This is a genomic window from Actinoplanes sp. NPDC051388 (genome assembly GCF_055586225.1).
Window position 1 is genome coordinate 1 of the sequence record NZ_JBVJIP010000013.1, and the last position, 55,301, is coordinate 55,301.

55 protein-coding genes and 2 pseudogenes (1 of these 57 running past the window's edge) are annotated in these 55,301 nt (G+C 71.2%); 18 read left to right on the plus strand and 39 right to left on the minus strand.

Annotation, left to right across the window (positions count from 1 at the left end):
• Positions 1-422 precede the first annotated feature (422 nt).
• From cphA to ACZ6TI_RS29390, 4 genes are all read right to left on the minus strand, one after another.
• The gene (gene cphA / locus ACZ6TI_RS29375) at positions 423-3,113 is read right to left on the minus strand and encodes a cyanophycin synthetase (protein WP_465348409.1); all 2,691 of its coding nucleotides are present in this window, start codon (positions 3,111-3,113) and stop codon (positions 423-425) included.
• Entirely contained in the window at positions 3,110-3,877 is a 768-nt protein-coding gene (locus tag ACZ6TI_RS29380; protein WP_465348410.1) for a cyanophycinase, read from the minus strand. Before ACZ6TI_RS29380 ends, cphA begins: the two co-directional genes overlap by 4 nt.
• Positions 3,878-3,940: 63 nt before the next feature.
• Complete coding sequence (locus ACZ6TI_RS29385) at positions 3,941-5,509, minus strand: MFS transporter (RefSeq protein WP_465348411.1); 1,569 nt, start codon at positions 5,507-5,509, stop codon at positions 3,941-3,943.
• 9 nt (positions 5,510-5,518) lie between these two features.
• Positions 5,519-5,992, minus strand: a complete 474-nt coding sequence (locus tag ACZ6TI_RS29390; protein WP_465348412.1) for a winged helix-turn-helix transcriptional regulator — start codon at positions 5,990-5,992, stop codon at positions 5,519-5,521.
• Positions 5,993-6,046: 54 nt separating this feature from the next.
• Here ACZ6TI_RS29390 and ACZ6TI_RS29395 point away from each other — a divergent pair, with 54 nt between their 5' ends.
• The gene (locus tag ACZ6TI_RS29395) at positions 6,047-6,553 is read left to right on the plus strand and encodes a PaaI family thioesterase (protein ID WP_465348413.1); all 507 of its coding nucleotides are present in this window, start codon (positions 6,047-6,049) and stop codon (positions 6,551-6,553) included.
• Here ACZ6TI_RS29395 and hisS read toward each other — a convergent pair.
• Complete coding sequence (hisS, locus tag ACZ6TI_RS29400; RefSeq protein WP_465348414.1) at positions 6,543-7,850, minus strand: histidine--tRNA ligase; 1,308 nt, start codon at positions 7,848-7,850, stop codon at positions 6,543-6,545. The two genes, ACZ6TI_RS29395 and hisS, sit on opposite strands and share 11 nt — an antisense overlap.
• Before the next feature lie 17 nt (positions 7,851-7,867).
• A complete protein-coding gene (locus ACZ6TI_RS29405) occupies positions 7,868-8,551 on the minus strand; it encodes an MBL fold metallo-hydrolase (protein ID WP_465348658.1) in 684 nt (227 codons plus the stop codon).
• A 153-nt stretch (positions 8,552-8,704) separates the two neighbouring features.
• Between ACZ6TI_RS29405 and ACZ6TI_RS29410 the strand changes: the two genes are divergently transcribed.
• Positions 8,705-9,577, plus strand: coding sequence for a peptidylprolyl isomerase (locus ACZ6TI_RS29410; RefSeq protein ID WP_465348415.1), 873 nt, complete (start codon positions 8,705-8,707; stop codon positions 9,575-9,577).
• 43 nt (positions 9,578-9,620) lie between these two features.
• Positions 9,621-10,496: a peptidylprolyl isomerase gene (locus tag ACZ6TI_RS29415; protein ID WP_465348416.1), complete on the plus strand. Its 876-nt coding sequence runs from the start codon at positions 9,621-9,623 to the stop codon at positions 10,494-10,496.
• Positions 10,497-10,535: 39 nt separating this feature from the next.
• Here ACZ6TI_RS29415 and ACZ6TI_RS29420 read toward each other — a convergent pair whose 3' ends face one another.
• The 9 genes and pseudogenes from ACZ6TI_RS29420 to ruvC form a co-directional block, all read right to left on the minus strand.
• Complete coding sequence (locus tag ACZ6TI_RS29420; protein WP_465348417.1) at positions 10,536-13,010, minus strand: RelA/SpoT family protein; 2,475 nt, start codon at positions 13,008-13,010, stop codon at positions 10,536-10,538.
• A gap of 129 nt (positions 13,011-13,139) precedes the next feature.
• Positions 13,140-13,658, minus strand: a complete 519-nt coding sequence (locus ACZ6TI_RS29425) for an adenine phosphoribosyltransferase (protein WP_465348659.1) — start codon at positions 13,656-13,658, stop codon at positions 13,140-13,142.
• A gap of 180 nt (positions 13,659-13,838) precedes the next feature.
• Positions 13,839-15,044 carry a protein translocase subunit SecF gene (secF, locus tag ACZ6TI_RS29430; protein ID WP_465348418.1) on the minus strand — a complete coding sequence of 402 codons (1,206 nt, stop codon included), beginning with the start codon at positions 15,042-15,044 and terminating at the stop codon, positions 13,839-13,841.
• Between the two features lies 1 nt (position 15,045).
• Positions 15,046-16,962, minus strand: coding sequence for a protein translocase subunit SecD (gene secD / locus ACZ6TI_RS29435; protein WP_465348419.1), 1,917 nt, complete (start codon positions 16,960-16,962; stop codon positions 15,046-15,048).
• A 163-nt stretch (positions 16,963-17,125) separates the two neighbouring features.
• The gene (yajC, locus tag ACZ6TI_RS29440; protein WP_465348420.1) at positions 17,126-17,467 is read right to left on the minus strand and encodes a preprotein translocase subunit YajC; all 342 of its coding nucleotides are present in this window, start codon (positions 17,465-17,467) and stop codon (positions 17,126-17,128) included.
• A 166-nt stretch (positions 17,468-17,633) separates the two neighbouring features.
• Positions 17,634-18,572, minus strand: a complete 939-nt coding sequence (gene ruvB, locus ACZ6TI_RS29445) for a Holliday junction branch migration DNA helicase RuvB (RefSeq protein WP_465348660.1) — start codon at positions 18,570-18,572, stop codon at positions 17,634-17,636.
• Positions 18,573-18,677: 105 nt separating this feature from the next.
• Positions 18,678-19,703, minus strand: a pseudogene (locus ACZ6TI_RS29450) (LAGLIDADG family homing endonuclease); the annotation flags it as partial.
• Positions 19,700-20,299, minus strand: coding sequence for a Holliday junction branch migration protein RuvA (ruvA, locus tag ACZ6TI_RS29455; RefSeq protein ID WP_465348421.1), 600 nt, complete (start codon positions 20,297-20,299; stop codon positions 19,700-19,702). The gene ruvA and the pseudogene ACZ6TI_RS29450, both read right to left, overlap by 4 nt.
• 19 nt (positions 20,300-20,318) lie before the next feature.
• A complete protein-coding gene (gene ruvC, locus ACZ6TI_RS29460; RefSeq protein WP_465348422.1) occupies positions 20,319-20,858 on the minus strand; it encodes a crossover junction endodeoxyribonuclease RuvC in 540 nt (179 codons plus the stop codon).
• A gap of 98 nt (positions 20,859-20,956) precedes the next feature.
• On the opposite strand from ruvC, the gene ACZ6TI_RS29465 reads away from it, so the two are divergent.
• Positions 20,957-21,583 carry a hypothetical protein gene (locus ACZ6TI_RS29465; RefSeq protein ID WP_465348423.1) on the plus strand — a complete coding sequence of 209 codons (627 nt, stop codon included), beginning with the start codon at positions 20,957-20,959 and terminating at the stop codon, positions 21,581-21,583.
• Here the strand turns inward: ACZ6TI_RS29465 and ACZ6TI_RS29470 are convergent.
• Together ACZ6TI_RS29470 and pdxT are read right to left on the minus strand one after the other, a co-directional pair.
• Entirely contained in the window at positions 21,580-22,332 is a 753-nt protein-coding gene (locus ACZ6TI_RS29470) for a YebC/PmpR family DNA-binding transcriptional regulator (protein ID WP_465348424.1), read from the minus strand. The genes ACZ6TI_RS29465 and ACZ6TI_RS29470 overlap by 4 nt on opposite strands.
• A gap of 2 nt (positions 22,333-22,334) precedes the next feature.
• Positions 22,335-22,946, minus strand: coding sequence for a pyridoxal 5'-phosphate synthase glutaminase subunit PdxT (gene pdxT / locus ACZ6TI_RS29475; protein ID WP_465348425.1), 612 nt, complete (start codon positions 22,944-22,946; stop codon positions 22,335-22,337).
• A gap of 23 nt (positions 22,947-22,969) precedes the next feature.
• Here pdxT and ACZ6TI_RS29480 point away from each other — a divergent pair, with 23 nt between their 5' ends.
• Positions 22,970-23,389, plus strand: coding sequence for a helix-turn-helix transcriptional regulator (locus tag ACZ6TI_RS29480; RefSeq protein WP_465348426.1), 420 nt, complete (start codon positions 22,970-22,972; stop codon positions 23,387-23,389).
• Positions 23,386-23,793 (plus strand): VOC family protein, encoded by a 408-nt coding sequence (locus ACZ6TI_RS29485; protein ID WP_465348427.1) that lies wholly within the window; start codon positions 23,386-23,388, stop codon positions 23,791-23,793. The genes ACZ6TI_RS29480 and ACZ6TI_RS29485 overlap by 4 nt, the downstream gene beginning before the upstream one ends.
• 1 nt (position 23,794) lies before the next feature.
• Here ACZ6TI_RS29485 and pdxS read toward each other — a convergent pair whose 3' ends face one another.
• From pdxS to pgsA, 5 genes are all read right to left on the minus strand, one after another.
• The gene (gene pdxS / locus ACZ6TI_RS29490; RefSeq protein ID WP_465348428.1) at positions 23,795-24,694 is read right to left on the minus strand and encodes a pyridoxal 5'-phosphate synthase lyase subunit PdxS; all 900 of its coding nucleotides are present in this window, start codon (positions 24,692-24,694) and stop codon (positions 23,795-23,797) included.
• Positions 24,695-24,799: 105 nt separating this feature from the next.
• Positions 24,800-25,327, minus strand: a complete 528-nt coding sequence (locus ACZ6TI_RS29495) for a hypothetical protein (RefSeq protein ID WP_465348429.1) — start codon at positions 25,325-25,327, stop codon at positions 24,800-24,802.
• Between the two features lie 25 nt (positions 25,328-25,352).
• Entirely contained in the window at positions 25,353-26,510 is a 1,158-nt protein-coding gene (locus ACZ6TI_RS29500; RefSeq protein WP_465348430.1) for a glycosyltransferase family 4 protein, read from the minus strand.
• A gap of 10 nt (positions 26,511-26,520) precedes the next feature.
• On the minus strand, positions 26,521-27,387 hold the full coding sequence (locus ACZ6TI_RS29505; RefSeq protein ID WP_465348431.1) for a phosphatidylinositol mannoside acyltransferase: 867 nt from the start codon (positions 27,385-27,387) through the stop codon (positions 26,521-26,523).
• Positions 27,384-28,031: a phosphatidylinositol phosphate synthase gene (pgsA, locus tag ACZ6TI_RS29510; RefSeq protein ID WP_465348432.1), complete on the minus strand. Its 648-nt coding sequence runs from the start codon at positions 28,029-28,031 to the stop codon at positions 27,384-27,386. The genes ACZ6TI_RS29505 and pgsA overlap by 4 nt, the downstream gene beginning before the upstream one ends.
• A gap of 141 nt (positions 28,032-28,172) precedes the next feature.
• Here pgsA and ACZ6TI_RS29515 point away from each other — a divergent pair, with 141 nt between their 5' ends.
• Positions 28,173-30,332, plus strand: coding sequence for an elongation factor G-like protein EF-G2 (locus ACZ6TI_RS29515; protein WP_465348433.1), 2,160 nt, complete (start codon positions 28,173-28,175; stop codon positions 30,330-30,332).
• Positions 30,333-30,339: 7 nt separating this feature from the next.
• On the opposite strand, the gene ACZ6TI_RS29520 is transcribed toward ACZ6TI_RS29515, so the two are convergent.
• Positions 30,340-31,656 carry an FAD-dependent monooxygenase gene (locus tag ACZ6TI_RS29520; protein WP_465348434.1) on the minus strand — a complete coding sequence of 439 codons (1,317 nt, stop codon included), beginning with the start codon at positions 31,654-31,656 and terminating at the stop codon, positions 30,340-30,342.
• A gap of 54 nt (positions 31,657-31,710) precedes the next feature.
• Between ACZ6TI_RS29520 and ACZ6TI_RS29525 the strand changes: the two genes are divergently transcribed.
• The gene (locus ACZ6TI_RS29525) at positions 31,711-32,280 is read left to right on the plus strand and encodes a TetR/AcrR family transcriptional regulator (protein WP_465348435.1); all 570 of its coding nucleotides are present in this window, start codon (positions 31,711-31,713) and stop codon (positions 32,278-32,280) included.
• A gap of 16 nt (positions 32,281-32,296) precedes the next feature.
• Here ACZ6TI_RS29525 and ACZ6TI_RS29530 read toward each other — a convergent pair whose 3' ends face one another.
• The 5 genes from ACZ6TI_RS29530 to ACZ6TI_RS29550 all read right to left on the minus strand — a co-directional run bounded on the left by ACZ6TI_RS29530 (position 32,297) and on the right by ACZ6TI_RS29550 (position 37,603).
• On the minus strand, positions 32,297-32,776 hold the full coding sequence (locus tag ACZ6TI_RS29530) for an HIT family protein (RefSeq protein ID WP_465348661.1): 480 nt from the start codon (positions 32,774-32,776) through the stop codon (positions 32,297-32,299).
• Positions 32,777-32,840: 64 nt separating this feature from the next.
• Positions 32,841-34,829, minus strand: a complete 1,989-nt coding sequence (gene thrS, locus ACZ6TI_RS29535; protein ID WP_465348436.1) for a threonine--tRNA ligase — start codon at positions 34,827-34,829, stop codon at positions 32,841-32,843.
• A 12-nt stretch (positions 34,830-34,841) separates the two neighbouring features.
• The gene (locus ACZ6TI_RS29540; protein ID WP_465348437.1) at positions 34,842-35,771 is read right to left on the minus strand and encodes an ADP-ribosylglycohydrolase family protein; all 930 of its coding nucleotides are present in this window, start codon (positions 35,769-35,771) and stop codon (positions 34,842-34,844) included.
• 45 nt (positions 35,772-35,816) lie between these two features.
• A complete protein-coding gene (locus ACZ6TI_RS29545; protein ID WP_465348438.1) occupies positions 35,817-36,599 on the minus strand; it encodes a TIM barrel protein in 783 nt (260 codons plus the stop codon).
• Positions 36,596-37,603 (minus strand): Gfo/Idh/MocA family oxidoreductase, encoded by a 1,008-nt coding sequence (locus ACZ6TI_RS29550; RefSeq protein WP_465348439.1) that lies wholly within the window; start codon positions 37,601-37,603, stop codon positions 36,596-36,598. The genes ACZ6TI_RS29545 and ACZ6TI_RS29550 overlap by 4 nt, the downstream gene beginning before the upstream one ends.
• A gap of 82 nt (positions 37,604-37,685) precedes the next feature.
• On the opposite strand from ACZ6TI_RS29550, the gene ACZ6TI_RS29555 reads away from it, so the two are divergent.
• The 5 genes from ACZ6TI_RS29555 (at position 37,686) to ACZ6TI_RS29575 (ending at position 43,546) form a co-directional block, all read left to right on the plus strand.
• A complete protein-coding gene (locus ACZ6TI_RS29555; protein ID WP_465348440.1) occupies positions 37,686-38,684 on the plus strand; it encodes a LacI family DNA-binding transcriptional regulator in 999 nt (332 codons plus the stop codon).
• 143 nt (positions 38,685-38,827) lie between these two features.
• A complete protein-coding gene (locus ACZ6TI_RS29560) occupies positions 38,828-39,517 on the plus strand; it encodes a response regulator transcription factor (protein ID WP_465348441.1) in 690 nt (229 codons plus the stop codon).
• 134 nt (positions 39,518-39,651) lie between these two features.
• A complete protein-coding gene (locus ACZ6TI_RS29565; RefSeq protein WP_465348442.1) occupies positions 39,652-40,920 on the plus strand; it encodes a HAMP domain-containing sensor histidine kinase in 1,269 nt (422 codons plus the stop codon).
• A gap of 356 nt (positions 40,921-41,276) precedes the next feature.
• Positions 41,277-43,352 (plus strand): RICIN domain-containing protein, encoded by a 2,076-nt coding sequence (locus tag ACZ6TI_RS29570; protein WP_465348443.1) that lies wholly within the window; start codon positions 41,277-41,279, stop codon positions 43,350-43,352.
• A 35-nt stretch (positions 43,353-43,387) separates the two neighbouring features.
• Complete coding sequence (locus ACZ6TI_RS29575) at positions 43,388-43,546, plus strand: hypothetical protein (RefSeq protein ID WP_465348444.1); 159 nt, start codon at positions 43,388-43,390, stop codon at positions 43,544-43,546.
• Here ACZ6TI_RS29575 and ACZ6TI_RS29580 read toward each other — a convergent pair.
• Entirely contained in the window at positions 43,528-44,544 is a 1,017-nt protein-coding gene (locus tag ACZ6TI_RS29580; protein ID WP_465348445.1) for an adenosine deaminase, read from the minus strand. The genes ACZ6TI_RS29575 and ACZ6TI_RS29580 overlap by 19 nt on opposite strands.
• Before the next feature lie 9 nt (positions 44,545-44,553).
• Entirely contained in the window at positions 44,554-45,303 is a 750-nt protein-coding gene (locus tag ACZ6TI_RS29585) for a trans-aconitate 2-methyltransferase (protein WP_465348446.1), read from the minus strand.
• Positions 45,304-45,376: 73 nt separating this feature from the next.
• Here ACZ6TI_RS29585 and ACZ6TI_RS29590 point away from each other — a divergent pair, with 73 nt between their 5' ends.
• Both ACZ6TI_RS29590 and ACZ6TI_RS29595 read left to right on the plus strand, forming a co-directional pair.
• Positions 45,377-46,354 (plus strand): aldo/keto reductase, encoded by a 978-nt coding sequence (locus ACZ6TI_RS29590; RefSeq protein WP_465348447.1) that lies wholly within the window; start codon positions 45,377-45,379, stop codon positions 46,352-46,354.
• On the plus strand, positions 46,348-46,602 hold the full coding sequence (locus ACZ6TI_RS29595; RefSeq protein ID WP_465348448.1) for a hypothetical protein: 255 nt from the start codon (positions 46,348-46,350) through the stop codon (positions 46,600-46,602). The genes ACZ6TI_RS29590 and ACZ6TI_RS29595 overlap by 7 nt, the downstream gene beginning before the upstream one ends.
• Before the next feature lie 125 nt (positions 46,603-46,727).
• Here ACZ6TI_RS29595 and ACZ6TI_RS29600 read toward each other — a convergent pair whose 3' ends face one another.
• From ACZ6TI_RS29600 to ACZ6TI_RS29630, 7 genes are all read right to left on the minus strand, one after another.
• On the minus strand, positions 46,728-46,931 hold the full coding sequence (locus tag ACZ6TI_RS29600) for a cold-shock protein (RefSeq protein ID WP_011905669.1): 204 nt from the start codon (positions 46,929-46,931) through the stop codon (positions 46,728-46,730).
• 321 nt (positions 46,932-47,252) lie between these two features.
• Positions 47,253-47,525 carry a DUF4235 domain-containing protein gene (locus tag ACZ6TI_RS29605; RefSeq protein ID WP_465348449.1) on the minus strand — a complete coding sequence of 91 codons (273 nt, stop codon included), beginning with the start codon at positions 47,523-47,525 and terminating at the stop codon, positions 47,253-47,255.
• Positions 47,522-47,959 carry a DUF3618 domain-containing protein gene (locus tag ACZ6TI_RS29610; protein WP_465348450.1) on the minus strand — a complete coding sequence of 146 codons (438 nt, stop codon included), beginning with the start codon at positions 47,957-47,959 and terminating at the stop codon, positions 47,522-47,524. Before ACZ6TI_RS29610 ends, ACZ6TI_RS29605 begins: the two co-directional genes overlap by 4 nt.
• Positions 47,956-48,390: a phage holin family protein gene (locus tag ACZ6TI_RS29615; RefSeq protein ID WP_465348451.1), complete on the minus strand. Its 435-nt coding sequence runs from the start codon at positions 48,388-48,390 to the stop codon at positions 47,956-47,958. Before ACZ6TI_RS29615 ends, ACZ6TI_RS29610 begins: the two co-directional genes overlap by 4 nt.
• Positions 48,391-48,442: 52 nt before the next feature.
• Positions 48,443-49,594 (minus strand): mechanosensitive ion channel family protein, encoded by a 1,152-nt coding sequence (locus ACZ6TI_RS29620; RefSeq protein ID WP_465348452.1) that lies wholly within the window; start codon positions 49,592-49,594, stop codon positions 48,443-48,445.
• 37 nt (positions 49,595-49,631) lie between these two features.
• The gene (locus ACZ6TI_RS29625; protein WP_465348453.1) at positions 49,632-50,453 is read right to left on the minus strand and encodes a DUF1206 domain-containing protein; all 822 of its coding nucleotides are present in this window, start codon (positions 50,451-50,453) and stop codon (positions 49,632-49,634) included.
• Between the two features lie 61 nt (positions 50,454-50,514).
• The gene (locus ACZ6TI_RS29630; protein WP_465348662.1) at positions 50,515-50,865 is read right to left on the minus strand and encodes a hypothetical protein; all 351 of its coding nucleotides are present in this window, start codon (positions 50,863-50,865) and stop codon (positions 50,515-50,517) included.
• Positions 50,866-50,880: 15 nt separating this feature from the next.
• Here ACZ6TI_RS29630 and ACZ6TI_RS29635 point away from each other — a divergent pair.
• Positions 50,881-51,171, plus strand: a pseudogene (locus ACZ6TI_RS29635) (GNAT family N-acetyltransferase); the annotation flags it as partial.
• On the opposite strand, the gene ACZ6TI_RS29640 reads toward ACZ6TI_RS29635, so the two are convergent.
• Positions 51,168-52,712, minus strand: a complete 1,545-nt coding sequence (locus ACZ6TI_RS29640; protein WP_465348454.1) for a glycoside hydrolase family 3 protein — start codon at positions 52,710-52,712, stop codon at positions 51,168-51,170. The pseudogene ACZ6TI_RS29635 and the gene ACZ6TI_RS29640 sit on opposite strands and share 4 nt — an antisense overlap.
• Before the next feature lie 111 nt (positions 52,713-52,823).
• On the opposite strand from ACZ6TI_RS29640, the gene ACZ6TI_RS29645 reads away from it, so the two are divergent.
• A complete protein-coding gene (locus tag ACZ6TI_RS29645; RefSeq protein ID WP_465348455.1) occupies positions 52,824-52,955 on the plus strand; it encodes a hypothetical protein in 132 nt (43 codons plus the stop codon).
• Between the two features lie 40 nt (positions 52,956-52,995).
• Positions 52,996-54,633, plus strand: coding sequence for a RecQ family ATP-dependent DNA helicase (locus ACZ6TI_RS29650; protein ID WP_465348456.1), 1,638 nt, complete (start codon positions 52,996-52,998; stop codon positions 54,631-54,633).
• Between the two features lie 27 nt (positions 54,634-54,660).
• Here ACZ6TI_RS29650 and ACZ6TI_RS29655 read toward each other — a convergent pair whose 3' ends face one another.
• Positions 54,661-55,301, minus strand: the 3' portion of a protein-coding gene (locus ACZ6TI_RS29655; RefSeq protein WP_465348457.1) for a hypothetical protein. It continues 616 nt past the right edge of the window; the window shows 641 of its 1,257 coding nt (coding positions 617-1,257); the start codon falls outside the window, past its right edge; the stop codon is at positions 54,661-54,663.

Below are 55,301 nucleotides of genomic sequence, written 5' to 3' on the forward strand. Positions count from 1 at the left end.
ACGATCGGCCATGTTCTCGACTGCTCGACAGGTGGGATGACCTGCGAAGCGTCACTCTGCGTTGGGGTCTGAAACATTTTGGTATGAGTACTGCAGCAACCAATGTTTCCGCAGCTCAGGCCGGGTTTATCGCACCGTTATCAGCGGTCGGCGTCCATTCTGCTCCGATTCGCCGGAAGTCGGGTCACTCACCCGTTCGGGTCATCCACTGTGGAATGCCTATACCCCTCGTGGCCAAGGGATTACGCACCGATAATTCCGTCGGTGCCTTAACAAGAAATCCGACGCGCTCACCGGCCACGATTACAGAGCGTGTCCATCCGATGAATGGTGATTTGCCGCCCGCGGGGCCCTGTCGGAAGCCCGACGCTCGGGCTCCGACCAGCGCAACCTCGACTGATCGGTCGATTCTCCGTCGTCGATCATTCCTTAATCGAACCGACAACCAATCGGCGGTGTGTCGCGGCCGGTCCGTGGCCCGCCGGCACCGCGCCGATTTCCTCGAGCAGCGCCAGCATCGGGGCCATCTTCTCGTAGAGAACGAGGATCGCGTCGCCGGGGACGGCCATCTCGAGCGCGGCGTGCACCGCCTCGCGGGCGTCCGCGGCCCGCACCGCGCGCAGCGTCGGCCGGCGGCCCCGCATCTCGCGCTCGACCAGCGCGGCGACCTCGCCGGCGGCGCGCCCGCGCAGGTCTTCGTCCTCGTGCAGGACCACTCGGGCGACCCCGTCGGCGAGCACCTGGGCGGAGGCGGCGATCAGGTCGTCGCGGCGGTCGCCGGGCAGGGTCACCACCGCCAGGCAGCGCGACGGCCCGAAGAGCCGGTGCAGCGTGCGCAGCGCGGTGGCCAGCGCGGCCGGGTTGTGCGCGTAGTCCAGGAAGAGCGAGACCTCGCCGCGGCGCAGCAGGGTGCCGCGGCCCGGGTTGTGCGCCGGCGGGTCGAACGAGGCCAGCCGGTCCACCACCACGTCCTGCGAGGCGCCCATGGCGCGGGCGGTGGCGATCGCCGCCAGGGCATTCACCGCCATCGCCGGGGCGGCGCCGCCGAAGGCGCCCGGCAACTCGGCCACCCGCAGCAGTGGCGTGCGCCGGGCCCCCACCGCCTGCACCAGCCAGCCGTCCTGCACCACGTACGCCAGACCGCCCTTGGTCAGATGGGCCGCGATCACCGGTTGGCGCGCGTCCTCGCCGAACCAGACGATCCGCTTGCGCTCGGCCCGGACCCGCGGCCGTTCCGGCAGCGTGCGCACCCACGGGTCGTCGGCGTTGAGCACCAGCGTGCCGCCGTCCTTGACCCGCTCGGCGACCAGCGCCTTGACGTGCGCGATGTCCTCGATCGAGTCGAGCCCGTCCTGGCCCAGGTGGTCGCCGGTGATGTTGGTGACCACGCCGACGTCGGACCAGTCGTAGCCCAGGCCGCGCCGCAGGATCCCGCCCCGCGCGGTCTCCAGCACGGCCGCCTGCACGCCCGGGTCGCCCAGCACCATCTGCGCCGAACGCGGACCGGTGGCGTCGCCGAGATACACCTCGCGGCCGTCGATGCTGACCCCGTCCGTACACGTCAGACCGACGCGCAACCCGGCACCGCCCAGCAGGTACGCGGCCAGCCGCGCCACCGTGGTCTTGCCGTTGGTGCCGGTCACCGACGCCACCGGGATCCGCCCGTCGGACCCGGCCGGGAACATCGCCCGCACGATCGCGTCACCCGCGTCCCGCGACCGGCCCAGCACCGGCGCCAGATGCATCCGCAGTCCGGGCGCCGCGTTCACCTCGATCACCCCGGCGGTCACCTCCTCCGGGTCGCCGGACGGCGGCAGCGGCGCACCGATGTCCGGCAGCCGCAGGTCGATGCCGGTCACGTCGAGCCCGATCAGCGCGGCCACCCGCAGGCACAGCCGGCTCACGTCGGGGTGCCGCTGGTCGGTCACGTCGCGGCTGGTGCCGCCGGTGGACAGGTTCGCGTTGTCGCGCAGCCAGACCTCCTGCCCGGCGGCCGGCACCGTGTCCGGCGTGCAGCCCTGTCGGCGCAGCACGTGATCCGCGACCTCGTCGACGCACATCCTGGTCAGCACCCGGGAATGGCCCGCGCCGCGGCGCGGGTCGGCGTTGGCCGCCTCGATCAGCTCCGCGACCGTGTGCTCGCCGTCGCCGACCACGTGCGCGGCGATCCGCTCGGCCGCGGCGACGATCTCGCCGTCCACCACCAGCACGCGGTAGTCCCGCCCGGGCAGCTGCCGTTCCACCACGACGTCGCGCCCGGCCGCCTCGAACGCGGCGGCGACGTCCTCGGCGCTCTCCAGGTGCAGCGCGACGTGCTCGCCCTGGCGTCCGTGCCGCGGCTTGACCACCACCGGCCCGCCGAGCCGCAGCAGCCAGCCGACCGCCTCGTTCCCGCTGGTCGCCGCGCCGCCCGGCACCACCGGCACGCCCGCGGCGGTGAGCACTTCGCGGGTCACCTGCTTGTCCCCCGCGATGTCGATGCCCACGCCGCCGGTGCTGTCGGTCATCGCGGCCCACGCCATCCGCCGCCGGTTGCCCCACCCGAGACGCAGCAGGCTGAGGTCGGCGAGGCGTTCCACCGGGATGCCCCGGCGGCGGGTGGCGGCGATGATCGCCGAGGTGCTGGGTCCGGTGGCGGCCCGATCGGCCAGCGCGCGCAGCGACTCCAGCGGCGGCTCGGCGGTTTCCCCGCCGGCCACGGCCAGGACGAGTTCAACGGCGGAGGACAACAACGACTCCGGTACGAGTGACCCGGGCGCCTCGTCCTCCGGACACTCCACGATCACGTCGTAGTGTCCCGGCGCCCCCGCGAACACCGTCCGCCCGAAGCTCACGTCCCGCCCGATGCGTTGCGACAGCTCGATGCAGACGTGCTCGGTGACGTGCCCGAAATAGGTCCCGCCGCGCATCCGGCTCACGAACCCGCCCGGCGACCCGGCCGCGCAGTGGTGCTCGGCGAGTCCGGGCAGCACCCGCAGCAGCCGTTCCGGGAAGCCCTCCAGATCGGAGGTCTCCCGACCGGTCAACTCCCCCAGGTCCAGCCGGGCCACCACGGCCGGCCGGGAGATGTGCACGTTCGGGCCGCGCAGGCGCCGGACACTGATGATCTTCATGCTGGTGATCCCCGTTCCCCGAGCGACGGGCGTCGGCCGGGCAGCTCGAAGGTGCAGCCCGCCGGCAACACGTGCACGCGGACCCCGGCAATCGCGACGGGCCCGTCGGACGGCACCCGGATGTCGGTGGCGGCGCCCGCGTCCACCACGGTCACCGAGCCGCTGCCGAGTACCTCGAAGTGGTCGCCCTCGGCCAGGATCGCGGTGTCCTCGTCGATGCCCAGGCCCAGCTCGTGCGGATAGCGGGCGACGGCGGCGAGCAGCCGGTTGAGCCGGCCGCGCTCGGCGAAGTGCATGTCGATCAGCACGCCGGGCAGGAACTCCAGGCCGGGGCCGGTGCTCACCGCATGGCCCTCGCCGCCGACGATCATCGTGCCGGACATCATCGCGGCGCCCGCGCTGGTGCCGGCCAGCAGCACCGTGCCGCCGGCGACCAGCGCCTGCAGGGCCGAGTCGACCCGGGTGCCGCCGAGCGTGGAGGTGATCCGCAGCTGGTCGCCGCCGGTGAAGAAGACGCCGGTGGCCCCGGCCAGCACGTCGTCCACGGCCGGGTCGTTGGCGTCCGCTCGCGAGGTGAGACGCAGCGCGCGCACCTCGCCGGCGCCGAGGCGGGTGAAGGTCTGCGCGTACTCCGCTTCGAGCGTTTCCGGGTCGCCGCTGGCGGTCGCGATCACGACGATCGAGCGTCCGGCCAGCGCGACGAAGCGACCCAGCACCGAGGACCCGGCGGCACCGCCGATCGCGAGCAGCCGGCCGACCGTCACGCCGCACCCCCTCAGCCCCGGATCTCTTCCACAGGCTAAGCGGTACAAATACGAAATATTGGACTAATCGGTGAGGTCGGCGGGCAACAGGTGGCTCACCACCGGCGGTCCGGCGGCAAGCGCGATCGCCGCCTCCTCGGCCCGCTCGTCGTCGGCGGTCAACCGGCCGGTGTGCTGATCCAGGTGCTCGGCCCAGGTCGGCACCAGGTAGACCTCGACGAACCGGTCCGGCGATTCGCCGTCCCGGAACAGGCCCCACCTGGTGGCGCCGGTGCGCTGCCGGGACCGGCGTACCGGATCCATCGCCTCGAGGAAGGCCGCGGTGCCGGCCGCCGGAACCGTCCAGACGGCCTCGACCAGCACCGGGCCCTCGTCGAGGTGCGGCTCGAGCATCAGGTGCGGCTCGGGCCAGTAGGTGACCGGGCCACGGTCCATCCCCTCCCGCGTGTGCAGCGGCAGCCAGCGCACCGAGACCGCGCCGGCCAGCAGCAGCACCGCGGCGGCCAGGAAGGCGACGTCCAGGTGCAGCAGGTTCGCCACCTGGCCCCAGACCACCGCGCCGACCGCCTGGCTGCCGGCGAACACCACCTGGTAGACCGCGAAGCCGCGGGCACGCACCCAGTTGGGCAGGAAGAGCTGCATCGCCGCGTTCATCCGGGACACCAGCGTCATCCAGGCCAGCCCGGCGAGCACCAGGGCGGCGATCACGACCGGCGCGGACGGCACCAGCGCGACCACCGCCAGCGCCAGGCCGTAGCCGATCCCGGCGGCGACGATCAGCTGGTCGGGCGTCATCCGCTCGCGGACCCGGGGCATCAGCAGCGCGCCGGCCACCGCACCCACGCCCAGGGCGGCCAGCAGCACGCCGTAACCCCGCGGGCCGAGGCGCAGCTCCTGCCGGGCGATCAGCGGCAGCAGGCCCCAGACCACGCTGCCGGGCAGCACGAAGAGCGCCACGCGCAACAGGATCCGGCGCACCGGCGCGGAGTAGCGCACGTAGCGGGCGCCGGCCCGGACCGCCGGACCGAACCGCTCGGTGTGGCTCGCGCCGGTCGCCGGCGGCCGGCGCCACCGCAGCAGCGCGATCGCGAAGACGCCGAAGGAGAGCGCGTTGAGAGCGAAGACCACCGCCGGGCCGGTCTGCGCGACGATCAGCCCGGCCACCGCGGGCCCGGCCGAGCGGGCCAGGTTGGTGTTCACCGCGCCCAGCGCCGAGGCCGCCGGCAGCTGGTCGCGCGGCACCACCTCCGGGATCACCGCCTGCCAGGTGGGCAGGGTGAGCGCCTGCCCGACACCGAGCGCGAAGGTGAAGGCCAGGAGCAGCGCGGGCGGCATGCGGCCCGCGGCGGTCAGCGCGGCGAGCGCGCCCGCCACCACGAGCAGACTCAGCTGTACGCCGAGCAGCAGCCGCCGCCGGTCGAACTCGTCGGCCAGCGCCCCGGAGGGCAGCGCCAGCAGCAGCACCGGCAGCATGGTGACCGCCTGCACCAGGCTGACCCAGGTCGCGGCATGCGGTTCGCCGACCACGAGCCACTGCGCGCCGACCGTCTGCATCCAGGTGCCGACGTTGCCGGCCAGCACCCCGATCCACAGAGCGCGGAAGACTTTGTCCTGCAGCGGCGCCCAGGTCACCGCGGCAGCTTAATGGCGTCGGTGCGCGCCCGGCCCGGGCCGCGAGATGACGTCGCGGTTGTCCTGCACCCGGTGTCCGGCCGCGCAGTGCAACTCGGAGTGCACCAGAGCGTCGCAGCCCCGGTGTGCGAACTCCAGCGGCGCGCCCTCCGGGTCGGCCAGATAGCTGTCGCCCCACTCCCCGACCGCCACCAGCATCGGGTAGAGATTGAGGCCCATTTCGGTCGGCCGGTATTCCTGCCGCGCCCGGGCGCCCGGCTCCTGATAGGGCTCTCGCCGCAGCAAACCGGCCTCGACCAGCATGGCCAGCCGGTTGGTCAGCACCTGGCGCGGGATGCCGGTGCGCACCCGCATGTCCTCGAAGCGCCGCACCCCGGTGAACACCTCGCGCAGCACCACCACGGTCCACCGCTCGCCGAGGATCGCCATGGCGCGGGCGATGGTGCAGTTGTCGATCGACCAGTCGAGCGCGGGTGGGTGCATGCCGCCAGGCTAGGTCTGTTTGACAGACCTAGCAAGTCGTGATGCACTGCGTCCATGACGCAGACTCAGGCCCGCACCCGCACTTTCTCCTGGTCCGACCCGGCCGCCGGCGCCGAGTTCGCGCGCACCGCCACCGGGCTCGAGCTGTTGCAGGCGATGGGCCGCGGCGAGCTGCCCGCGCCGCCGATCATGCACCTGATCGGAGCGGGCGGCCTGCAGGCCGAGGAGGGCAGCGTGACCGTCACCCTCGAGCCGCAGGAGTTCCACTACAACCCGATCGGCGGCGTGCACGGCGGCGTCATCGCCACCCTGCTCGACACGGCCGCGGCCTGCTCGGTGCACAGCACGCTGCCGGCCGGCGTGCGCTACACGTCGATCGACCTCAACGTGAAGTTCCTGCGCCCGGTGACCACGGCCTCCGGGCGCATCACCTGCCGCGGCGAGGTGCTGCAGCGCGGCCGCCGGACCGCCCTCGCGGAGGCCCGGCTGACCGACGCGAACGGCAAGCTGCTCGCGCACGCCACCTCGTCCTGCCTGATCTTCGACGCGCCTACCCCGTGATCTCGGGTCGCCGGTCGATCGACGGCGGCTCCCAGGTGGACGCGTCGGCCTCCACCTGGTCGCCGGACCGGATGTCCTTCACCGTGTCCGGCTCGCCGGGGAACCACACATAGGGAATGCCGCGCCGCTCGGCGAACCGGATCTGCTTGCCGAACTTCGCCGCGGTCGGCGCCACCTCGGTGCTGATCCCCCGGCCGCGCAACGCCCGCGCGATGCGGTCGCACTCGGCGCGCTGCTCGTCCTGCGGCAGCGCCACCAGCACGCAGGTCGGCACCTTGCGCGAGACGGTCAGCGCGTCCTGCCCGAAGAGCAGGCCGAGCATGCGGGACACGCCGATCGAGATGCCCACCCCCGGGAAGCGCTCGCTGCCGGAGGTCGCCAGGTTCTCATAGCGTCCGCCGGAGCAGATCGAGCCGAAGCGCTCGTACCCCTGAAGCTGGGTCTCGTAGACCGTGCCGGTGTAGTAGTCCAGGCCGCGGGCGATCTTGAGCTCGGCCCGGATCAGGCCCGGCGCGTGCGCGCCGGCCGCCTCGACCACCTGCAGCAGTTCGGCGAGGCCCTCGTCGAGCAGGTCGTTCTGCACGCCGAGCTTGCGCACCGCGTCCACGAACGAGCCGTCCTCGGTCGCGATGGCCGCCAGGTCGAGGCAGGCCGCGGCCTGCGCCGCCGTCGCGCCGGCGGTCGCGACCAGCTGGTCCGCGACCTTCTCCGGGCCGATCTTGTCGAGCTTGTCGACGGTGCGCAGCACCTGATCGGTGTCCACGAGCCCGAGCCCCCGATAGAAGCCCTCGCACACCTTGCGGTTGTTGACCAGAATCGTGGCCCGCGGGATCGGCAGCGACCGGAACGCGTCGCCGATCACCAGCGCCATCTCGGTGTCGTAGTGCAACGGCAACGTGTCGCGGTCCACCACGTCGATGTCGGCCTGCAGGAACTCGCGGTAGCGGCCCTCCTGCGGGCGCTCGCCGCGCCACACCTTCTGGATCTGGTAGCGCCGGAACGGGAAGTTGAGCCGGCCCGCGTTCTCCCCCACGAAGCGGGCGAACGGCACGGTCAGGTCGAAGTGCAGGCCGAGCGCGTCGGCGGCCCGGTTGTCGGGGTCCTCCTGCAGGCGGCGCAGGACGTAGACCTCCTTGGAGGTCTCACCCTTGCTCAGCAGGGTGTCGAGCGGCTCGACGGCACGCGTCTCCAGCGGCGCGAACCCGTACAGCTCGAAAGTGGTCCTGATCTTGTCGAGGAACTGCTGCTCGATCATCCGCTGGGGCGGCAGCCACTCAGGGAAGCCGGAAATAGGCACGTGTTTCTCTTTCGCTTTTAAAGAGCGACCAGATCCCTCAGGTACGGGTTGCTGCGACGCTCACGGCCGATGGTGGTCTCGGGACCGTGGCCGGGCAGGACGACGGTGTCGTCGGCCAGCGGCAGGATCTTGTCCCGCAGGCTGGCCAGCATCGTGTCGGTGCTGCCGCCCGGCAGGTCGGTGCGTCCGATCGAGCCGGCGAAGAGCACGTCGCCGGAGAGGCAGACCTGGTCGGCCTCCCACGACGTGCCGGCGCCGGGCAGGCGGAACAGCACCGACCCGCCGGTATGGCCGGGCGCGTGATCGATGGTCACCTCGAGCCCCGCGAGGCTGAGCGTGGCGCCGTCGGTGAGCTCGACGACCTCGGACGGCGGCGCATAGGGCAGCTTGCCGCCGAACAGCGCCTCGAGGCTCATGCTGAGACCCTTTTCCGGGTCGGCGAGCATCTCGCTGTCCGCCGGGTGCAGATATGCCGGGATGCCGCGCGCGTCGCACACCGGAGCGACCGAGAACGTGTGATCGAGGTGGCCGTGGGTCAGGAGCACGGCGGCCGGCTGCAGGCGGTGCTCGGCGAGCACCTCGGCGAGCGTGTCGAGCACGCCGATGCCCGGGTCGACGATCAGGCACTGCTCGCCGGGCGCGGGCGCCACGACATAACAGTTTGTCCCGAACGCCTCGGCCGGGAAGCCGGTGACCAGCACGACGTGGTGCTCCCTTCGCATTCTCGCGAGCAGATCGCGAGTCTATGAGCCTAGCGGGGACGGGCGCACACCACTTTCTCAGGACGTACCCGTACACTCTTGCGGCGTGTGGCGTGCAGCACCGCCACGTCCGTCAGGGAAGGACAGCACTCGGTGGTTTCCAGCAAGGACCGGCAGCGCAAACTCGCGCGGGCGAAGCTCGATCGGCAGCTCGTGCGGCGGTCGGTGAAGGAGCGTCGCAAGCGTCGCATCCAGGCCGGCGTCGGTGCCGGCGCGGCGGTCCTGCTGATCGTGGCCGGGGTGGCCTGGCTCGGTGGCGCCTTCGACAGCGAGCCGCCGGTGGACCCGGCGGCCGACGACATCTGCGCGTGGACGCCACAGAGCGCCTCCACGACGCCGGAGCTGAAGGACGTCGGCACCCCGCCGACCGACGGCATCCCGATCACCGGCAACCGGGTCATGACGATCACCACCGGTCTCGGCGCGCCGATCACCGCGAGCCTGAGCCTGGGCACCGCGCCATGCGGCGGCGAGAGCATGTTCTATCTGGCCGGCAAGAAGTTCTACGACAACACCGAGTGCCACGAGATCACCGCGTTCGGCGCGCTGCGCTGCGGTGACCCGAGCGGCACCGGGCGTGGCGGTCCGACGTACACGTTCTACAACGAGGACGTCCCGACCGTGCCCACTCCCGACCCGAGCGCGTCGGCAGCGCCGCCGCCTGCGACTCCGACCTACCCGCAGGGCACGGTCGCCCTGATCAGCGACCCGCCCGGCAACAACGGCAGCCAGTTCCTGGTGTTCCTCAAGGACTACAGCCCGCCGGACCAGGCGCTCTACCCGGTCATCGGCAAGGTCACCGGCGGACAGGAGACCCTGGCGAAGATCGCCAAGATCCCCACTCTGCCGAACGCCGGGGGCGACAAGGTGAAGCCGAAGGACAAGATCCTGATTCAATCGCTGACCGTGGGCGACGCCGTGGCCGGCGACGCACCCGCGCCCGCACCGTCCGCGAGCAGCCAGTAGTCCTGAGTACGCGAGGCAGATAAACCCAAGCAGGAGGACAACCGTGTCGTCGATAAAGGACCGGCAGCGCGCGGCGGCGCGGGCCCGGCTCGAGAAGGAGATGGCCGAGCGTGCGGAGGCCGCCCGCAAGCGGCGCCAGCGTCAGGCCATCATCGGCGCGGCGCTGACCGTGGTGGTCATCGCCGGCGTCGCCTTCTGGATCGTCACCGCGCTCGGCGACGATGACAAGCCGGACAGCACCGCAGCGGCTCCCCCACCCGGCACGGTCGCCTGCAACTGGACGCCGGAGACGGCGCCCGCCGACGGCAGCCCGGGCGGCAAGATCGTGGACGTCGGCACGCCGCCGGTGAACGCGTCGAACATCGGCAAGGACACCTTGACGATCGACTCCACGCTGGGCCCGATCACGGCCACCGTGGACAAGTCGAAGACCCCGTGCACCGCGGCCGCCTTCGAATACCTGGCGAGCAAGCAGTTCTGGAACGACACCAAGTGCCACCGGATGACCACCCAGGGCATCCAGGTGCTGCAGTGCGGCGACCCGAGCGCCAAGGGCAAGGGCTACCGCGAGACCGACGGCACCGGCGGTCCCAGCTTCCGCTACGCGGAGGAGAACCTGCCGACGAACGCGGCGGGCGCCTCCCCGGCGGCTGACGGATCCGGCGGCGCGGTGGCCTACCCGGTCGGCTCGATCGCGATGGCCAAGACGCAGGAGCCGGGCTCGACCGGCAGCCAGTTCTTCATCGTCTACGGCGAGACGCAGCTCCCGCCGGACTACACGCTGCTGGGCACCATCACCAAGGGCATGGACGTGGTCAACAAGGTCGCCAAGGGCGGCGTGGACGACTCGAACGGCCCCGGCGACGGTCACCCGAAGGTGGAGATCGGCATCAAGAGTCTGACGATGGCCGCGGCCTGAGTTTCAAGAAAGGGCGGGCTCCTCGGAGCCCGCCCTTCGCTATGCGCCCGAGGTCACGCGGTAGGCGTCGAACACACCGTCCACTTTGCGCACCGCCGCGACCAGGTGTCCGAGGTGTTTCGGGTCGGCCATCTCGAAGGTGAAGCGGCTGACCGCCACCCGGTCGCGGGTCGTGGTGACCGTCGCGGACAGGATGTTCACCCGCTCCTCGGACAGCACCCGGGTCACGTCGGCCAGCAGCTTGTGCCGGTCGAGCGCCTCCACCTGGATCGCCACCAGGAACGTCGACGCGGACGTCGGCTTCCAGCTCACCTCGACCACGCGCTCGCTCTGCTCACGCAGATCCTCGGCGTTCGCACAGTCCTCCCGGTGCACGCTGACGCCCCCGGAGCGGGTCACAAACCCGAAAACCGCATCTCCGGGTACGGGTGTGCAGCACCGCGCGAGCTTGACCCACACATCGCTGACGTCCTTGACCACGACGCCCGGATCCTGTGCGGTGCTGCGGTTGCGCGGCGGCCGGGTCGCGACCGCGGTCTCGGCGATGTCCTCGACCGCGCCCTCCTCGCCACCGAACCCGGCGACGAGCTTCTGCACCACCGACTGCGCCGACACCGTGCTGTCGCCGACCGCCGCATAGAGCGAAGCGAGGTCGGGCAGGTGCAGGTCACGGGCGATGGTCGTGAGGTTTTCGCTGGTCATCATGCGCTGCAGCGGCAGGCCCTGCTTGCGCATCGCCTTGACGATCGCGTCCTTGCCGATCTCGATCGCTTCTTCGCGACGTTCCTTGTTGAAGTATTGCCGGATCTTCGTGCGGGCCCGCGGGCTCTTCACGAAGCCCAGCCAGTCCTGCGTCGGGCTCGCGGTGGCCGACTTCGACGTGAAGATCTCGATCACGTCGCCGTTGGACAGTGTGGACTCCAGCGGCACCAGTTTGCCGTTCACCCGGGCGCCGATGCACTTGTGCCCGACCTCGGTGTGCACCGCATAGGCGAAGTCCACCGGGGTGGAACCGGTCGGCAGCGGGATGACGTCGCCCTTGGGCGTGAAGACGTACACCTCCTGGCTGGACAGGTCGAAGCGCAACGCGTCCAGGAACTCGGACGGGTCGCTCGCCTCGCGCTGCCAGTCGAGCAGCTGCCGCAGCCAGGTCATCTCGTCGATGTGCGCCGGCGGGCCGACGATCGTCGCGCCCTTCTGCTCCTTGTATTTCCAGTGCGCGGCGATGCCGAACTCGGCCGTGCGGTGCATCGCGAACGTGCGGATCTGCATCTCGACCGGCTTGCCGGTCGGGCCGATCACCGTCGTGTGCAACGACTGGTACATGTTGAATTTCGGCATCGCGATGTAGTCCTTGAACCGGCCCGGCACCGGCTGCCAGTTCGCGTGGATGACACCCAGCGCGGCATAGCAGTCGCGAACCGTGTCGACCAGGATGCGCACCCCGACCAGGTCGTAGATGTCGTTGAAGTCGCGGCCCCGCACGATCATCTTCTGATAGATCGAATAGAGGTGCTTGGGCCGGCCGGTGGTCTCCGCCTTGATCTTCGCCGACTTGAGGTCGAGCTGAACCCGATTGGTCACCTGGCGCAGCAACGCCTCGCGCTGCGGCTGGTGCTCGCCGATCAGCCGGTTGATCTCCTCGAACCGCTTCGGGAACAGCGTGCCGAAGGCCAGGTCCTCGAGCTCCCACTTGATCGTGTTCATGCCCAGCCGGTGGGCCAGCGGAGCCAGGATCTCCAGCGTCTCCTTGGCCTTCTGCTCCTGCTTGGCGCGCGGCAGGAAAGTCAGGGTGCGCATGTTGTGCAGCCGGTCGGCCAGCTTGATCACCAGGACCCGCGGGTCCTTGGCCATCGCCACCACCATCTTGCGGATGGTCTCGGCCTTGGCCGCGTCGCCCAGCTTGACCCGGTCGAGCTTCGTCACGCCGTCGACCAGCAGCGCCACCTCGGGGCCGAAGTCGGTGCGCATCGACTCGAGCGAATAGTCCGTGTCCTCGATGGTGTCGTGCAGCAGCGCGGCGACCAGCGTCGTGGTGTCCATGCCCAGGTTTGCCAGGATGGTCGCGACGGCCAGCGGATGCGTGATGTAGGGGTCGCCGGACTTGCGGTATTGCCCCGAGTGCCACCGCGCGGCCACGTCGAAGGCGCGCTGCAGCGCCCGGCCGTCCGCCTTGGGATGGCTGGCGCGGTGGGTGGCGATCAGCGGCTCGAGCACCTCGCTGACCTGAGTGCTCTGCCAGGGCGCGTTGAAACGCGCCAGGCGGGCCCGGACGCGCCGGCCGGTGGGTGCGCTGGCCAGCATGCCGCCGGACTCGTCAGCGGGCTGGAGAGGCTGCGTGGCCTCCGGGTCGTGCCCGTTGCCGTTGGCCACAACCGCCTCGGCGGCGCCGTTGGGCGGCGCCGCGGTGGTGGTGTGGTCCTCGTCAGCGGCGGGCCGTGTGGCCTCCGCCGCCGTGCTGGCATCGCCCGGCTGCACCGTGTCCTCCGTCGAGGGAGCGACGTCGCTGGACACCGGCCTCCTCACCTTGCTGCTGCTCACCTGCTTGTCACCTGCTTGGAAACGCCATCGTACCCGTCGCGCCTTCCCGCAGGACCCGCGCCGATCGGCGAAAGAGTGCCACCCACTTAGGGCAGAGAAGGATCAAACGGTCAAGAGTGCATGGATGGTGCGTGAAGACAGTCGCTCCCGCCCCTCGAGGAACGCCAGCTCGAGCAGCACGGTGATCCCGGTGATCACGCCACCGGCCTGCTCGACCAGCTCGAGCGCGGCGCCCGCGGTGCCGCCGGTGGCGAGCACGTCGTCCACCACCAGCACCCGCTGACCCGCCACGAACGCGTCGGTGTGCACCTCGAGGGTGGCCTCGCCGTACTCCAGCTCGTAGGACGCCGCGTGGGTCGCCCGGGGCAGCTTGCCGGCCTTGCGGATCGGCACCACACCGGTGCCGGTCGCATAGGCGATCGCCGCCGCCACCATGAAGCCGCGCGCCTCGATGCCGGCCACCACCTCGAACGAGTCACGCCCGTGGTGGTCGATGATCCCGTCGATCACCCGGCGGAACGTCTCGCCGTCGGCGAACAGCGGCATCAGGTCCTTGAAGACGATGCCCGGCTTGGGGAAGTCGGGCACGTCGAGCACCTTGCTCGCGACCAGCTCGGCCATGTCGGTGTCAGTCACGCGGCAAGCCTAGCGACGTCCCGGAACGCGGATCAGCCCGCCACCGCGCTGCGGTGACGGGCCGATCCAGAGTCGTTCAGCGGCGCTTCTCGCGCCGCCTTCTGGTTCGGCAGCGCCTGCCGCCGGACCAGTTGCCGAGCAGCGTTTCCTGCCGCCGCCCCTTGCTCAGCGGCGCTTCTTGCCGCCCGGGCGGTTGCCGGTGCCGCCGGGGCGGCCGCCGCGGTTGGTGTTGCGGTTGGCCGTCGGCCGGGCGCCGGGCCGCGGCGACGAACCGGCCAGCGCGGCGCTCGACGACACCGGGGCGTCGTCCGGCACCGGCGCCGGCGTGGCCGGCGCCTTCTTGCGCTCGCCGCGCGGCGCCACGTCGCCGGAGCGGGCCTGCGCCCGCCGGGCCAGCACCCGGGCGTTGTGCGACTTGATCCGCGGCTCCTGGTCCTTGAGCGTGGTCAGCAGCGGCGACGCGAACATGATCGAGGACAACACGCCGAGGCCCATGCCGACGAAGAGCACCAGGCCGAGGTCCTTCAGCGTGCCCGCGCCCAGCAGACCGGCGCCGATGAAGAGCAGGCCGCCGACCGGCAGCAACGCCACCAGACCGGTGTTGATCGACCGCATCAGCGTCTGGTTGACCGCGAGGTTGGTCGCCTCCGCATAGGTCGTCGTGCTGCCCGCGGTGATCCCGCGGGTGTTCTCCTGCACCTTGTCGAACACCACGACCACGTCGTAGAGCGAGAAGCCCAGGATCGTCAGGAAGCCGATCACCGTGGACGGCGTGACCTCGAATCCGACCAGCGAATAGACGCCCGCGGTCAGCACCAGGTCGAGCAGCAGCGAGGACACCGCCGCCACCGCCATCCGCCACTCGAAGCGGATCACCAGATAGGCCATCACCAGCACCAGGAAGATCGCCAGACCCAGCAGCGCCTGCCGGGTCACCTGGCCACCCCAGGCCGCCGAGACCCGGTTGTCGCTGACCTCGTCGGCCGGGACGCCCAGGTCGGCGACCAGCGCGCCCTTGACCGCGTCGGCCTCCTCCTGGGACAGCGCCGTGGTGCGCACCGAGTACGTCGCGTCCGCGCCGTTACCGACCCGCTGCGCCAGGCTGACCTTGGTGTCGGCCGGCACGTTCGCCGTCTCGACGGCCCGCTCGACGGCGGACTGCGCCTCCGCCTGGGTGCCCACCGCGGCGGGCATGATGATCTGGGTGCCGCCGGAGAACTCGATGCCGAGCTCGAAGCCCCTGAGCGTGAAGCTGCCGATCGCGATCAGCACCAGCACCGCGGCCGTGATGAACCACCTGTTGCGGCGGCCCACGATGTTGAGGTTCGCCTCGCCCCGGTACAGGCGATCGGCAAGACCGGACTTGGCCATGTCAGGCCTCCTTCACGCGCCGGCCTTTGACCGGCTCGTCGGTCGAAGCGCTCTTGAGGACACGGCCGAGGCCGCTGACCCGTGGCGACATGAACGCCTTGGTGTTCGCGAACATCGTCATGATCGGATGCCGGAACAGGAACACCACGACAAGGTCGAGAATCGTGGAAATGCCCAGTGCGAAGGCGAACCCCTGCACCACACCGATCGACACGATGTAGAGCACCACCGCCGCCATGATGGTGATGGTGTTCGCCGAAATGATGGTACGCCGTGCGCGTGCCCAGGCCCGTGGCACCGCACTGCGCGGCGACCGGCCCTCGTGGATCTCGTCTTTCAGGCGTTCGAAATAGATCACGAACGAGTCCGCCGCGACACCCAGCGAGACGATGAAACCGGCTATGCCCGCCAGCGTCAGCGTGAAGCCGGTCGTGCGGCCCAGCACCACCAGCGCGGCGAAGGTCAGCAGACCGGACAGGATCAGGCTGAGGAAGATCACCGTGCCGAGCAGGCGGTAGTAGAAGAACGCGTAGATCGCGACCAGCGCCATGCCGATCGCGGCCGCGAGCAGACCGGCCTCGAGCTGCTGGATGCCCAGCGTCGCGGAGACGGTCTGGGTGCTCGCCGCGTTGAACGTGACCGGCAGCGCGCCGTACTTGATCTGGTTGGCCAGCTCACGCGCCGAGGTCGGGGTGAACTGCCCGGTGATCTGCGACTGCCCGGTGAGCACGCCCTGGATCTCCGGCGCCGAGATGATCTCCTTGTCCAGCACCACCGCCACCAGGCAGTGCGTGGCGCCCGAGGAGACCGCCTGCGCCGCGGTCAGGCAGCTGTCGCCGGCCGCCGGCTGGAACGCCTCGCGGGTCAGCTCCGTCCACTTCGACTGGCCCGCCGAGGTGAAGTCCAGCGAGACGACCCACTGGCCGGACTGCTGGTCGAGCTGCGGGCTCGCGTCGCTGATGTCGGTGCCGACCACCTTGGCCACGTCGAGGAACATCTTCGCGCCCGACTGGCACGTGGTGACCTGCTGATCGGCGGCGTCGATCGCGCCGTTCGGCCGCTGCGCGAGCTGGTCGCAGCTGATCGTCGGCACCGCATATTGCATGGTCGCGGGCAGCGCGTTGACCTCGGCCGGGGTGAGCGTGCCGAAGGCCGCGTAGGGCTTGCCCGCGGTCGGGTCCTGCGACAGGTCGATCGGGTCGGTCAGCTTGCTCGCCGCCGCCCAGGCGGTCGCACCGACCTTCTTCTCCACCGCGGCCCGCTGGGCGGCGATGTCGGCGGTCGGCTCCTCGGCGACCGGTGCGGCGGCCGAGGCGGACGGCGCCGGGGTCGGCTGCGCGGACGGCGGGGTGCTCGGCGCCGGGGCCTTGACGACCTCGCCGCCACCCTGACCGCCGCTGCCGCCGCTCGCCGACGGGTTCGCCGCCGGTGCGCTGGCGGACGGCGCCGGTGCGCCGCTCGGCGCCGTGCTGGGCGGCGCGGTCGCCGGGTTGAGCGCCTGCGCGGCCACGTCGCCGGTCGCCTTGACGACCTTGCGGAACCGCATCTGCGCGGCCTGGCCCACGTTCTTCAACTGGTCGTTCGCCTCACCGGCGAGGGAGACCACGATGTTGCGATTGCCCTCGATGACCACCTCGGCCTCGGAGACGCCCAGGGCGTTGACCCGGCTCTCGATGATCCGCCGGGCCTCCTCCATGCTCGCCTGCGGCGGCGGCTGGCCGTTGGACGCCAGCGAGGCCTGATATGTCGCCTGCGTGCCACCGACCAGGTCCAGGCCCAGCTTCGGGTGCAGGCGCTCGGCGAAGCTGCCGGTCGCGCCGAAGCCGAAGAAGGCCATCAGATACAGGATGACGAAGATCAGGCCGAGCACGGCGAGCTGCCGCCCGGGATGCTGCTGACCCTGTGGTGGTCGTGCCACGGCTGTGAGTCTCCCTGTACGGATCGGGCGCCGCGGGCGATGCGGCGGGCGGTAGACATGCGGGACGGCCGTCGACGGCCGCGCCGGCGACGATTATCCCTATTTCCGGCACACGCGGCTGCCCCGGTCCGGTCTCGGGCAGCCGGCGTGATGAAACACGACGTCAGTCGTTCTTGCGGGTCTCCACGACCGGGTTGACCGGCTCGTCGGCGACGGGCTCGGCCTCGACCGGCTCGTCGTCGGGCACGGACGAGGCCTGGCTGTTCACCACACGGGCGATCGCCGGGCGGGCGAAGCGAGCCTCGACGCCGGGCGCGATCTCCACGGTGACCACGTCGTCGTCCACCGAGACGACGGTCGCGTGCAGCCCGCCGATGGTGACGATGTCATCGCCCGGGCCGAGCGCCGACTGCATGGCCTGAGCCTCACGGCGACGCTTCTGCTGGGGGCGGATCATCATGAAATACATGACGCCGAAGAGCAGAACGATGAGCAGCAGAGGCATGAAACTGCTGCCGCCCTGCGCTTGAGCTGACAAAAACACGAGGAAACCTTCCTGAGGGAGCACAAATCGCGCTCGAACGGCGGTGAGTTTAGTCCCCCTGCCTGGGAACTCCCTACGCGGCACAGGTATCGGTCGGATTACGAGGCGTTTTCGCGCAATCCCCTGATCAGGTGTCTCGGGAATCCCGCGCGAACAGATCGGCCTGGACCGCTCGGCCATCGGTGGGCGGCGTCTTGCCCAGGTGCCGCCAGCCCTGCTCGGTGGCGACCCGGCCGCGCGGGGTGCGGGCGAGCAGGCCGGCCCGCACCAGGAACGGCTCGCAGACCTCCTCGACCGTGTCGGACTGCTCCCCCACGGCCACCGCCAGCGTGGAGAGGCCGACCGGACCGCCGCGGAACGACTCGATCAGCGCGCGCAGCACCGCCCGGTCCAGCCGGTCGAGGCCGAGCGCGTCCACGTCGTAGACCTTGAGGGCGGCCTGCGCCGCGGCCTCGGTGACGATGCCGTCGCCGCGCACCTCGGCGTAGTCGCGCACCCGGCGGAGCAGCCGGTTGGCGATGCGCGGGGTGCCGCGCGACCGCCCGGCGATCTCCCGGGCGCCCTCGGCGGTGATCGGCACCCCGAGGATCCGGGCCGACCGGTGCAGCAGCGAGTCGAGGTCGTCGGGCGAGTAGAAGTCGAGATGCGCGACGAAACCGAAGCGGTCACGCATCGGCCCGGACAGCAGCCCCGCCCGGGTGGTCGCCCCGACCAGGGTGAACGGCTCGACGTCGAGCGGGATCGCGGTCGCGCCGGGCCCCTTGCCGACCACCACGTCGACCCGGAAGTCCTCCATCGCGCTGTAGAGCAGTTCCTCGGCCGGCTTCGCGATGCGGTGGATCTCGTCGATGAAGAGCACGTCGCCCTCGGCCAGCCCGGTGAGGATCGCGGCCAGATCCCCGGACCGCTCGATCACCGGCCCGCTCGTGGTCCGGATCCCGGCGCCGAGCTCCGCCGCCACGATGTTCGCCAGGGTCGTGTTGTGCACGACCAGATCGTTCACCGTGAAGGTGTGATCCCCCGCCACCGTCAGGCATCGACATTCGTGCAGGCCAACGGGCTCCACCGAAGCGACCCGGTCGGGGGCGAGCCCTTCGTCGAACCGATCACGGCGCGGCGCCCACTCGCGCAGGCGCTCGCCACGCGCACCGATCGGGGTGACCCGCTCGACGAAGCGGGCGGCATCGTCCTGACTGGTGATGCTCAAGCGCCACGACTCGTGCGGGCGACCCTGGTGACGGCCGCGCTTGAGCTTGAGTCGCGACTGGATGCCGAGTCGCAGCAGGAGGTGCTGGGTGTCCTCCAACAGCCCGCGAGAGACGCTGTAGAACTCGATCACCACGTCGTAGCGCTCTCGCCCTCGCCGACTCACCGTCCCGTCGCAGGCGAAGTAGGCGGCCAGGAACGCGCTGACCTGCCAGGCGTCTCCGTGATAGACGAACTCGGGCACCCGCTTCTGCCACGCCGTCTTGCCGAGCAAGGCGGTTTCCCGCAACCAGGGGTGGAGACCGGAAATCCGCACCAAGGAGCTGCGCGCGGAGTTCGGTCGCGTCAGGTGGCTGTTGCCGAGCCGATCACAAACCGCCCGGAAGTCGTCCAGGACCTCATCGTCACCGCTGGTGAACGTGACCTGGTTGCTGACACATCCGTCGCCGATCAGGTAACCGGCCAGGCGGAATTCGTCGGTGGGCTCGGTTCCGTCCGCAACGATCGACGCCGACAGCACCTCGGCGACCACGTCGTCCGGGGTGAGGTCGCCCGCCTTCACCCACCCCTCCGTCGTCCAGAACGGGTGGTCAGGAGCCGCGACCACCTCCCGCCCGGTGACAGTCCTGATCCGGACCGCGTCGAGTTCTCCCTGCTCGTGCACCGCCAGGACCTCTGCGCCCTCGCCGGTTCGGGTGATCACCCGGTCGCCGGCCTTGATGTCTCCGAGCCTGCGGCGACTGCCGTCCTCGAGGAGCACCAAGGCGTCGACCGACACCGGTTTGCCGAGTCCGGGCGGGCCCGACAGCAGGATGTGGTCGGGCGGGGTGTTGCGGCCCATCGCGCCCTTGAGCAGCAGGTCGAGCTGGTCGCGGACGCGGTGCTGGGCGATGAAGTCGGCCAGCCGGCGCGGGCGGACGCTGGCCTCGGCGTCCAGGTCGGCGTCGTCGGCCTCGGCGGAGACCACGTAGTCGCTCGTCGGATCACTCATCGGGTGCGGCCCAGCAGCCGGATCGCCTGGCGCAGCAGCACCGGCACCGGTGGCGCCTCGCCGTCCACCGTCTCCGCGACCGCGGCCACCGCCTGGTCGGCCTGCGTCGCCGACCAGCCGAGCGCGATGACGCCCTGGCGCACCTGGTCCTGCCATTCGCCGGCGAGCACGCCGCCGCCCGCGGTCGCCACGGCGACCGGGCCGATCTTGTCGCGCAGCTCGAGCACCATGCGCTCGGCGCCCTTCTTCCCGATTCCGGGTACGCGGGTCAGCGCCGCGATGTCCCCGCCGCTGATGGCACGGCGTACCGCATCGGGTTGATGCACCGCGAGCACCGCCTGAGCCAGACGCGGCCCCACCCCGCTCGCCGTCTGCAGCAGCTCGAAGAGCTGTTTCTCGTCGTCGTCGGCGAAGCCGTAGAGGGTGAGCGAATCCTCCCGGACCACCATGCTGGCGGCCAGCCGGGCCTCGACGCCGGCCTTGAGTCCGGCGAGCGTGTTGGGCGCGCAGTGCAGCAGCAGCCCCACCCCACCGACCTCGATGACGGCGCTGTCCGGGGCGATCGCCGCGACCACGCCGCGCACGCTGGCGATCATCGAATTCCTCCCCTGGCCATCATCTGAGTCGGCTCTGTTGGATGGCGATGCGGGCTTTTGCCGCCGCCTCCTGGATCTTGGCTCGGGTGCCGCCGCGCCAGATGTGGCAGATGGCGAGGGCCAGCGCGTCGGCGGCGTCGGCGGGCTTGGGCGGCGCGTCGAGCGAAAGCAGCCGGGTGACCATCGCGGTGACCTGCGCCTTGCCGGCCGTGCCGGAGCCGGTGACGGCGGCCTTGACCTCGCTCGGCGTGTAGGTCTGCACCGGCAGGCGGGCCCGCGAGCCGGCCAGGATCGCGACCGCGCTGGCCTGCGCCGTGCCCATCACCGTGCGCACGTTGTGCTGGCTGAACACCCGCTCCACCGCGACGCTCTCCGGCTTGTGCTCGGCGACCAGCTCGGCCAGGGAGTTGTCCAGATGCAGCAGCCGCAGCGAGATGTCGTCCTCGGGCTCGGTGTAGACCACGTAGTAGGCCACCAGCTTGCAGGGCCGCCCGGGCACGCCCTCGACGACACCGACGCCGCACCGGGTGAGACCCGGGTCGATGCCGAGCACGCGCACCAGACACCTCCCCTGCACCCAAGCACGTACGTGTGTTCGACGAACACTAGTACCCGGCGCATCTTGCGGAACGACACGACACACCCCGACGATGAGGCGTGTACCTCGTGCCGCCGATGGCCGACGAACCGCCACCCGAGTTCGTCGCGTTCGTGTCGGAGCGTCTCTCCTGGGTGCAGTCCGAGGCCGCCCGTCTGACCGGCGACGCCCCGGCCGACATGCTGGGCCGGTTCGCCGAGCGCACCTATGGGCCGACCGCGACCTTCCAGGCCGACGGCGCGCCGGTGGCGGGCCGGTTCGAGGCCGCCGCGGACACCCGCCCGGCGCAGGGCCTGGCCGCCCTGGTGCTGACCGACGTGGCGCTGCACTGGCGCCGGCTGACCTTCCGCAGCAAACTCTCGCACGCCGACGCGGTGCGCGACTTCGTGAAGCGGCGCCTGGAGATGCGCACCAAGCAGTGGCGCGACGACCAGATCTATGCGGTCGAGGTGCGCATCCTGCGCCCGATGGTGCGGGCCGCCCACCTGCCGGCGACGATGGCGGTCCGCAAGGCCGAGTTCCTGGCGACCACGGTGCAGGCCGACGGCCGCCCGCTGGCCGAGGCGGCGATCGCCTGGTCGGAGGCCCGCCGCCGAGCGATGTGGCACCGCATCTGGCGCACCACGGCCACGATCGTGCTGCTCTTCGCCATCTTCATCAGCCTGCTGCCGAGCCCACCCGACTAGGCGTCGATCTTGGCCATGATCTCGTCGGAGACGTCGAAGTTCGCGTAGATGTTCTGGACGTCGTCGCTGTCCTCGAGCACGTCGATCAGCTTGAAGACCTTGCGCGCCGCGTCCTCGTCGACCTCGACCGTCATGGTCGGGACCAGGGAGGACTCGGCCGAGTCGTAGTCGATGCCGGCGTCCTGCAGCGCCGTCCGCACCGCGATCAGGTCGGTCGGCTCGCTGACCACCTCGAACGACTCGCCGAGGTCGTTGATCTCCTCGGCGCCCGCGTCCAGCACCGCCATCATCAGGTCGTCCTCGGACAGGCCGGCCTTCGGGACGATCACCACGCCCTTGCGGTTGAACAGGTAGGACACGCTGCCGGCGTCGGCGAACGTGCCGCCGTTGCGGGTCAGTGCGGTGCGCACCTCGGTGGCCGCGCGGTTGCGGTTGTCGGTCAGGCACTCGATCAGCAGGGCGACACCGTTCGGGCCGTAGCCCTCGTACATGATGGTCTGCCAGTCGGCGCCGCCGGCTTCGAGGCCGGAGCCGCGCTTGACCGCGTTGTTGATGTTGTCGTTGGGCACCGAGCTCTTCTTCGCCTTTTGAATGGCGTCGTAGAGCGTCGGGTTGCCGGCCGGGTCTCCGCCGCCGACCCGGGCCGCGACCTCGACGTTCTTGATCAGCTTGGCGAACATCTTGCCGCGCTTGGCGTCGATGACGGCCTTCTTGTGCTTGGTCGTCGCCCACTTGGAGTGGCCGGACATGCTTAACCTCCGTGGTTTGAAAGAGACTCGGTGGCGAGCTCTACGAAGTACCGGTGCACACGAAGGTCTCCGGTCAGCTCCGGGTGAAAAGCCGTGGCCAGCAGGTTGCCCTGCCGGACGGCGACAATCCTACCGGCGGCGGGACCGGCCGTGACGCGCCCCATGACCTGCACCTCCGTGCCCACCTGCTCGACCCACGGCGCCCGGATGAAGACCGCGTCGAAGGACCCGCCGGGAATATCGGAAATGTCGACCGGCCCTTCGAACGACTCGACCTGTCGCCCGAAAGCGTTGCGCCGCACCGTCATGTCGATCCCGCCGAACGACTCCTGGTCCGGCCGCCCGTCCAGCACCCGCTCGGCCAGCATGATCATGCCGGCGCAGGACCCGTAGACCGGCATCCCCGCGGAGATCCGCTTGCGGATCGGCTCCATCAGCTCGAACGTGATCGCCAGCTTGCTCATCACCGTCGACTCGCCGCCGGGGATCACCAGAGCGTCCACCGCGGCCAGCTCCTCGGGCCGCCGGATCGCCGTGGCCTGCGCACCGCTGGCAGACAGCGCCCGCAGGTGTTCGCGCACGTCGCCCTGCAGGGCCAGCACTCCGATGTTCATCGTCTCCACCCTAGGCTTCCGGTGTGATCGCGTTGCGCCGGGTGCACGACCACATCGACCGGCACCACACCGAGCCGCTCACCCTGAGCGACCTGGCCGCGCTTTGCGGTTTGTCCAAATTCCATCTGGTACGCGCCTTCCGCGCCGTCTATGGCGAGACACCGATGCGCTACCTCTCCCGGCGCCGCATCGCGCACGCCCAGGACTTGCTGCGCCATGCGAACCTCACGGTCACCGAGATCTGCATGCTGGTCGGCTACACCAGCCTGGGCTCCTTCTCGTCGCGCTTCACCGAGCTGGTCGGCGAGTCCCCGGTGGCCCACCGAGCCCGCTACGCCGGCCAGGCCCCGCACATCCCGGGCTGCTACCTCTTCATGCAGGGCGTGATACCGCAATCTCGGAGAAGCGCGCCCGGATCCTCAGGCTCTAGCGTCGAGGCATGATTCAGAACATCTCCCTGGTCACCGTCTACTGCCTGGACCAGGACAAGGCCCGCGACTTCTACGTCGAGCACCTCGGCTTCGAGCCGGCCGTGGACATCACCATGGGCGACGGCTACCGCTGGATGACGATCAAGCCGCCGAATCAGCCCGAGCTCGAGGTCACCCTCATGGTGCCCGGGCCGCCGCTGTCGCCGGAGGCCGCCGACTTCATCCGGGGCCAGCTCGAAGCCGGTCAGATGGGTGGGCTCGGGCTGCGCGTGGACGACTGCCGCAAGACCTATGAGGAGCTGAGCGCCAAGGGTGTGACGTTCCTGCAGGAGCCGTCCGACCGCCCCTACGGGGTAGAGGCGGTCATGCGCGACAACACCGGCAACTGGCTCGTGCTGGTGGAGAAGCCGGCCTAGCTCACCAGCCGCGCTCGGCCAGGCGGTGCGGCTGCGGGATCTCCTCGACGTTGATGCCGACCATCGCCTCGCCGAGCCCGCGGGAGACCTTGGCGATCATCTCGGGGTCGTCGTGGAACGTGGTGGCCTTGACGATCGCGGCCGCGCGCTGCGCCGGGTTGCCGGCCTTGAAGATGCCCGAGCCGACGAAGACGCCCTCGGCGCCGAGCTGCATCATCATGGCCGCGTCGGCCGGGGTGGCGATGCCGCCCGCGGTGAACATCACGACCGGCAACTTGCCCGCCTCGGCCACCTCCTTGACCAGCTCGTAGGGCGCCTGCAGCTCCTTGGCCGCGACGTAGAGCTCGTCCTCCGGCAGGTTCTGCAGCCGGCGGATCTCGGCGCGGATGGTGCGCATGTGGGTGGTGGCGTTGGAGACGTCGCCGGTGCCGGCCTCGCCCTTCGAGCGGATCATCGCGGCGCCCTCGGTGATCCGGCGCAGCGCCTCGCCCAGGTTGGTCGCCCCGCACACGAACGGCACGGTGAAGGCCCACTTGTCGATGTGGTTCGCGTAATCCGCCGGGGTCAGCACCTCGGACTCGTCCACGTAGTCGACGCCGAGCGCCTGCAGCACCCGCGCCTCGACGAAGTGGCCGATGCGGGCCTTGGCCATCACCGGGATGGACACCGCGGCGATGATCCCGTCGATCATGTCGGGGTCGCTCATCCGGGACACGCCGCCCTGCGCGCGGATGTCCGCGGGCACCCGCTCGAGCGCCATCACGGCGACCGCGCCGGCGTCCTCGGCGATCTTCGCCTGGTCGGGCGTGACCACATCCATGATCACGCCGCCCTTGAGCATTTCGGCCATGCCGCGCTTGACCCGGGCTGTGCCCACGGCGGGCTGCTGCGTCTCGGACACTGGACTGGCTCCTCGCGAATCGTCTGGATCTTGCTCCCGGGACGAGTCTAAGAGCGCGGAAGGGGTCCACCGAGGGCCAATCGACTACGGATTGGCCTTTGGGTGTCAGGCCGCTTCGACCGGGATCGGCTCGGCGCGCGGGGCCGGGGCGAGCGCCGGGAAGGCCGGCTCGACGATGTCGAAATATGCCGGCCGCGGGTAGTGCCGGGCCATCCGCAGCAGCCGGACGATCGGCCGGCGCCGGGCGGTGAGCGCGTCGCGGACCAGGTCGGTGTGCACCTGCCGGGCCAGCACGACGCGCCGGCTGGTGACCACCAGTGCCCGGGTGGCCGGGTCGGTGCCGGTCAGCGGCACCGCCTCCAACTGGCGGGTCAGGTCGTTCTCCGCGGCCTCGCGCTCGTCCGGCGCCGCGTCCAGGGCGAGGCGGGCCGCCGCATAGAGCTCGACGTGATCGCCGTGCTCGGCCACCACGGCGGCGGCCGCGGCCCGGCGCAGCAGATGCTGGTCGAGGGCGCGGCCGGCGGAGGCCGCGCGGACGTGCACGCGCTCCACCCGGTGCGAGGTCCAGCCCAGATATGCGGACAGCAGGGCGACCACGACTACCACACCGAGCGCTACCCACATGCGGGGCATCGTAGTGCCGAATTGTGTCGGAGAGTTACGTCCCCGGACGTGGTTCTGCCCACTCCGCGTCCAGCACGCGGCCGTCGGTGGCCTCGATCGCGGTCGCGTACACCTCCAGTACACGCGTCGCTACGCTGGGCCAGTCGAAGACCGCCACGGCCTCCGACGCGTTCGCCGAGAGGGCCTGCCGTCGCGCCGGATCGTCCAGGAGTTCCCGCAGCAGAGCGGCGAGCGCGGCCGCGTCGCCGTTGGGGAAGAGGGCGCCGGCCCGGCCGCCGTCCAGCACCCGCCGGAACGCGTCCAGGTCGCTGGCCGCGATCGCCGCGCCGGACGCCATGGCCTCGGTCAGCACCATGCCGAAGGACTCACCGCCCGTGTTCGGCGCCACATAGACATCGACGCTGCGTAACATCCGGGCCTTGTCCGGCTCGGAGACCATGCCGAGGAACTCGACCCGGTTCCGCAGGTCGCGCGGGAACAGGTCGTACAGGTCGTCGCGGTCGCCCGGCCCGGCCACGAGCAGTTTGAGGCCCGGTCGTTCGCGGGCGAGCGTGACGAACGCCGTACGCAAGATGGGGAAGCCCTTGCGCGCCTCGGTGAAGCGGCCCAGAAAGCCCAGCGTGCCGCCCTCGCCGGGCCAGCCCGGCAGGGTGCCGGCCGAGGCGAACTTCGCCACCGCGACCCCGTTCGGGATCAGCACCGCGCCGCCGCCGAGGTGCTCGACCTGCACCTTGCGGGCCAGTTCGCTGACCGCGATCCGCGCGGTGATCTTCTCGACCACCGGCTGCAGCAGGCCCTGCGCGGCGGACAGCGCCCGGGACCGGGTCATCGCGGTGTGGAAGGTGGCCACCACCGGGCCACGGGCGGAGAGCACCGCGAGCAGCGACAGGCTCAGCACCCACGGCTCGTGCACGTGCAGCACGTCGAACCGGCCCTTGGTCAGCCAGCGGCGCACCCGGGCGGTGGAGACCGGGCCGAACTGGATGCGGGCCACCGAGCCGTTGTACGGGAACGGCATCGCCCAGCCCGAGGCCGGCACCACGTAACCCGGCAGCTCGGTGTCCTCGTCGGCCGGGGCCAGCACGCTGACCTCGTGGCCCAGCCCGATCAGCGCCTCGGCGAGGTCGACGATGTGGTTCTGCACGCCGCCGGGCACGTCGAACGAGTACGGCGAGACGATCCCGATCCGCACGTCACACCCCTCACAGCCACAGTTTCTGCAGCATGTGCCAGTCCTGCGGATGCTGCGCGATGCCGATCTCATAGGCCTCGGCGAGTCGCTGGGTGACCAGCTTGACCCGCGCGTCCAGCGGCCCGTCGGCGGGGTCGGGCAGCTCGATGCGCCGGATCGCGGCCTCGGCTCGGTCCGGCGTGTACCAGATGTCGACGGCGTAGAGCGGCGCCTGGGTGCGCAGCGCGAGCAGCGCGGGACCGGCCGGCATCTTGGCGCGGCCGCCGAAGAACTGGACCTCGACGCCGCGGGCGGAGATGTCGCGGTCGGAGAGCAGCGCCACCGCGTACCCCTGGGCGGCCTTTTCGGCGAGCACGTCGATCGGCGCGCGCTGGGCGCCGGTCAGCGGCACCACCTCCATGCCGAGCCGCTCGCGGTATTTCACGAACTGCTCGAACACGCTCTCCGGCTTGAGCCGCTCGGCCACCGTGATCAGCTTGTGCCCGTGGGCCACCGCCCAGGCGGCCGCCGCGTCCCAGTTTCCGGTGTGCGGCAGCGCCAGGATGACGCCGTTGCCCTCGGCCAGCACCTTGTGGAACTCGTCGGCCTGCACCAGGTGGAAGGCGTCCAGATTTTGCTGCGGCGTGTTCGACGGCAGGCGGAAGGCCTCCATCCAATACCTCGCGTACGACCGCAGCCCGTCGCGGACCAGCGTCTCCGGCATGTCCTCGCCGGCCACCTGCCGCAGGTTGCGCCGCAGCCGCTGGGTGCCCGGCCCGTTGCTCTTCCAGGCCCGGTCGGCGGCGGTGCGGAACACGCGGCGGGCCACCGCCAGCGGGAGCGCGCGGACCAGTCGCCAGCCGGCCGCGTAGCCGAGCTCGGTCAGTCTGTCCTTCACGCGGTGGGCGCCGTCTGCTCGGGCGACGCCGGTGCGGCCGGCTCGGTCCGGGCGGCGTGGATCAGTCGCTGGAAGACCGTGATCACGGAGAGCAGCGCCAGGATCCAGAGCGCCGCGGGCAGGCCCCAGTCGAGGCCGAAGCCGCTGATCAGACCGCCCACGCCGACGATCAGCAGCCGCTCGAGCCGCTCCGCGATGCCGACGTCGGCGTTGAGGCCCAGGCTCTGCGCACGCGCCTTCACATAAGACACCACCTGACCCATGGCCAGGCAGATGATCGCGGCGACCATGCCGTTGTAGGGGTTGTCCTGGCCGTGCAGGTAGTAGATGACCGCGCCGAACACCGCCGCGTCCGCGATCCGGTCCATCGACGAGTCGAGCAGCGCGCCGAACCTGCCGGACGGGCCGCGCATCCGGGCCATCGTGCCGTCCAGCGCGTCGGTGAGCGCGAAGAACGTGACGACGAGCGCACCCGCTACCAGATAGCCCCGGGCGCCGAGCAGCAGAGCGCCCAGCACCACGCCGACGGTGCCCGCTACGGTGACCGCGTTGGGGGTGACCCCGATGCGCAGCAGGAAACGGGCGGTCGGGTTTACCGCGTGCGAGACGACGACGCGGGCCGTCCCAGTGAAGATCTTTGCCATGGCGGTCCCCACCCTATCGGCGTGCCGTGCCGTCGTCATCGCCCCCACGTCGGATGACTACGGGGGGTTGCGGCGCGGACACCCCGAGGTGTGGGATCTCTCAATAGCGTCGTAACACCCGGGAAACGGAGGTGCGCTGACATGGCGCAGAAGGCTTCGGACAAGGGGGTCGCCGGCGCCGCTGCGCCGGTGGTGACCGACCCCGGCAGGGTACGCAACGTGGTGCTGGTGGGCCATTCCGGTTCCGGGAAGACGACGCTGGTCGAGGCGCTGCTCGCGGCCACGGGCACGATCTCCCGGGCGGGTTCGGTCACGGAGGGCACCACGGTCTGCGATCACGACCCGGCGGCCGTACGGCAACAAAGATCTGTGTCTTTGTCCTGTGCCCCGATCGTGCACGACGGGGTCAAACTCAATCTGCTCGACACCCCCGGATATGCCGACTTCGTCGGGGAGCTGCGCGCCGGCCTGCGGGCCGCGGACGCCGCGCTCTTCGTCGTCTCGGCGGTGGACGGCGTGGACGTGGCCACCACCGCGCTCTGGGCCGAGTGCGCCGCGGTCGGCATGCCCCGAGCGGTCGCGATCACCCGGCTCGACCATCCCCGGGCCGACTTCGACGAGACGCTCGAGGACTGCCAGGCCGCGTTCGGCGAGAACGTGCTGCCGATCTACCAGCCCATGCTCGGCGACGACGGCAGCTCGATCGCCGGCCTGCTCGGGCTGGTCACGCTGCGAGTGCTCGACTACTCGGCGGGCTATCCGCCGCGGGTCGGCGAGGCCGAGCAGGAGCACCTCGCGCCGATCGAGGAGGACCGCAACACGCTGATCGAGGCGATCATCGCGGAGAGCGAGGACGAGAGCCTGATGGACCGCTACCTCGGCGGCGAGGTGGTCGGCCCGGACGTGCTGGTCCCCGATCTGGAGAAGGCGGTCGCCCGGGGCAACTTCTATCCGGTCATCCCGGTCTGCGCGGAGACCGGCGTCGGGCTGGATGCGCTGCTCGACGGCCTGGTGGCCGGCGCGCCGTCGCCGCTGGAGCACGACCTGCCGACGGTGACCGGTGTCGACGGCTCCCCCAAGTCCCCGCTGACCTGCGACCCGGACGGCCCGCTGGTGGCCGAGGTGGTCAAGACCACGATCGACCGGCACGTCGGCCGGGTGTCGCTGGTCCGGGTGTTCTCCGGCACGCTGCGCCCCGAGCAGACGGTGCACGTCTCCGGGCACGGCATGGCCGAGCGCGGGCACCCCGACCACGACGCCGACGAGCGGGTGGCGCACATCTACGCTCCGCTCGGCGCCCAGCTGCGCGAGGTCGGCTCCTGCATCGCCGGGGACATCTGCGCGATCACCAAGTCCGGCAGCGCGGAGACCGGTGACACGCTCTCCGGCCGCGACGACCCGATGCTGATGGAACCGTGGCGGATGCCCGAGCCGCTGCTGCCGATCGCGGTGGTCGCCAAGACCCGCTCCGATGAGGACGCCCTGGCGAAGAACCTGTCCCGCCTGGTGGCCGGCGACCCCACGCTGCGGCTCGAACGCAACCCCGACACCCACCAGCTGGTGCTCTGGTGCATGGGTGAGTCGCACGCCGACGTCGTGCTCGACCGGCTCCGCGCGGGCGGTGTCGACCTGGACACCGAGCCGGTCAAGGTGTCGCTGCGCGAGACGTTCGGCGCGCCCGCGGACGGCCACGGCCGGCACGTGAAGCAGTCCGGCGGACACGGCCAATACGCGATCTGCCGCATCAAGGTCGAGCCGCTGCCCCGCGGCTCCGGCTTCGAGTTCGCCGACAAGGTGGTCGGCGGCGCGGTCCCACACAACTACATCCCCTCGGTCGAGAAGGGGGTCCGGGCCCAGCTCGAGAAGGGCATCGTGGCCGGCTACCCGGTGGTCGACCTGCGGGTGACGCTGGTCGACGGCAAGGCGCACAGCGTGGACTCCTCGGACGCCGCGTTCCAGACTGCCGGGGCCCTCGCGCTGCGCGAGGCCGCCGCCGCGGGCGAGGTGACGCTGCTCGAGCCGGTGGACGAGATCGTGGTGCGGGTGCCGGACGAGTATGTGGGCGCGGTGATGAGCGACCTCTCCGGCCGGCGGGGCCGGCCGCTCGGCTCGGAGTCCGATGAGGGCGGGGAGTTCAGCCTGGTGCGGGCCGAGGTGCCGGCCACGGAGCTGATCCGGTACGCGGTGGAGCTGCGCGCGATCTCGTCGGGGGCGGGGACGTTCCAGCGTTCGTACGCCAGGCACGAGCCGATGCCGGCCCACCTGGCCGACGCGATCCGGAAGGAGCACGCCGCCAAGTAGGACCGCGTCACGCCGCCGGCGCCTGCTCGGGCGCCGGCAGCCGCACAGCGTTGGCCGCCTCCTGCAGCGGCCGGGTCACCTGCGCGATGATCTGGGTCTTCCACGGGTTGAACCGCAGCGTCCGCATGCCGTAGTTGCGGAACCCGATGGCGAGCCGCCCACCCGGCACCATCTCGCCCGCCATCTTCTTTCCCATGGCCAGGTTCTGGTCGACATACGGCCGCATGACCCGCGCGTATTCCGCGAAGGCCTCCGGGGCCGTCTCGTGCCGAGCCAGCGCCGAAGCCAGCACATAGGCGCCGACGATCGCCATGCTCGTCCCCTGCCCCGACGCGGGCGACGGGCAGTAGGCGGCATCCCCGAGCAGCACCACCCGCCCGGCCGACCACCGCGACAGAGTCACCTGGCTGAGGCTGTCCACATAGAAGTCGTCCGCGGCCGAAACTTGTCGTACCCCGGCCCTAACGTCATGCCCACCCAGTGCCTGGGTGGGGGAGGTGGCGGCGCCCGCACCAGCGCCCGCACCAGCGCCCGCGGCGCCCGCACCCGCAGCGCCTGCGCCGCCCGCCCCGGCGATCGCCTCGAGCAGTCGCGGCACCTCCCAGCCATGCCCCGCGAACCGCTCAGCCACCAACTCCCGAGTGACCTCCCCCCGCGCCAACTCCGGCGACGCGAACACCATCCCCGCCTTAGCCGGCTCATCCGGTCGCCCGCCATAGACGAAGACCATCCGCCCGGGCGCCGACCAGAACACCTCCTCGTGATCCAGCCGCAGATGATTGGGCACGCTGCAGATCGACAGATAGGCCCCCAGATGCGTCAACGGCACATCGAGCCCGCCGAGACGCCGCGTCGCCGAGTGCAGCCCGTCCGCCCCGACGATCACATCGAACCGCCGCGACCGCCCGCTCTCGAAGCGCACCAACCCGTCCGCCTCGATCGCCGCGATCGCGTCTCCGTAGATGAACTCCGTGCCATCGGCCGCGGACTCCAGAATCCGCACCAGATCCCCGCGCATCAGCTCGATGTCATCCCCACGCCGCCCCATCATCAGATTCGCGTCCAGCGTGGTGACCGGCTTGCCGTTCGCACGCACCCAGGTGATCTGCCGCATCCCGGTGTCCGCCGCCCGCGCCAGGTCATAGACCCCGGACCGCTTGAGCACCTCGATCGCCGCCCCGCGGACATCCACCTTGTAACCACCGTCCCGCAGCCCCGGCGCCCGCTCGACCACCGTCACCCGGAACCCGCTTCGCCGCAGCCACTGCGCCAGGAGGGGACCCGCCACGCCGGCCCCCGAGATCAGCACATCCTTGTTCCGCATGAGAGTTACTATACAAACGTCTTACACACTTGTATAGATCCTAGGATGAGCACCATGGGCCACCGAGAAGATCTGCTGGCGGGCGCGCGCCGATGCCTCTATGAGCGGGGCTACGCACGCACCACCGCGCGCGACATCGTGGCCGCTTCCGGCACCAATCTCGGGTCGATCGGCTACCACTACGGCTCGACCCAGGCGCTGCTCAACGCCGCGATGCTGAGCGCGATCGAGGAGTGGGGCGAGGCCGTCGGCGCCGCCCTGGCCACGGACGACGACGCGAACCCGTCGGTGGATCCCCTGGTGCGCTACTGGCGGCGGGTGCTGAGCACGCTGGAGACGCATCGTGAGGTGTGGCTGGCCAGCGTCGAGGCGATGATTCAGAGCCAGCGGTCGCCCGAGCTGCGGGCCCAGATCGCGGCCGGCATGGCGGAGGGCCGCAACGGCCTGACCGCCATCCTCACCGGCCGGCCCGAGGACTCACTCGACCCCGAGACGGTGTCCACGGTCGGGTCGGTGCAGCTCGCCATGATGTCCGGAGTGACCATCCAATGGCTGGTCGATCCCGACAACGCGCCGAGCCCGGAGCAGATCGCGGCCGGCGTCCGGGCACTGGCCGCCCTCTAGAGAGCCGCCGCTCAGGTCAGGAAACCTCCTGCCAGGCCTTCGCCAGCAGCGAACGGGTGTCGCCGAGCAACTGCGGCAGCACCTTGGTGCGCCCGATCACCGGCATGAAGTTGCCGTCCCCACCCCAGCGCGGCACCACGTGCTGATGCAGGTGCGCGGCGATCCCGGCGCCGGCCACCGAGCCCTGGTTCATGCCCAGGTTGAAGCCGTGCGGGCTGCTGGTGCGGCGCACCACCCGCATCGCCCGCTGCGTGAAGGCGGCCAGCTCGACCGTCTCCTCGTCGGTGAGGTCGGTGTAGTCCGCCACGTGCCGGTAGGGGCAGATCAGCAGATGCCCGGGGTTATACGGATAGAGGTTCAGCAGCGCGTAGACCTGCTCGCCGCGGCCCACCACGTACTTCTCCTCATCGGGCCGGGACGGCGCGACGCAGAACGGGCAACCGGCCGGTTTCTCCCACCCGCCCTCGGGGGTCTGCTCCCCCGAGATGTACGTCATCCGATGGGGCGTCCAGAGACGCTCCAAACCGTCCGGCTCACCGATCTCGCTCACGCGCCTGAGCCTACGCGGCGGCGACCTCAGCGGCCGACGGTCCGGTGTTGACCCGGCTGCGAACCACCTCGGTCACGTGCGCGACGGCCTCGGCGATCGGCACGCCGTTGCGCTGCGACCCGTCGCGGTAGCGGAACGACACCGTGCCGGCGGCCACGTCGTCGTCGCCGGCGATCACCATGAACGGGATCTTCTGCTGCTGCGCGGTGCGGATCTTCTTCTGCATCCGGTCGTCGGAGAAGTCGACCTCGGCCCGGACGCCTTCCGTGCGCAGGGTGTCCACAAAGGATTCGAGATAGGAAGCGTGGTCGTCGCGGATCGGGATGCCGACCACCTGCACCGGCGCCAGCCACGCCGGGAACGCGCCCGCGTAGTGCTCGGTCAGCACGCCGAAGAACCGCTCGATCGAGCCGAACAGCGCGCGGTGGATCATCACCGGGCGCTCGCGGCCGCCGCTGGCCGCCGAGTATTCGAGGCCGAACCGCTCGGGCAGGTTGAAGTCGACCTGGATGGTGGACATCTGCCAGGTGCGCCCGATCGCGTCCTTGGCCTGCACGCTGATCTTGGGGCCGTAGAAGGCCGCGCCCTCCGGGTCGGGCACCAGGTGCAGCCCGGACTCCTCGGCCGCGGACCGCAGCGCCTCGGTGGCCTTCTCCCAGTTCTCGTCGGTGCCCACCGACTTCTGCGGGTTGCGGGTCGACAGTTCCAGATAGAAGTCGTCCAGCCCGTAGTCGCGCAGCAGGTCGAGCACGAAGCGCAGCAGCGACTTGAGCTCGCCGTCCATCTGCTCCTCGGTGCAGAAGATGTGCGCGTCGTCCTGCGTCATGCCGCGCACCCGGGTGAGGCCGTGCACGACGCCGGACTTCTCATAGCGGTAGACCGTGCCGAACTCGAACATCCGCAGCGGCAGCTCGCGGTAGGACCGCCCGCGGGACCGGAAGATCAGGTCGTGGAACGGGCAGTTCATCGGCTTGAGGTAGTAGGTCGCGCCCTCCATCTCCATGGGCGGGAACATGCCGTCCGCGTACCAGCCGAGGTGGCCGGAGGTCTCGAACAGGTCCGCCTTGGTGATGTGCGGGGTGTTCACGAACGAGTAGCCGGCCTGCTCGTGCTTGATCCGCGAGTAGTTCTCCATCTCGCGCCGGATGATGCCGCCCTTGGGGTGGAACACCGCCAGGCCGGACCCGATCTCGTCGGGGAAGGAGAACAGGTCGAGGTCGGCGCCCAGCTTGCGGTGGTCGCGGCGGGCCGCCTCCTCGAGCATGCGCAGGTGGTCCTTCTGCGCGTCGCGGGTCGGCCACGCGGTGCCGTAGACCCGCTGGAGCTGCGGGTTCTTCTCGCTGCCCCGCCAATAGGCCGCCGCGCTGCGCATCAGCTTGAACGCCGGGATCAGCCGGGTGGTCGGCAGGTGCGGGCCGCGGCACAGGTCGCCCCAGATGCGGTGGCCGTCCTTGGGGTCGAGGTTGTCGTACGCGGTCAGCTCGCCCGCGCCGACCTCCATGACCTCCTCGGCGTCCACCTCGCCCTTGATGTCCACCAGCTCGAGCTTGAACGGCTCGTTCGCCAGCTCGACCTTGGCCTCGTCCAGCGACCCGTATGCCCGCCGGCGGAACAGCTGCCCCTGCTTGACGATCTCCTGCATGCGCTTCTCGAGCTTGGCCAGGTCCTCCGGCACGAACGGCTTGGCCACGTCGAAGTCGTAGTAGAAGCCGTTCTCGATCGGCGGACCGATGCCCAGCTTGGCCTCGGGAAAGAGGTCCTGCACGGCCTGCGCGAGCACATGCGCGGTGGAGTGCCGCAGCACGTTCAGCCCGTCCGGCTCGTCGATCGCCACCGGGGTGACCTCGGTCTCCAGCTCGGGCACCCAGTCGAGGTCGCGCAGCCGCCCGGCCGGGTCGCGCACCACCACGATCGCCTTGGGCCCGTTCGCGGGCAGCCCGGCCGTGGCCACCGCGTCGCCTGCGGTGGTGCCGGCCGGGACGACGAGTGGTGCAGACACGGTGGTTCTCCTTCAGACAGGCGGGTGGAAATCGCCCCCGATGCTATCCGCCGGGCCGAGCCAGGCGGGGAGCGGCTCGCGCGCGGCGGTCCAGGCCGCCGGCACACCCTCCTCCCCCGTGTACGCCGCGACGACCCCGCCCGCGATCGCCGAGGTGGTGTCCACGTCCCCGCCGGCGACGACGCACGCCGCCACGGCCGCCGGGAAGTCGTCCAGGAAGCGTGCGGCGACCCAGAGCGCGAACGGCACGGTGTCCTCCGCCATCGCCCGCGCGCCGGCCCCGAGCTCGTACGCCGCCCGCTCCACCCCGTCGATCGCCCGCGCCCTCTCGATGCCGTCGCGCACCCGCCCCGGCGGGGTGTGCGCGAGCACCGCCCCGAGCAGGTCCGGCCGGACGCCGTCCAACCGGCCGGCAGTCGCCACCGCCCCGGCCACCGCCACCGCGACGCCGCCGGCGATGCCCTCCGGATGGGCGTGGGTCACCTCGGCCGCCCGAGCGCCCTGGGCGGCCGCGTGCGCAAGCGAATCCGCATGCCACGCCCCCAGCGGCGCGGCCCGCATCGCGGCGCCGTTGCCCGCCGACCCCTGCCCGTCGAACGCGGCCGCCGCGGCCACCGGCCAGGGCAGCCCCTCGCGGATCTGCCGGAGCATCACGACCGCGCCGGGCCCATAGCCCCGATAGGGATCGTGATGCCGACCGAGCAACTCGGCGAACCGGTCCCGGTCGAAGTCGCCCTCACCCAGACAGGCGACCAGGCAACAGGCTTCCTCGGTGTCATCGGTCCACGGCCACGGCGCATCGGGCACGCGGGCGTCGAGCAGGTCCCGGGCGAAGTTCCCCGGCACGAAGTATTGAGCGCCGAGCGCGTCACCGACGCTGAGCCCGGCCAGACTGTCCAGCGCGAGGCGCCGGCGAGCATCCACAAAGAGCGTAAAAGTCATGGTCACCTCGACCCTAACCGTCCCGCGCGGCCGGCGCAGCCCCGATCAGGCGGTGCTGAACGCGTCGCGGAAGCGGGCCAGTGCCACTTCCGGGTCGCCGGAGGCCCAGGCCTCCAGGCCCACCACACCCTGGTAGCCGAGCCGGCGCAGGGCGGCGGCGACGGCCGGGTAGTGGATCTCACCGGTGCCGGGCTCACGCCGGCCGGGGACGTCCGCCACCTGGATCTCCCCGATGACGGGCAGGGCCCGCTCGACCAGCTCGATCAGGTTCCCCTCGCCGATCTGCGCGTGATAGAGGTCGAGGTTCATCCGCAGGTGCGGGCTGTCGACGGCGGCCACCAGCGCCATCGTGTCGGCGGCCGGCGCGAACGGCGTGCCCGGGTGGTCGACCGCGGTGTTGAGGTTCTCCAGCGTGAAGACGCGGCCGGCGCGTTCCCCCAGCTCGGCGAGCCGGGTCAGGGTGCGCGCCGCGGCCAGCCACATCGCCGGGGTGACCACGGCGGCGGGGATGACCGGGAGCCCCCGGTCGTCCAGCCCGGTGCCGTGCACGTTGAGGCGCGGGCAGTCGAGTTGCTCGGCGACCCGCAGCGAGAGCTCGGCGGTGCGCAGCAGCTCGTCGGCGCCGGCCGGGTCGGTCAGGCTGCCACCGAGATAGCCGGTCATGGACGAGAAGGTCGCGCCCGTCGTCGCCAGCGCGTCGACGTCCTTGGTGGCCCAGTTCCACATCTCGACCTCGAAGCCGAGGTCGGCGATCCGCCGGACACGGTCGGCGAACGGCAGGTCAAGGAAGATCATTTCGGCGCAGGCCGCCAGCCGGAAGCCGTTCACTTCGCCACCTCGTCCAGCCGGACCGGCCGGCCGGCGCGCACCGACTCGCCGGCGGCCAGGGCGATCGCGAGGGCGGCACGGGCGTCCTCCCCGGTCACCGGCGGCGCGGCGCCGGTGCGGACGGCGTCCACGAACGCCGCCAGCTCGGCCGTGTACGCGTCGGCGAAAAGCTCCTGGTCACCGCGCACGGTCTCGGCGATCCGGCCACCGGCGCCCGAGAAGGTCATGGTGCTGCGGCGGCCGTCGCCCAGGGTGGCCATCCCGCCCGCCGCGAAGACCTCGCCGCGCACGTCGTAGCCGTACGCGGCCTCGAAGCAGGCCTCCGCCGTGCCGACCGCGCCGTTGTCGAAACGCACCGTCACCACGGCCGTGTCGAGCAGCCCGCGGTCCCGCCAGTCCGGCTCGACCAGGGCGTCGGCGACCGCGTACACCTCGACCGCGGCCGCGCCCGGGTTGAGGAACCGCAGCGTGTCGAAGTCGTGGATCAGCGTCTCGAGGAAGATCGTGTCCGGCGCGACCCGAGCCGGGTCGAAGCCGCCCGGGTCGCGGGTGAGCGAGCGCAGCAGCCGTGGCGCGCCGAGCACTCCGGTGTCGAGCAGCGACCGGGCCGCCCGCCAGTCCGGGGCGAAGCGCCGGTTGAATCCCACCTGGAGCACCACGCCGGCGGCGTGGGTGGCGTCGATCGCCCGGTCGGCGTCGGCCAGGCTCAGTGCCATCGGCTTCTCGCAGAAGACGCCCTTGCCCGCCTCGGCGGCGGCGACCACCAGGCCGGCGTGGAACCGGGCCGGCGCGGCGATCACCACCGCGTCCACCTCCGGGTCGGCCCACACCTGCGCCACGTCGGTGTAGACGCGGTCGGCGCCGAGCGACGGCGCGCCCGGCGCCGGATCGGCGACCGCGACCAGGCGGGCGTCGGGCAGCCGAAGGCGCACCGTTTCGCCGTGATAGGAGCCCATCCGGCCGGATCCGATCAACGCGACGCCGATTTCCCTGGAACGTTCCATAGCAGCGAGCGTGCGTCATCGGAACCGGCGGCGTCAAGGCCCGTAGCTGGAACGTTCCAGGTGGGGCGATTAGGGTGGGCGGGTGCAGAGCGGAGATCGCCGGGCGACGCTGACCGACGTGGCGGCGCGGGCCGGCGTGTCCAAGTCGCTGGTCTCGGTCGTCATGCGCGACGAGCCGGGGGCGAGCGCCGAGACCCGCCGGCGGGTGCTCGATGCGGCGGACCAGCTCGGCTATCACCCGGACAGCCGGGCGCGGCTGTTGCGCAGCGGCCGCAGCCGGCTGCTCGGTGTGGTGTTCGGCATCCAGCACGACTTCCACGCCGATCTGGTCACCGACCTCTACACCGCGGCCCGCGAGACCGGCTATGAACTCGCGCTGAGCGCCGTCACGCCGGACCGCGAGGAGAAGGAGGCGATCGCCGGCCTGCTGCAGGACCGGTGCGAGGCGCTGATCCTGCTCGGGCCCCGGTCGCCGGCGGCGCGACTGGCTCAGCTCGCGGACCGGCTGCCGGTGATCGTGCTCGCCCGCGGTGTGCGCAGCCCGGCGGTCGACGTGATCCGCACCGCCGATGCCGACGGCCTGCGGCAGGGCGTCGACCACCTGGTCGGGCTCGGCCACCGCCGGATCGCGCACATCGACGGTGGCCGGGCGCCCGGCGCGGCCGACCGGCGCCGCGGTTACCGCGACGCCATGCGCCGGCACGGCCTCGACCGCGAGGCACGCGTGCTGCCCGGCGGCCTCGGCGAGGAGGACGGCGCCGCTGCCGCCACCGAGCTGGCGGCGGACCCGCCGACCGCGGTCGCCGTCTTCAACGACCGATGTGCCACCGGCGTGCTCGACGTCTTCGCGCGGCGAGGGCTGAGGGTGCCTCAGGACGTGAGCGTGGTCGGTTACGACGACAGCCGGCTGGCCCGGCTCGCCCACGTCGACCTGACCACGATCGCTCAGGACAGCGCGGCGATGACCCGGCTCGCCGTGGGCCGCGCGATCGATCGCGTCGAGCGGACCCCGGTGCCGCATCGCGAGATCATGGTGCCGCCACGCCTTGTCGTCCGCGGCACCACCGCGCCGCCGACCTGATCACCCGGGGTTGTCAAGGGCTGGGCGACGAACTGTGTCCGGAAAGGCCGTCGAAGACGCGTCAGCCATAACTCTCCGTCATGGACTCCGTGCTCTGCATCACGCTTTAGGCGTTCCTTGCGGTGAGCGCTACGGTGCTTCGCATGGCCACGGTGTTGCTCGTCGAGGACGATCACGTCGTGCGCGGTGCGATGCTCCGGTCGCTGGCCGATCGGGGGCATGCCGTGCACGCGGTGGGCACCGCTCTGGACGCTCTGCGCCGGGTTGCCGCGGAGACCCCGGACCTGGTGGTGCTCGATCTCGGGCTGCCGGATCTGGACGGGTCCGACGCACTGCGCATGCTGCGCGGCATCACGGACGTGCCGATCATCATCGCCACCGCGCGCGACGACGAGCAGACCGTCGTGCGGCTGCTGCGGTCGGGCGCGGACGACTACATGGTCAAGCCGTTCACCGGGGCGCACCTGGACGCCCGGATCACCACCGTGCTGCGCCGGGTCGGACGGGCCAGCCGGTCCGCCCAACCGGCCGTGCACGAGGTCGGCGAGCTCCGGGTCGACGTCGGCGAGCGCAGCGCGACGCTGGGCGACACCCCGCTCGCGCTGACCCGCAAGGAGTTCGACCTGCTGGCCTATCTGGCCGCGCGCCCGGGCCGGGTGGTGTCCCGGCGGGAGCTGTTGGAGGAGGTATGGCGACAGCCATCGGTCGGCGAGGACCAGACGATCGACGTTCACCTGTACTGGCTGCGTCGGAAACTGGGCGAATCCGCGGCGAAACCGCGCTACCTGCGCACCGTGCGGGGAGTCGGATTCCGGTTGGTGGCGCCGGACTGAGAGCCCGGCTGGCGGCCGTCAGTGCCGCCACCACGGGCATCGCCGCCCTCGCCTTCCTCGTCCCGCTCGGCTGGGAGCTGCGCTCCGATCACCGCGACGAGGCCCTGGCCGCGGCCGAACGGCAGAGTTCCATGGTGGCCGGTGCGCTGACCGCGGCGGCCGGCCGGGACGGCGTCAACGCGGCCATCGCGGCGGCCGGCGGTCAGCTGACCGTGCACGCGCCGAACACCACGGCCGGCACCAAGGCGACCGCGGCGGAGGTGACCGAGGCGGCCCGGGGCACGGCAGTGCTCACCGTCGATGCGGACGGCGGCCTGGTGCATCTGCGGCCGGTCACGGTCGGTGACCGTACGTCGGTGATCGAGGTTTTCGTCCCCGAGGATCAGCTGTCCGCCGGCACCGCCCGCGACCTGTGGCTGCTGTTCGCCGTGGCCTTGGCGCTGGTCGGCGGCTCGGTGATCGTGGTGGACCGGCTGGCCCGCGGCGCGGTCTCGTCGGCCCGCGGGCTGGTGCAGGCGGCGCTCGCGGTCGGCGGCGGTGACCTGGGCGTGCGCATCCAGCCGTCGGGCCCGCGGGAGCTGGCCGAGGCGGGCTACGCGTTCAACCGGATGGCCGACCGGCTGATCACCTCGCGCACGAGCGAACGCGAGATGATGGCGGACCTGTCGCACCGGCTGCGCACCCCGCTGACCGTGCTGCGGCTGGACGTCGAGGCGCTGGACCCGGACGACACCCACATCGGCGAGTTCTCCGCGGCCGAGCTGGACCGGCGGCGCGGCATCCGGCGCATCCGACAGGCCGTGATCACTTTGGAGGAAGAGGTCGACCAGCTGATCAACACCACCCGCAAGGCGGTCGCCGCGCAGGTGGCCGCCGCCCCCGAGGTGGGCGTGTGCGACGCCGCCGAGGTGGTCCGCGAGCGGATGGTGTTCTGGGCCGCACTGGCCGGCGACCAGAACCGGCAGCACCGCGTGGTCGGCGCGCACCTGCGGATCCCGGTGCAGGTGGCGAAGGCCGAGCTGGCCGCGGCGCTGGACGCGATCCTGGGCAACGTCTTCCGCTACACGCCGCAGGGCTGCGCGTTCGAGGTGGGCATCTCGCGGCGCGACGGCTGGGTGGCGGTGCGGGTGGACGACGCCGGCGGGGGCATCCCCGACCCGGAGCGGGCCATGAAACGCGGCGAGAGCAACCAGGGATCGACCGGCCTGGGCCTGGACATCGCCCGGCGCGCCGCGCAGTCCACCGGCGGCTCGGTGAGCCTGGACCGGGCGGCGATGGGCGGGGCCAGCGTGGTGATGCTCTTCGCCGACGCGGACGCACCCCCGAAACAGGCGAGCCGTTTCGGTCTGGTAGGAAGACTGGCCCGGGAACGTGATCCGATCCGGCGGCGCCGGCCGCACTGATGAGCCGGGAAACGCGAGCAAAACAGCACGGCGCAGGTGAATTACTCCGGACGGTACATGACTTGCTTAGATCTGTATTAAAGGCGTTCCCCTGGCGCTTCCGGGCTGGCACGCTCCACACCGATCCCATCCGGCTTCCCGGTCCGAAGCCCGCAGTTCGTCCCCGCTATCCGGGCCGGCGAAGCTCCCGCGCGGTGGGAGGCGGTAACCCCATAACCCCCTCCCACCGCGCACCCGCCCACCGAGGAGATGTGTTGTCCGCGCACCGACGGTCTGCGCTTCGCAAGGCCGCGGGAGTTCGACGCTTGGTGCGCAAACGCCGTGGCGTCCTACGGCTACTCCCGGTAGCGCTGGGGGTGACCATCCTCGGTCTGGGCTCGGTGGCCGGGCCCAGCATCGTGACCGGCGTGTGGAACGGCGCCGGCGATTCCGGCGAGCAGCAGATCGAGCTGGCCGGGCTGCCCGCGGACAGTCCGGCGGAGGGCCTGGTCTATGACGGGCTGACCCCGGCCGGCGCGGACTCGCTGTGCGCGGGCGCCTACGAGATCGACGAGCTGACCTGTACGCACGGACCGGACGCCGCGCCGGCCGGCCTGCGGGTGACCCGCCCGGTGGCGTCGGTGACCGCCAAGTCGCCCGAGCCGGCCCAGCCGCAGCGCGAGTCCGACCGCGTCCCGCCGGACGCCGAGATCGTCCGCGACCAGGGCGGCAGCCTGCTCACCGCGGGCAAGCCGGCGCTGGTGCCGGACGCCGCACCGGGCGACGCCGACTTCGTGATGGGCAACCACGACGTGGCCTGTGAGGGCGACGGCCGCACCGGCAAGCGCGTCCAGGTGGTCTATCTGCACGAGTTCGGCACCCCTAGCCGGTTCACCGACTTCGACGGTTCGATCCGGGTCTGGTCGGCCGGCGTGGACGCGATCTTCGACGCCTCGGCGGCGGAGACCGGCGGCTCGCGGCACATCCGGTTCGTGACCACGCCGTCCTGCCGGGTGGACGTCGCCGAGGTGCAGCTGCCGCGCGGCGGGCTGGCCTCGTTCAAGGGCTCGGTCGAGGCGCTGCAGACGCTCGGCTACAACCGCACCGACCGCAAATATCTGCTCTTCGCCGACACAGGAGTCTACTGCGGGATCAGCACCTACGTGGCGGACAAGCGGGCCGGCGCGGGCAACCGCAACAACGGCGGCCCGGCCTATGCCCGGGTGGACTCCGGCTGCTGGAGCTCGGTGGCGGCCGCACACCAGCTGACCCACTCGTTGGGCGCGATGCTGCGCGACTCGCCCAACGCGACCGGCGCGGGCGGCTGCACCGACGACTTCGACCTGCTGTGCGGCCCGGACCGCAGCGGCAAGGCGATCCGCTCGGTGTGCCCGAAGAAGCACGAGAACCGGCTGGACTGCGGGCACGACGACTACTTCAGCACCAACCCGGCCAAGGGCAGCTATCTCGACAAGAACTGGAACGTCGCGGAGAGCGAGTTCCTGCTGCGCGGGGACGGCGGCGACGACATCCCGGACGTGCCCGGCGCGGTGGTGCCGGACGTGCCGGCCGCGCTGCCCGAGCCGTCCGAGCCGGGCCCGTCCGAGCCGGCCCCGGATTCGTCCGCGGTGACCGGTGGCGACGCCTCTGACGGTGGCGGCGACGCGCCCGGCCCGGACCCGTCCGCCGCCGGCAACAATCCGGCCGCCGACCCGATCGCGCCGCCCGAGCAGCCGCAGCCCGACGCGGGCAAACCGCCGGTGGAACGGGCCGCCGCGCCGGTGCAGGCCTTCCTCGAGGTACGCGAACCAGCCAGCAACTCGGTGCGCCTGCTGTGGGGCGAGGTGGCGCCGGGCGCCCGCTATCAGGTGGCGGTGGACGGCGTGCCGATCGCCACCACCACCGCCACCCGGGCCCGGCTGATCGGGCTCCGGCCGGCCACCTCCTATCAGGTGACGATCAGCAGCCCGGGCCACGAATACCTGGCCAAGTCGCCGGCCCAGACCGCGCCCGCCGCCCGGCCGTCGCAGAACTCCTGGTTCGTGCTGCAGAACGCGCTGACCGGCGGCGCCGCCGACCTCTATGCGGCGCGCACGGCGAACGGCACGGCGATCACGCTGAGCGGCTCGGACGGCGACTCCCAGCAACAGTGGATGCTCGTGCCGGCCGGCAAGGACGCGTTTTCGCTGCGGTCGCGGGCCACCGGCAAGTGCGCCGGGCCGCTGGGCGGAAACCCGGTGGCCGGCACCCCGCTGGTGCAGGTCGACTGCGCGGACGACAGCGGGTCGCGCTGGGAGCTCCAGCTGTCCCCGTACGGCTTCACCTTGCGCACCGCCGTCGGCGACCTGGTCGCCGGCGTGGGCGAGCAGCGATTCGGCGCACAGCGCCTGCTCGTCCTGCAGAACCCGGGAGCGGACTCGCGGCACCAGAGCTGGACCGCCGTCCCGGGATGATCCCGGCGGCCGGCCGGGGGAAGGGAATCACCGCCATGAGAACCGACCTGGAGACACGACCCATCGTCGACGAGGACGAGCCGCGGCCCCGGTTCCGCCGGCGCCGCCTGATCCGCTGGGCGGTGGTGCTGACCGTCGGCATCCTCGCCGTGCTGGCGGCCTGGCAGGAGCCGCTCTACGCGCTCCGCCACTGATCGATCTCGTCCCGCAGCGCCGCCTTGCCCGCGGCCGGCAGGAAGGACGCGTCGACCGCGGCGCGGGCGAGGTCGGCGACCCCGGCCTCGTCCAGGTCCAGCAGGCGGGCGGCCACCGCGTACTCCTGCTCGATCGTGGTGCCGAACATCGGCGGGTCGTCCGAGTTGATGGTGACCGGCACGCCCGCCGCGACGAGAGCGGGCAGCGGGTGCTCATCGAGGCTCGGCACCGCCCGGGTGCGCACGTTCGAGGTCGGGCACACCTCGAGCGGGATCTGATTCTCGGCCAGATGGGCCAGCAATCGCGGGTCCTGTGCGGCCGCGATGCCATGCCCGATTCGTTCAGCGCCGAGGTCGTGCAGGGCGGCCCAGATGGTCTCCGGTCCGGTGGTCTCACCGGCATGCGGAACGCTGTGCAGCCCGGCCGCCCGGGCCTTGTCGAAATAGGGTTTGAACTGCGGCCGGGGCACTCCGATCTCCGGTCCCCCGAGGCCGAAACTGATCAGTCCGTCGGGTCGCTCGTCCAGGGCGATCCGGAGCGTCTCCTCGGCGGCCGGCAGGCCCGCCTCGCCCGGGATGTCGAAGCACCAGCGCAGCTGCACGCCGAAGTCGGCGGCGGCGCTCGCCCGCGCGTCCTCGATCGCCGTGCAGAACGCGGGCGCCGGGATGCCGCGCCGCACGTGTGAGTACGGAGTCACGGTGAGCTCGGCGTAACGCACATTGCTGCGGCCCAGCTCCCGGGCGATCTCATAGGTCAGCATCCGGACGTCCTCGTCGTCGCGGATCAGGTCGACCACGCTCAGATAGATCTCGACGAAGTGGGCGAAGTCGCGGAACGCGAAGTAGTCGGCCAGCGCCGCCGGGTCGGCCGGCACCGGGCTGGATCCCTCGTGCCGCGCCGCCAGCTCGGCCACGATCCGCGGCGACGCCGAGCCCACGTGGTGCACGTGCAGCTCGGCTTTGGGCAGGCCGGCGATGAACGAGGTCAGATCCGACATCGAAAGCTCCTAAGCGATCTGGGCCACCACGAAGATGCGGCGGAACGGGAAGGCCACCCGGCCGTCGCGCACCGGGTATGCCGCCTCCAGCCGGGCCGTCAGCGCATCCCGGAAATCCTGCCACGCCGCCTCGTCCAGGCTCGCCTTGACCGGCCGCAGCGCGGTCCCCTCCATCCAGCGCAGCACCGGGTGCCCGGAGCCGTCCGCGGCGAGCAGGTGCAGATAGGTCGTCTCCCAGGCGTTGACCCGGGCGCCGGCGAGCAGATCCGCATAGTCCGCCGGGTCGTCCACCGGCGCCTCGCGCAGCACCTCGGCGGCCGGGGTGCCCGACGCCACCGCACGCAGCGCCCGATGCGACGGCGCGTCGAAGTTGCCCGGCACCTGCATGGCGATCCAGGCGCCGGCCGGCAGCTCGGCCGCCCAGCGGCGCAGCAGATCCTGATGGCCGGGCACCCACTGCAGCACCGCGTTGGTCACCACCACGTCGACGTCCGGCCCGGGCGTCCAGTCCCGCACGTCGCCGACGCCGAACCGCAGCCGATCGCCGGCCGGCGCCTTGGCGATCATCTCGGGCGACGAGTCGATGCCGCTCACCGCGGCGGCCGGCCAGCGGTCGGCCAGCGTGGCGGTCAGCTCGCCCGGCCCGCAGCCCAGGTCGACGACCGCCCGCGGCTTCTCGGCGCCGATCTGGGCGACCAGGTCGAAGAACGGCCGGGCCCGCTCGGAGCCGTAACGGTGGTAGACGGCGGGATCCCACATGACAACCTCCGGACCTTCCAAACCGTACGTACGTCTTGCAAGACTTTAGCAGAGCGACCGATAGGCTCGGGTCGTGGAAAATCGCAGCTTTCGCAGGATGGGACGGGACGCTTCGGTGATCGGGCTCGGCGCCTGGCAGCTGGGCGCCGACTGGGGTGACGTCAGCGAGGAGGACGCGCACGCCACGCTGGCCGCGGCGGTCGACGCGGGCGTCACCTTCATCGACACCGCCGATGTTTACGGCGACGGCCGCAGCGAGCAGATCATCGGCTCGTTCATCAAGGACCGGCCCGGGCTCACCGTGGCCACCAAGATGGGCCGCCGGGTGCCGCAGGAGGCGGCCAACTATTCGCTCGACAACTTCCGGGCGTGGACCGACCGGTCCCGCGCCAACCTCGGCGTCGAGACGCTCGACCTGGTGCAGCTGCACTGCCCGCCGACGCCGGTGTTCTCGATGGACGCCACCTATGACGCGCTCGACACGCTGGTGCAGGAGAAGCGGATCGCGGCGTACGGGGTCAGCGTGGAGAAGGTGGACGAGGCGCTGGCCGCGATCGCCCGGCCGGGCACCGCGAGCGTGCAGATCATTCTGAACGCGTTGCGCCTCAAGCCGCTCGAGCAGGTGCTGCCCGCGGCGCGGGAGGCGGGCGTCGGCATCATCGCCCGGGTCCCGCTGGCCAGTGGCCTGCTGTCCGGCCGATACGACGAGAACACCACGTTCGGCGCCGACGACCACCGCAACTACAACCGGCACGGCGAGGCGTTCGACGTCGGCGAGACGTTCTCCGGCGTGGACTACGAGACCGGGCTGGCGGCGGTGCGGCGGCTGCGTCCGCTCGTCCCCGAGGGCGCGACGATGGCGCAGTTCGCGCTGCGCTGGGTGGTCGACCAGCCCGGTGTCACGGTGGTGATCCCGGGCGCCCGCAACCCGGAGCAGGCTCGCGGCAACGCGGCCGTCGGCGACCTGGCGGCGCTGAGCCCCGAGGCGCTGCAGGCGGTCCGCGCGACCTACGACGAGCTGGTCCGGCCGCAGGTGCACGACAAATGGTGACCGAGCCGAAGCTCACCGGGTGGACGCCGATGACGGTCGGCGTGCTGTTCATCGTCCTGGGTGGCCTGTGGACGCTGCAGGGGCTGGACATCGTCGGCGGCAGCGTGATGAGCGGCGTCAGCCTGTGGGCGATCGTCGGCCCGGTGGTCGCGGTGGCCGGCCTGGTGCTGATCGTGATCGGCGTGCGGCGGCGCAACAAGCACCGCCGAGCAGTCAACGCGGCCGACCCGGGCAACCCGCCCGCCTGATCCGACAGCACCGACACGAAAGCACTGACCCGAAAAGCCCCGCATCCTCAACGGGATGCGGGGCTTCTGTCGGGGCCGACCTCCGCCAGGCGGCCGGCAGCCGGCGTTTCCGCCGGCGTGTGGCCTCAGAGCGGGCGAACCTGCTCCGCCTGCGGGCCCTTCTGGCCCTGGGCGATCTCGAACTCGACCCGCTGGTTCTCTTCCAGAGTCCGGTAACCCGAAGTCTGGATGGCCGAGAAGTGGACGAACACGTCAGCACCCCCGCCGTCGACGGTGATGAAGCCGAAGCCCTTGTCTGCGTTGAACCACTTCACGGTTCCTTGCGCCATGCTGAACTCTCCTTCTGAAAATGCCGGCCCCGTTGCTTGCTCATAGGAGCCGATGACCGTTTTCGAGCAGCGGCGCCGTTGAGGCGGCCTTTCCAGAGGACGTCCCATCCACCCGACCGCCGGGGCGCCAAGGGGGCGCCACGGCGGCGTGCGGAACAGCACACCACGTACGCAAAAACTGGGCACACTGTACCCGAAATTCGGGCGTCAAAGCTGCCCCTCCGGGCATTCGAATAAACCGGAGCAGATAGGGAAAAGGTCCCCCACATCACCGGAGTGCGTGTGGAGGACCAAGACCGCAGTCGATTTGTTACCGACTAGTTAATCCGGCCAGTTGCCGGTCACCTTGCGCACGCCGACCGCACCGCCGCGGTCGACCGCCGCCTTCACCAGCGCGAAGATCGCGCCCTGCACCGCGGCCGCGGCCAGGATCTCGCCCCAGCCCCGGTCCTCGTCGGTGGCGTTGGGCGCATCGTCGTCGCCGGAGGCCAGTTTCCAGACCTCCTTGAACACGAACCCGGCGATCGCACCGGCGCCGATGCCGAGCAGCAGCCCGACCGGCTTGTACGCGACCTTCTGCAGCTTCGAGCTCATCGGCGCCGCCCCCGGACGATCAGGATCACGCCGATCAGCGCGGCCACCCCGGCCAGCACCGCGGCCGCCGGAATCGGGTTGCGACGCACCTGCACGCCCGCGCCCTGGGCACGCTCGACCGCACCGGACTCGCGCACCTTCTCGGAAGCCACCGCGGCGGTCTCCCGAGCCTTGCCACCGGCCTGCCCGGCCGCGGCGCGCACCTTGCCCGAAGCCACCGCGGCGGCCTCGGACACCTTGTGCCCGGCCTCCGCCGCCTGCGCCTTCACCTTCTGCTTCGTCTGCTCGACCTGCTCCTTGGCCCGGGCCTTGACGTCGGCCTTGTTGGCCAGCGCCTGCACCGTCTCACCCAGATCGGCACGGGTCTGCGCGATCTCCGCGCGCAACGCCGCCACGTCCGGCTTCCCCGCGTCCGACCCGTTCTTCTCACTCATGCCCGGCTCCTGTCCTTCACCGCGTGCTTAACCTCGTCGACGTCAGCCTTGACACTCTGGATAGCAGCTTTGGGCTCGGGCGGAACAGCCTGAGTCACCTGCTTCTTGCCCAGCAGCGCCAGGATCCCGGCCACCACGAAGAGCAGCACGGTGACGATCAGGGCGGCGAGCCACAGATCGAGAAACAGGTTGAACACGATGATCAGGGTCGCGATGAGCGCACCGACGCCATAGAGCGCGAGCACTCCCCCGCCGCCGAACAGGCCGATCCCGATGCCGGCATGCCTGCCTTTCTCGGCGAGCTCGGCCTTGGCCAGTGCCAGTTCGTCGCGGACCAGTGTGGTGATCTGCTCGCTCGCTCGCTGCACGAGCTCGGATGTGGACTGGTCGGCTGCGGGCCGACCCGCGCCGCCGTTCAGGACATCGGCCATCGTGTCCTCCTTTCCCTGTTCTGCCTGTATGCCCCCACCTGCGAGCATCCAATCATTGACGCGACTGGTCGTCCGGACCGACGAACGCCGCGCCCCGCGAATCGCCGTCCGACCCGCCGGAGAACACCTGCCCGTCGCGCCCGTTCTCCGGGTGCTCCTGGGGCCCGTCGGTGGCCGGCGCGGGCGGGTTGACGTCCGCCCGCACCCGCGGCAACGAGCCCTGCCGGTGCTCCCACACCCATCCCACCAGCCGCTCGCGCACCAGGCACCGTAAATCCCACAATGCGCCCGCGTCGGCCGCGCTCACCAGGGCGCGCAGCCGGATCATCCCGCCGATCGCCTCGGTCACCTGCAACACGCAGACCCGGCCGTCCCACAGTTCCGAGGCGCCGCACACCCGGCGCAGCTCGGCGCGCAGGTCCTCGATCGGCGCCGACCAGTCCACGTCGACCTCGGCCGTGCCGAGCACCGCCGAACCGGTGCGCGTCCAGTTCTGGAACGGCTTGGTGGTGAAGTAGGAGGTGGGCAGGATCAGCCGGCGGTCGTCCCAGATCGCCACCGAGACGTAGGTGAGCGTCATCTCCTCGATCCGGCCCCACTCGTTCTCGACCACCACCACGTCGTCCACCCGCACCGCGTCGCTGAACGCGAGTTGCAGGCCGGCGAAGAGGTTTCCGAGGGTGCTCTGGGCGGCCAGGGCGGCCACCACGCTGATCAGGCCGGCCGAGGCGAGGAGGCTGGCGCCGAGGGCGCGTACCCCGGGGAAGGTCATCAGCATCACGCCCAGGGTGACCACGACGACGGCCGCGACCGTCACCCGGCGCAACATGACCACCTGGGTCTTGAGCCGCCGGGCCTTCAGGTTGTCCGGCACGTCGGTGCGATATCTGGTGAGCGCGAGGTCCTCGATCACCAGCATCAGCGCGGCGACCAGCCACGCGGCCGCGGCGATGATGCCGAGGACCAGGAAGTGCAGCACGCCGTCGCGGCCGGCGAACTCGTCGACGCCGGAGCGCAGCGCCTGCTGGATGGCATAGACCACGACGAGGGCCCGGAACGGCTGGTGGGCCGTCCGGGCCAGGTCCGCCCAGAGGGGCGACCGCTTGCCGATGCGCACGACGAGGAGATGGATGGCTTCGACCAGGACCAGCGCAGCACCCGCCCCCACAACAACAGCGAGCAGAGCCGTCATGACGCCGTTCATGGCGGCATCAGATCACACTCAGGTTCACACCTGAGAGTCAGACTTTGCGATAGCGAGCTTGGAAGAAGCAGTAGACGCCGAAGCAGGCGATGCCGAGGGCGATCAGGCCCAGCAGCCACGGGCCCCAGCTGTTGCCGGTCAGCGACTTGAGGGCCGAGTCCAGCCCGCCCGCCTTCTCGGCGTCGTAGGTGACCGCGGCGGACACGATCAGCGCGCCGGCGATGCCGTACGCCAGGCCCTTGCTGGTGTAGCCCGCCATGCCGAGCCGGCGCACGGTCCGGTGCACCGAGGGGTTCATCTGGCCGGTGTTCAGGTGCTTCTCGAACTTCTTCTTGAGCCCGTAGACGACCAGGCCGACACCGACGCCGACGACCACGAGGCCGACCAGGCCGACCAGCCAGCGGCCGCCGGTGGACTGCATCACGGACGACGCCGAGGACTGCTGGCTGTCCGACTGCGACGCGTTGGCGCCGCTGATCACCTGGTAGCCCAGGTACGCGAAGTAGAGGTAGAGGATGGCGCGGCAGCCGGAGATGAAGCGCTCGGCCATCGCGGCCCGGTCCTGCGGGCCGCTCTCCCCGATCGCTGCCTCGAAAGCCTGCCAGATGGCCATCGCGACCATGCCGATGATGATCAGGATGACCAGGAACTCGCCGGCCGGCTGCTTGGCGACGGTCTGCAGGGCGCCGGACTGGTCCGTATCACCGGACGAGTTGCCGAACGCGACCTGCAGCGCCAGCCATGCGAACAACAGGTGGATGACGCCGTAGGCGATGAAGCCGCCACGCGCCAGCAGCTCGAGCGGCTTGCTGTTGGCCGCGCGCGACGCGGATCCTCGGACTTGCTGGGTGGCAGACATGCTGCTCAGAATTACCGGCGGCGACTTTTCTCAAACTCCGGCGGCAATTCGGGCACCCGTGCTATTGGCGCGCCACCTGGAACGACACGTTGTCGGCGGTGATGCTGTCGAGGGACACCTGCAGCCCGCCGACCTGCACCGCCTGCTGGCCCTTGGTGAGCTGGATCTGCTCGCCTGCCACCTCCAGCGTCACCGTGTTGGCGTCGGCGCTGACGAATTTGGCCTCCACGCCGAGAACGCTGGCGCTGGCGTTGGTCTCGCGGGCGATGGTCACGCTGCAGGAGTCGAGGCCGCAGTCGACGTTGTCGCTGCTGCAGCCGGCGACGAGCGCCAGGCCGAGCACGGCGGTGGAGATCAGGGCGGCAAGGCGCGAGGCCGTGGTCTTCAACACCCATCCCACGGTACGGGGCATCCGCCAGCTTACGATCGCGACATGGATGTGAGCTTGCGCGACAACCCGGACGAGCGCCGCTTCGACCTGCTGGTGGACGGTGCCCCGGCCGGCCTCGCGGCGTACCGGGTGCGCGACGGCCGCACGGTGATCACGCACAGCGAGATCGACCCGTCCTTCCGGGGCAAGGGCCTCGGCGGTCGGCTGGCCCGCCTGACCCTCGACCACCTGAGGGCGCAGAACGCCCGCGTGGTGGTGGTGTGCCCGTTCTTCGTGAAGTACGTGCAGGATCACCACGACTGGGACGACATCCTGGAAGACAGCTAAGCCGCGAGCCTTTGCGGCGCCGGGATGCTCGTGCCGGCGATCACCTCGGCGGCCGCCTGGCCGCAGGCGCGGGTGGCGCCATAGGTGGCCACGTGCACGGCGCCCGTGACCAGTTCGGGCAGGCCCATCTCGACCACCACCGCGTCCGGGCGGGCGGCCAGGGCGCCGGCCACCGCGGCCGCCATCCAGGGGTGCCGATGCAGGTCGCGGACCACCAGCACGAGCGGCGCGCCGTCGGCGCCGGCCAGCACCCGGGCGGCCGGGTTGGCCAGGCCGGTCAGGTCGTCCTCGGTGAAGCGGATCGCGGTGGTGCCGGGCAGCAGATCGTCCAGCGGCTCGACCAGGCCCCACGGGGTCTCCGCGCCGATCGCGATGTTACGCGGCGGGGCGAACTCGACCAGGTGGGCCGGGCCGGTCAGCGGCAGCAGGTCGGCGGCGCCGGAGGCGATCGTCAGGCGGACCGCGCGGCGGGCCGCGGCGAGCCCGATCACCGAGCCGCCGACCGTGCGCTCACCCTTGCGGGCGCCGGTCTCGCGTTGCACCCGGACGGTCCAGGCGGCCAGCCGCCGCACCCGGGCGGCGGCGTCGCGCAACCGCTCCTCGGGCAACTCGCCACTGTGCACCGCGGCCACGATGGCGTCGCGCAGGAGCAGGGCGGTGTGCTCGTCGGCGTGGTCGCCGCCGACGCAGATCGCGTCCGCCCCGGCCGCGAGCGCCCGCACGGTGGCGCCGGCCAGGCCGTAACGGCGGCTGACGCCCTGCATCTCGATGCCGTCGGTGACGATCAGGCCGTCGAAGCCCAGTTCCTCGCGCAGCAGCCCGGTCAGCACGTTTCGGCTGAGGGTGGCGGGCAGCTCGGCGTCGTACGCCGGGATCAGCAGGTGGCCGGTCATCACGGACTGGGCGCCGGCCGCCACCGCCGCCCGGAACGGCACCAGTTCGCAGGCCTCGAGCTGCTCGCGGCCGCGGTCGATGAGCGGGACGGCGTGGTGCGAGTCGACCGCCGTGTCGCCGTGACCGGGAAAGTGCTTGGCGCAGGCCGCGACGCCCGCCGCCTGGAGACCGTGCACGAACGCGGCGCTGTGCCGGGCCACCAGGGCCGGGTCGGCGCCGAACGCGCGTACCCCGATGATCGGGTTGTCGGGGTTGCTGTTGACGTCGACGTCCGGGGCGTAATTCAGCGTGATGCCGGCGTCGGCGAGATCGCGGCCCAGGTCGTGCGCGACGGCCTCGGTGAGCGCCGGATCGTCGATCGCGCCCAGGGCCAGGTTGCCGGGGCGGCTGCTGCCCTGCCGGGACTCGAGCCGGGTGACGTCGCCGGCCTCCTCGTCGATCGCCACGATCACGTCGGGGCGCTCGGCGCGCAGCTGAGCGGTCAGCGCGGCCACCTGGGCCGGCGACTCGACGTTGCGGGCGAACAGCGCGACGCCGCCCAGACCCTCGGCCAGCCGGCGGCGGACCCAGTCGGGCGCCGTGATGCCGACGAAGCCGGGTTGCAGCACGCTTGCGGCAAGTTCCGGTATTCCGCCTGTGTGCGGCATGTGCCCCCCGTACTCCGATCGTGGTCGGACCCATGGAAACACCCGCTGCCCATTTAGTCAACAAACCTTTCTATTAAACGTGTTCAAAGTGAGCTCGGCTACTGTGAGGGCGTGACCACCCCCCTGGCCGCGACCACCGGCATCGATTGGTCCGAGGTGCACGCGGTCCGCCTGCTCGGCCTGGCCCTCGGCGCGCTGATCCTGTTGTGGGCGATCCGCAGGATGTTCGGCGGCCGGAAATAGCGGTTTGTCAGTGGCCGACGCCGGGCACAATGGCCGCTCGATGAAACTTCCCGTGTACGGACCACGCCTGCGCAAGGTCGCCCGGCAGCACTTCGGGTGGCCCTCGCTGCGCCCGGGCCAGTTCAAGCCGATGCGCGCCGTGCTGCGTCGCCGGGACGCCCTGGTGGTGCTGCCCACCGGCGCCGGCAAATCGGCGATCTACCAGATCCCGGCGGTGCTGCTGCCCGGCCCGACAGTGGTGATCTCACCGCTGCTCGCCCTGCAGCAGGACCAGATCGCGGCGCTGAACGAGAAGGACGACCCGAAGATCCGCGCGGTCCGGGTCAGCTCGGCGGAGACCCCGAAGGAACAGCGGGAAGCGATCGCGGAACTCCGCGCGGGCCGTGCCGAGTTCCTCTTCATCACCCCCGAGCAGCTCAGCAACCCGGAGCGGCTGGCCGAGGTGCGCGCCCTGAAGCCCGGCCTGGTCGCGATCGACGAGGCGCACTGCATCTCGATGTGGGGCAACGACTTCCGGCCGGACTACCTGGCGCTCGGCCACCTGATCAAGGAGCTCGGCCGGCCGCCGGTGCTGGCCCTGACCGCGACCGCCTCACCGCCGGTGCGCGACGACATCATCGCCCGGCTGCATCTGCGCAAGCCCGAGATCCACGTGTCCGGCCTGGACCGGCGCAACCTGTTCGTCGAGGTCGCATACTGCCCCGACGAGGACTACCGGTGGCGCAAGCTGACCGCGCTGCTGGACGAGGCGCCGGGGCCGGGCATCATCTATGTGGCCACCCGCCGGGCCGCCGAGGAACTCGCCGAGCGGCTGGCCCACGCCGGTTACGGCGCCGAGTTCTATCACGGCGGCATGCCGGCCGGCGCCCGCGAGCAACGGCACGAGGACTTCACCGCCGACAAGATCGACATCATGGTGGCCACGTCGGCCTTCGGGATGGGCATCGACAAGGCGAACATCCGCTGGGTCGCGCACGTCGCGCTGCCGGACTCGCCGGACAGCTACTTCCAGGAGATCGGCCGGGCCGGCCGGGACGGCGAACCGGGCCGCGTCCTGCTGCTCTGGCGCTCCGAGGACGAGGCGATCCAGCGGTTCTTCGCCGGCGGCGCGCCCGACCTGGTGGAGATCCGCGAGCTGGCGGCCGCGCTGCGCACCGGCCCGCAGACGAAGACCGCTCTGCAGAAGACGACCGGCATGAGCCCCCGCAAGCTCGGCGCGATGCTGGGCCTGCTGGAGCAGGTCGGCGCGGCCACCGCGGGCGCGAAGAACAGGTGGACGGTGCCGGTCTTCGCGCCGCTGCCGGCCGCCGCCGCGGAGGCCGCCGTCGCCGAACACGAGCGGCAGCAATCGGTGCAGCGCTCCCGCACGGACATGATGCGTGGCTTCGCGCAGACCAGGTCCTGCCGCACGCAGACCCTGCTGGCCTACTTCGGCGAGGAGCTGAAGAAGCCGTGCCGGCATTGCGACAACTGCGCCGAGGGCGTGGCCGAGACCCCGCCGCCGAAGTCGTCGGGCGGGCGGTTCCCGGTGCACAGCCAGGTGCGCCACGAGGAGTGGGGCACCGGCATGGTGATGGGCTACGACGAGGACAGGATGACGGTCCTGTTCGACTCGGTCGGCTACAAGACCCTGTCGGTCGGCGTCGTCATCGAGAACGGCCTGCTCTCCCCGGCATGACCGATCCCGGCGCCTCCGGGGTGAGGGTCAGGGCTTCCAGCCGTCGTCCTTGCGCCACTCGTTGGACGGGGACTGCGGCGGCTGCCTGATGTCGTGGTTCTCGTCGGCGAAGTGCGGGGCGTCCTCGATCGCCTTCTTCGAGACGTCCAGCTCGGCCTGGGCCTTCCTCGCGTTCGCGGCCATGCTCGCGTTCAGCGTCTTGAGCAGGCCGGTCACCGCGTCGGCCAGTCCCTTGAGCGGGTCCTCGACGGCCTTGCTGATGCTGTTGGCCGCGTCCAGATAGGCGTCCAGCTGCGCCGAGATCGTGATGATGTGCTCGAAGCCCAGGTTGGCGAAGGCCAGTTGCAGGCCGTCGATCGTCTTGGCTGCCTTCTCCCCTTCCTGGCCGAGCCACTGCAGGTTGTCGGCGATCGAGTTGTAGTAGTCGCCGAGGCTGTTGGCATAGATCGCATAGGCGCCCGCCGCGGGCGAGTTCCAGTACTGCTGGAGATCCTTCACCTGGGCGACCATGTTCGAGCGGAGATCGCGGTACGCGTTCGAGCCGAGCTTGAGCAGGTTGGCCCGGTTGGCGATGATGGCCGGCCAGGCGCTGGACGCCTCGTCGATCAGGTCGACACAGGAGTCGGCCGGCATCAGCCCCCACTGGCGCACGATCGACTCGGCGTTCG

Bases quoted from the DNA above. Each gene is read 5' to 3' on its own strand.
- cphA (WP_465348409.1), bottom strand. From the start codon at position 3,113: ATGAAGATCATCAGTGTCCGGCGCCTGCGCGGCCCGAACGTGCACATC.
- ACZ6TI_RS29390 (WP_465348412.1), bottom strand. From the start codon at position 5,992: ATGCACCCACCCGCGCTCGACTGGTCGATCGACAACTGCACCATCGCC.
- ACZ6TI_RS29395 (WP_465348413.1), top strand. From the start codon at position 6,047: ATGACGCAGACTCAGGCCCGCACCCGCACTTTCTCCTGGTCCGACCCG.
- ACZ6TI_RS29425 (WP_465348659.1), bottom strand. From the start codon at position 13,658: ATGGCCGAGCTGGTCGCGAGCAAGGTGCTCGACGTGCCCGACTTCCCC.
- secF (WP_465348418.1), bottom strand. From the start codon at position 15,044: ATGGCCAAGTCCGGTCTTGCCGATCGCCTGTACCGGGGCGAGGCGAAC.
- yajC (WP_465348420.1), bottom strand. From the start codon at position 17,467: ATGCCTCTGCTGCTCATCGTTCTGCTCTTCGGCGTCATGTATTTCATG.
- ruvA (WP_465348421.1), bottom strand. From the start codon at position 20,299: ATGATCGCCAGCGTGCGCGGCGTGGTCGCGGCGATCGCCCCGGACAGC.
- ACZ6TI_RS29470 (WP_465348424.1), bottom strand. From the start codon at position 22,332: ATGTCCGGCCACTCCAAGTGGGCGACGACCAAGCACAAGAAGGCCGTC.
- pdxT (WP_465348425.1), bottom strand. From the start codon at position 22,946: ATGAACATCGGAGTGCTGGCCCTGCAGGGCGACGTGCGCGAACACCTG.
- ACZ6TI_RS29485 (WP_465348427.1), top strand. From the start codon at position 23,386: ATGATTCAGAACATCTCCCTGGTCACCGTCTACTGCCTGGACCAGGAC.
- ACZ6TI_RS29495 (WP_465348429.1), bottom strand. From the start codon at position 25,327: ATGCCCCGCATGTGGGTAGCGCTCGGTGTGGTAGTCGTGGTCGCCCTG.
- pgsA (WP_465348432.1), bottom strand. From the start codon at position 28,031: ATGGCAAAGATCTTCACTGGGACGGCCCGCGTCGTCGTCTCGCACGCG.
- ACZ6TI_RS29515 (WP_465348433.1), top strand. From the start codon at position 28,173: ATGGCGCAGAAGGCTTCGGACAAGGGGGTCGCCGGCGCCGCTGCGCCG.
- ACZ6TI_RS29520 (WP_465348434.1), bottom strand. From the start codon at position 31,656: ATGCGGAACAAGGATGTGCTGATCTCGGGGGCCGGCGTGGCGGGTCCC.
- ACZ6TI_RS29525 (WP_465348435.1), top strand. From the start codon at position 31,711: ATGGGCCACCGAGAAGATCTGCTGGCGGGCGCGCGCCGATGCCTCTAT.
- ACZ6TI_RS29530 (WP_465348661.1), bottom strand. From the start codon at position 32,776: ATGACGTACATCTCGGGGGAGCAGACCCCCGAGGGCGGGTGGGAGAAA.
- ACZ6TI_RS29540 (WP_465348437.1), bottom strand. From the start codon at position 35,771: ATGACTTTTACGCTCTTTGTGGATGCTCGCCGGCGCCTCGCGCTGGAC.
- ACZ6TI_RS29550 (WP_465348439.1), bottom strand. From the start codon at position 37,603: ATGGAACGTTCCAGGGAAATCGGCGTCGCGTTGATCGGATCCGGCCGG.
- ACZ6TI_RS29560 (WP_465348441.1), top strand. From the start codon at position 38,828: ATGGCCACGGTGTTGCTCGTCGAGGACGATCACGTCGTGCGCGGTGCG.
- ACZ6TI_RS29575 (WP_465348444.1), top strand. From the start codon at position 43,388: ATGAGAACCGACCTGGAGACACGACCCATCGTCGACGAGGACGAGCCG.
- ACZ6TI_RS29580 (WP_465348445.1), bottom strand. From the start codon at position 44,544: ATGTCGGATCTGACCTCGTTCATCGCCGGCCTGCCCAAAGCCGAGCTG.
- ACZ6TI_RS29585 (WP_465348446.1), bottom strand. From the start codon at position 45,303: ATGTGGGATCCCGCCGTCTACCACCGTTACGGCTCCGAGCGGGCCCGG.
- ACZ6TI_RS29595 (WP_465348448.1), top strand. From the start codon at position 46,348: ATGGTGACCGAGCCGAAGCTCACCGGGTGGACGCCGATGACGGTCGGC.
- ACZ6TI_RS29600 (WP_011905669.1), bottom strand. From the start codon at position 46,931: ATGGCGCAAGGAACCGTGAAGTGGTTCAACGCAGACAAGGGCTTCGGC.
- ACZ6TI_RS29605 (WP_465348449.1), bottom strand. From the start codon at position 47,525: ATGAGCTCGAAGCTGCAGAAGGTCGCGTACAAGCCGGTCGGGCTGCTG.
- ACZ6TI_RS29610 (WP_465348450.1), bottom strand. From the start codon at position 47,959: ATGAGTGAGAAGAACGGGTCGGACGCGGGGAAGCCGGACGTGGCGGCG.
- ACZ6TI_RS29615 (WP_465348451.1), bottom strand. From the start codon at position 48,390: ATGGCCGATGTCCTGAACGGCGGCGCGGGTCGGCCCGCAGCCGACCAG.
- ACZ6TI_RS29620 (WP_465348452.1), bottom strand. From the start codon at position 49,594: ATGAACGGCGTCATGACGGCTCTGCTCGCTGTTGTTGTGGGGGCGGGT.
- ACZ6TI_RS29625 (WP_465348453.1), bottom strand. From the start codon at position 50,453: ATGTCTGCCACCCAGCAAGTCCGAGGATCCGCGTCGCGCGCGGCCAAC.
- ACZ6TI_RS29630 (WP_465348662.1), bottom strand. From the start codon at position 50,865: ATGCCCCGTACCGTGGGATGGGTGTTGAAGACCACGGCCTCGCGCCTT.
- ACZ6TI_RS29640 (WP_465348454.1), bottom strand. From the start codon at position 52,712: ATGCCGCACACAGGCGGAATACCGGAACTTGCCGCAAGCGTGCTGCAA.
- ACZ6TI_RS29650 (WP_465348456.1), top strand. From the start codon at position 52,996: ATGAAACTTCCCGTGTACGGACCACGCCTGCGCAAGGTCGCCCGGCAG.